Genomic DNA, 43783 nt, shown 5'->3' with positions numbered 1-43783 from the left:
TCACAGCAACGGTGGTGGCTCGGCCCCGATCGTGAACGACGACCAGGGCTACAGCAACGACGACGACCACGGTGACGTCAAGGGCGACGACAACGGCTACGGCAACGGCGGCCACAAGGGCAACGGTCACAAGACCGGCCACAAGGGCAACGACAACAAGGGCAACGTCAAGGGCGACGACAACGGCTACGGCGACGTCAAGGACGACGACACCGGCTACGGCGACGTCAAGGGCGGCAACAAGGGCAACGGCAACAAGGGCAACGTCAAGGGTGACAAGGGCTACGGCGACGTCAGCCCGGACACCTACGGCGACAAGACCGGTGGCCGTAAGTCGATCGAGAGCACCTCGGTCCACGGCATGACCGGCAGCCTGGGTGGCCTGGACCTGCTCTACACCCTGCGCTGACGCGCAAGCCGGCGGCGCCGTCCCGGGCGTCGTCCGCACACCGGTGCTCCTCCACGCGCCGGTAACCGGGACGGGAGCCTCCGCACTCGCGGGGGCTCCCGTTCGTCGTTCCCGGACCTTGCGCCGTAGCCCGAGCCGGCGTCGCTATTCGTCGCCGCGCTCCGTGCCCTCGGCGTTGTTCGTCGTTGCCGCCGATCTTCGTTTGCGATAGCCTAACGCTCGTTAAGCCTAACGACCGTTAAGGGCGCGTGGGCGGCACGGAACGTTGACGAGGGGGAACGATGGACGCCGACGCGCTGGCGCAGGTCCGCAAGCGTGTCCTGGCCGGCGGCGCGGAGCGCTACCACGCGGCCAACGCGGCGAAGGGCAAGCTCTTCGCCCGGGAGCGGGTCGCTCTCCTGGCCGACGAGGGTTCCTTCGTCGAGGACGGGCTCTATGCCAACAGTCTCGCCGAGGGGCTGCCCGCCGACGGCGTGATCACCGGAACCGCCCGGGTCGGCGGCCGTGACGTGTGCGTGATGGCCAACGATTCCACGGTCAAGGCCGGTTCGTGGGGCGCCCGCACGGTGGAGAAGATCGTCCGCGTGATCGAGCGGGCCTACCAGCTCGGCGTCCCGATGATCTACCTGGTCGACTCGGCCGGCGCCCGGATCACCGACCAGGTCGACCTCTTCCCCGGCCGCCGTGGCGCCGGGAAGATCTTCCACACCCAGGTCAAGGCGTCCGGCGCCATCCCGCAGATCTGCGCGCTGTTCGGCCCGTCGGCGGCCGGTGGGGCGTACATTCCGGCCTTCTGCGACGTCGTCGCGATGGTCGAGGGCAACGCGAGTATGTATCTGGGCTCCGACCGCATGGTCGAGATGGTCACCGGGGAGAAGACGACGCTCGAGGCGATGGGCGGCGCCCGCGTGCACTGCGCCGAGTCCGGCGTCGGCCACTTCCTCTGCAAGACCGAGCAGGACGCGCTGGACGTCGTGCGCACCTATCTGTCCTATGTGCCGCAGAACTGGACCGAGCGCCCGCCTTCGGTGTCAGCGGCCGGGGCCTCCGGGGCCGATCTCGCCGCCCTGGTTCCGGCCAGTGAGCGGCAGGCCTTCGACATGCGCAGGTATGTCAAGGGTCTGGTCGACGAGGGCTCGTTCTTCGAGATCCAGGCGTTGTGGGCGCGCGAGCTGACCGTCGGGTTCGCCCGGCTGGACGGCGAGGTGGTCGGCGTGCTCGGCAACAACTCGATGTTCAAGGGCGGCGTCCTCTTCGTCGACTCGGCCGACAAGGCGAGCCGGTTCGTGCAACTCTGCGACGCTTTCAACATCCCGTTGCTGTTCCTCGCCGACGTGCCCGGTTTCATGGTCGGCTCGGCGGTGGAGAAGCAGGGGATCATCCGGCACGGCGCGAAGATGATCACCGCGATCTCCGAGGCCACGGTGCCGAAGATCTGCGTGGTGGTCCGCAAGGCCTACGGCGCTGGTCTCTATGCCATGGCCGGCCCCGGTTTCGAGCCGGACGCCACGATCGCGCTGCCTACCGCCAAGATCGCGGTGATGGGCGCCGAGGCCGCCGTCAACGCGGTCTACGCCAACAAGATCGCGGCGATCGAGGACCCGGAGGCCCGGGACGCCTTCGTCGCCGAACGCCGCGCGGAATACGAGCGCGACATCGACATCATGCGCCTGGCCAGCGAACTCGTCGTGGACGCCGTGGTCGAGCCCGGTGACCTGCGCGGCGAGCTGATCCGGCGATTCGCCACGGCACGCGGGAAGGACCGCACGTTCTCCCGCCGCCGTCACGGGGTCACTCCCGTCTAGAGGAAGCGCATAGCGAGATGGTGGATTTCCGGCTCGGCGACGAGCTAGAGGATTTGCGTGCCAGTGTCCGGCAGTTCGCCCGTGAACAGGTGGCGCCGGTCATCGCCGATCATTACGAGCACAAGACTTTCCCGTACGACGTGGTCCGCCAGATGGGCAAGATGGGCCTGTTCGGCCTGCCGTTCCCCGAGGAGTTCGGCGGGATGGGAGGCGACTACTTCGCGCTCTGCATCGCGCTGGAGGAGATCGCCCGCGTCGACAGCTCCGTCGCGGTCACCCTGGAGGCCGGGGTCTCCCTGGGTGCGATGCCGATCTTCCGGTACGGCACCACGGCGCAGAAACAGCGCTGGCTGCCGCAACTGGTCAGTGGCGAGGCGCTGGCCGGCTTCGGTCTGACCGAGCCGGGCTCGGGGTCGGACGCGGCCGGCATCACCACCCGGGCGGTGCTCGACGAGGCAGCCGGTGAGTGGGTGATCAACGGGACGAAGGCGTTCATCACCAACTCCGGCACCGACATCACGGCGCTGGTCACGGTCATGGCGGTGACCGGGACGAACCCGGACGGCTCCCGTGAGCTCTCCACAATCATCGTCCCGTCCGGCACCCCGGGCTTCACCGTGGCCCCGCAGTACTCGAAGGTCGGCTGGTGCGCGTCGGACACGCACGAGCTCTCCTTCGACGACGTACGGGTCCCGGCCGAGAACCTGCTCGGCGAGCGGGGCCGTGGTTTCGCCCAGTTCCTGCGCATCCTCGACGAGGGGCGCATCGCGATCGCTGCGCTCTCGGTCGGCCTGGCCCAGGGCTGCGTCGACGAGTCGGTGACCTATGCGAAGCAGCGCACCGCGTTCGGCCGCGCGATCGGCGACAACCAGGCCGTCCAGTTCATGATCGCGGACATGGAGATGCGCGCCCACCTGGCGCGGCTCGGCTACTACGACGCGGCCGCGCGACTGATCGCCGGTGAGGACTTCAAGCGGTACGCCGCGATCGCCAAGCTGAACGCCAGCAACGCCGCCATGGAGAACAGTAGGTACGCGACCCAGGTGCACGGCGGCTACGGCTTCATGAACGAGTCAGCGGTCGGCCGCTTCTACCGGGACGCCAAGATCCTGGAGATCGGCGAGGGCACGTCGGAGGTCCAGCGGATGTTGATCGCCCGAGGCCTCGGACTTTAAGTTTTAGTAACTCTCCGGAGTCGAATTCCCGACAAAGGGCCTTCTGGGTTCGCCTCGATCGAATCCGATGCCTAGGTTCGCAGCATGGCGTCCGAACAGGGCTTCGCGGTCCTGCTCCGCAACTATCGACGGCGTGCCGGCCTGACTCAGGAGGAGCTGGCCCTCCGCGCTGCCATCGGCGTGCGTACGGTCCGTGATCTGGAGCGCGGTCGCGCCTCACGTCCACAGAGGACAACCGCCGAGCTGCTGGTGGGCGCCCTGGGCCTGACCGGTTCCGATCGGGAGCAATTCCTGGACGCTGCCCGCGGCCGGGTCGTCGACGGCACCTCCGGCACCCCGTTCCTGCGCGCCGCGACGGCCGACGAGCTGATCGGGCGGGACGCCGACATCGCCGAGGTCGTCGCCCTGCTCTCCGCAGCCGACGGGCCGCGCGGGATGACGCTGGTCGGGGTCGCCGGCGTGGGCAAGACCAGCCTCGCCACGGTTGTCGCGCACCGGCTGGCCGACGGTCACCCGGGCGGGGTGGCCGGCGTCGCGGTCGGCGACGACTCGACCGCCGACGAGTTGCTCGACAGCGTGGCGGCCGGGTTCGGGGCGGCCCGCGCGCGGGAGCTGCCCGGGCACCTCGGCGCGGCGGCCGCGCTGCTCTTCGTTGACGGGGTGGACCGTGCGGCCGCGGCAGCCGCGGAGGCGCTGACCGGGCTGCTGGACAGGATGCCACGACTGCGGTTGCTGGCGACCGGGCGGCAGCCGGCCGGGTTCGCCGGGGAACGGGTCTGGCCGGTGGCGCCGCTGACGATCCCGCCGGTGGAGCTCTCCGTGGGGACGGTTGCGGAGCTGACGCCGTACTCCGCGATCGGTCTCTTTCTCGAACGCCTCGGACGGGTGCGCCGGACGCGCCTGGCGCCGCACGAGATCGGCCCGCTCGCGGCCCTGGTCCGGCGACTCGGCGGGTTGCCGCTCGCGATCGAGCTGGCCGCGGCCCGTGGACGGGTGCTCACCGTCCCGGAGATCCTCGCCAGTTACCCCGTCCCGGTGCCGCATCCGGTCGTCCCGCTGCAGGACGTGGTTGCGGGAACGTACCGGGTGCTGGCGCCGCCCGAGCAGCGGGCGTTGCGACTGCTGGCGATGTTCCGGCATCGGTGGTCGCGGGAGCATGCCGAGGCAATGCTGGACACTTCGGACGGTGATCGCGCCGACGTGGTGCATCTGCTCGACCGGCTCGTCGCGTTGGGCCTGCTCAACGTGAGTGGCGACGACGTCGTCCGGTTCCGGCTGCCGGCCGCGATCCGGGATTTCGCCACCGAGCGCTCGGCGGCCGAGGGAGAGCTCGAGGAGGCCCGCAAGCGCCATGCGCGCCTCGCCCCGGCCACCGCCTCCGGCGACGGCGTCGTGCCCTGAAGATCCAGGGTCTGTCCGGCGGTGAACCAGGGCCGCGGCGTGGCCTGGGCCTCGCCTCACACTGGGGTGATCCGCCAGACAGACCCTGGGCGACGCGCCCGGGCTGGGCCCGGGCGCGGCGTGCGCAACCAGCGCGATGCGTGCCCCCCACGCGTGCCGGTCGCAGCGACGCCGCGCCCCGAAGCGGCGAGAACGAAGACTCCCCCGAAAGCCCCGTCAGTCGCCTCGATCGCGCCGCATCCCCCGGGCCGCAACACTAGCCGCGCCGTGCACGCGGCCAAGGGAATTCGCCCGTTCTGCCGGTGGTTCTGCCGGTCCGGCGCCGGGGCCCGGGCGCCGGCTGCTGATCAGGCGGAGGTGACCGATTCGGAGCTGCCGGCGGTCGCGCACGGATTGACCGCGTCGCGGATCGTGCGGAGCGAGTCCAGCAGATCGTCCAGCTGATCCGGCGGGAGTAGCCCGACATACCACTGCTGCACCAGCTCGAGGTGCCCCGGCAGAACCTGGGCCAGCCGGCTCTGCCCGACGTCGGTGATCACCGCGTAGGAGCTGCGCCGGTCGGTCGGGCAGGCCTCGCGGCGGACCAGGCCGCCCCGTTCCATCCGGTCGACGACGCGGGTCACGCCGCTGGTGGAGAGCGTGGTCTGGCCGGCGAGATCGGTCATCCGGAGTCGGTTGCCGGGCGAGCGGGCGAGGCGCGTCAGCACCTCGAACTCGACCGGGGAGAGGCGGTGCTGCTCGAACTGTGCGGCGAGGCGGTTCATCAGACCCGTGTAGGCCTCGGCCAGCAGGCCGACCGCGGTGAGGCGAGGGTCGTCCAGATCGGTGTTCACGTAGTCAACACTAGCAGGCACTTGACAAGAGGAATATTGCTTCGCATATAGTTGCTGTGTCAGACAAGCATCCCGCCAGAGTTCGAGAGAAGGAACAAGTCATGACGGTCAGCACGCGTGAGTTCGAGGGTCTGCAGTTCCCGGCCGCCGGCACGTATGAGCTGGACGCGGCGCACAAGCGGGTCGGCTTCGTCGTGAAGCACCTCATGGTCAGCAAGGTCCGTGGCCAGTTCAGCGAGGCGACCGCGACCATCGTGGTGGCGGACAACCCGCTGGAGTCCTCGGTGACGGCGTCGATCAAGACCGCCAGCGTCAGCACCGGTCAGGTCGACCGTGACAACCACCTGCGCGCCGGTGACTTCTTCGAGGCGGAGAAGTTCCCGACCATGGAGTACCGGAGCACGGGCGTGAAGTCGCACGCCGGCACCGAGTTCGTCCTCGACGGCGAGCTGACGATCAAGGGCATCACCAAGCCGGTCGAGCTGGTCGTCGAGTTCGAGGGCGCCACCGTCAGCCCGTACGGGCAGCACGTCTTCGGCTTCAGCGCCACCACCGAGATCGACCGCACCGACTGGGACCTCAGCTGGAACGTCGCGCTCGAGAGCGGCGGCGTGATGGTCAGCAAGAAGGTCAAGATCGAGATCGAGGGCGAGGCCGTTCTCCAGGCCTGATCCTCCATCGTGCACTGACGAGGCGCCGCCGGAAACCCGGCGGCGCCTCGTGCTGTCCGGGGCCCGGGGCGCGCGGAGCCTTCCGGCGATTCGTGGGGAACGGCCCGGAGGGCGGTCGCCTGGCGGTCGGCGCCCGAGGATGCGAAGGTGGACGGAAAGTATCCGTTCGCTCACAACGTGGTGATCGACGTCTGTTTCGTCCCCGACCGGCGCGGGAGGGCATCATGGGCAAAGATCTGACGCACGCGATCTTCTCGCCCGACGATCGAGTTCGGTTCCGGCGCCGGGTGCAGCGTGGCCTCGACGTGCTGGGCGGTCTGCTCGACGCCGAGGCGTTCGACCCCGGGACCGGCATGACCGGGCTGGAGATCGAGATCAACCTGGTCGACGCGGACGCCCGTCCGGCGATGCGCAACGCCGAGCTGCTGGCCGATCTCGACGACTCCCGGTTCCAGCCCGAGCTGGGACGATTCAACATCGAACTCAACGTGCCCCCGCGTCACATCGCGCCCGAGGGTTTTGCCGGCTTCGAGAAAGACATTTCAGATGCTTTGCGTACGGCGGAGGAGCGCGCCGGGAAGGCCGACAATCGCCTGGCGCTGATCGGGACACTGCCCACCCTCGTACCCGGTGATCTGGTTCTGGAGAATCTGTCGGACAACCCGCGGTTCCGGGCACTCAACGACGAGATCGTGGCGGCCCGGGGCGAGCAGTTCTCGCTGGACATCCGTGGCGTGGAGCGGCTGCGCGGCGCGAGTGGGACGATCGTGCCCGAGGCGGCCTGCACGAGTGTCCAGTTCCATCTCCAGGTCGCGCCGGAGTGGTTCGCGCGGTACTGGAACGCGTCGCAGGCGGTGGCCGGGGCGCAGGTCGCGCTCGGGGCGAACGCGCCGTTCCTGTACGGGCGCCGGCTGTGGGCGGAGACCCGGATCGCACTGTTCGAGCAGGCCACCGACACCCGGCCGGACGAGCTCAAGGAACAGGGAGTGCGGCCACGGGTCTGGTTCGGCGAGCGGTGGATCACCTCGGTCTTCGACCTCTACGAGGAGAACGTCCGGTTCTTCCCGCCGCTGCTGCCGCTGCTCAGCGACGAGGATCCGGACGAGGTGCGCTCTGTGGGCGGGATTCCGCGGCTGGCCGAGCTCTGCCTGCACAACGGGACCGTCTATCGGTGGAACCGGCCGGTCTACGACGTGATGGACGGGAAACCGCACCTGCGCGTGGAGAACCGGGTGCTGCCGTCCGGCCCGACCGTCGTCGACCTGCTCGCCAACGCGGCCTTCTACTTCGGGGTGGTGCGCCGGCTTGCCGAGGCCGAACGCCCGATCTGGTCACGGCTCGACTTCGACATCGCGGGCGCCAACTTCCGGGCCGGGGCGCGGGACGGGCTCGACGCCTCGATGTGGTGGCCCGGGCTCGGCGAGACGACAGCCGCCGAGCTGGTGCTGGAGACGTTGCTGCCGCTGGCGTACGAGGGACTTGACCGTTTCGGGGTCGACCCGGGCGAGCGGGATCGGCTGCTCGCCATCATCGAGGGACGCTGCCGGAGCCGGCAGAACGGTGCCTCGTGGCAGACCGCCGCGGTGCGCGCGGCGGAGGACCGGGGGTCGTCACGGGCCGTTGCGCTGCGCGAGATGACCTGGCGTTACCTGGAGCTGCAGCACACGAACGAGCCGGTGCACACCTGGCCCTGAAGGGTGTGCTGAACCCGGACACGCCCGGGCAGCGCCGCACCCCGATCTCGCCCGCACGAGGCGGTGCCGGCCACGCCGGACCGCGTCTCGCACTTAGCCGCGTTCCTAGTCCTTCGGGTTGATCCGGGCGATCGGCGGGTTCGCCGGCGGCGGCGTGATCGTGGAGCGCGGGGTCGCCTCCTTGCGGGCGGCGGCACGCCTCGCGGGGCTCTTCGCCGGGCGCGCGGCCGCGGCGATCTCCGGGTCGGCTAGGCCCTCGTTGTCGGGCGAGGCCTTCGGAGCGGCCGGTTTGGCGGCGGCCCTGGCCGGCACTGAAGGCTTCGCTGGCGGCGGGGTGGCGGGTGCGATCGGCTCGGGCCGGGGCGCGCGCGGTTTGCGGCCCTCGTCCCCGGGCTCGGACCCACCCGTGACAGTCGCGGACTTGGCCGTGGCAGCGGCGGACCCGCCCGCAGGGGCCGCGGGCCTGGCCGCGGCAGATCCGCCCGCGGGGGCCGCGGACTTGGCCGTGGCGGTCACGTTGCCACCCGCCGAAGTCGCGGACTTGGCGCCAGGAGTCGCGGAATCGGCCGCGGCAGTCTCGGGCTCGGCCGGGCGGCGCTTGCCGAAGAGGAGCCAACGCCGGCGACCAGGCGTCTCCTCTTCGGACAGATCCGGCGCGTACGGCTCCTGGTCCGAGGTGAACTTCGCGCGCTTGGGAGCCCTTGCGGGCTTCGCGGGCGCCTTGTCAGCCGGAGTGGCCGGGGCGGGGCTGGGCGCGGGCGTCGGCTGGGTAGGCGTTGGCTGGGCGGGCGTTGGCTGGGCGGCCACCGGGCGGGTCGTCACCGGCAGGGTTGCGGTACCGGTCGCGGTGCCGGAATCGGCCGGCGCCGGTGAGCCTGCGCCGCTCGGCAGGGGACGGGGCGGATCCGTCCGCCGGGCCGTACCCCGGGACCCCTTGGCCAGGGCAACCGTGAGAGCCGACCCGGCCAGCCCGGCGAGCACCGCGTACGGCGCGATCAGGTATGCCGACTGGAGCGGGCCGGCCGCGTCGGTCAGCAGTGGCGCCAAGGACAGGAACGAGATCGCCACCAGCAGCGGACCCACCGCGCCCGACGTCGCGGTGCCCAGCCCGAGGTTGCCGCGACGGGCGGCCGGGAAGGCGAGGATCAGCCCGATCAGGAACGCCGCGGCGAGGGTCAGGACGGCGCTGGGCCAGTAGATCCCGCCGTACCGGATCGGGGTCTGTGCCTCGGCGAACTGCCAGCTGGTGAGGTAGGTGTCCAGGTCACGGTTGCTCAGCAGCTCGGCCGCGACACCGGCGACGGCGAGTGCCCAGAGCCAGGCCGCGGTGCCGAGCAGGTTCGCGGCGACGGGCGCCGAGGAGACCGCCCAGAACGCGACCACCACGCCGGTGACCAGACCGATCAGCGCGTAGCCGACGGCGACGAGCTGAGGCGAGTGGGAGAAGAGGTTGGCCGGGCGCGCCGCGGACCGAGCCGGCAGCGCGACCAGGGCCACCGAGATCAGCGCGCCGAGCGCCGCCGAGCTGGACAGCGCGAGGCGCCAGAGCGTGCGCCAGGGCGCGGGTCGCTCGGCGCGCAGCCGGCCGGCGATCACCGCGCCGAGGACGGTGGCGCTCGCGGTGATCCAGGTGGCCCAGCCCAGACTGTTCAGCCAGGTGCTGTCCGAGGCGGTGGCGATGGACGGCCACTCGATGACGCCGAGGCCGTAGCCCAGACCCAGTTGTGCGGCGCCCGCGCCGGCGGCGATCCCGGCCGCGGCGCCGGCCTGCGATGTCCAGCCCTTCTCGGCCATGCCGGGCACTGTACTGGCCGTCGCCGATGTCCGCGAAATGCCCATCCTGGTCACTCCCTGGATCGCGTTGCACACGGAACTCCCCGGGGTACCCCAAGATTCGATACCTTGACGCTGCGACGAGATCGTGCGTACGGAGCTGAGGGAGCGGGTATGCCGGACGAGCGCCAACCGGGTGAGGACGAGACCCGCCCGATGCGGGCCGTCGACGACGACGCGACCCGGGTCCAGCCGAATCAGCCGTCCGATCCGCCCCGATCGGGGGACACGCCCACCGAGCCGATGGCTCCGGCCGGCGAGTGGGACCCGTGGACCGGCCGGGCCGCGGTGCGCCCGCCAGGACCGGAACAGGTTCAGTACACCGAGGACGAATGGACGCCGGGCCTGCCCGATGAGGAGCCGTCCGGTCACTGGTGGATGCCGATCGTCGTCGGCACCGTGGCGCTGATCCTGGCCGGTCTGCTCGGTTTCGGCATCTACCTGATCGTGCAGAACTCCGGGGGCGGTGCGGAGAGCCCGCGACCGACCCCGGCGCAGACCCGTGCGACGACGGCCGTGACCACCCCGGCGACCACCCGGCCGACGACGGAACCGCCGGTCAGCACGGTGCCGACGACCGAGCCGACGGCCACCGAGGCGGCCGTGCCGGCGCTGCGCGGGATGCCGCTGGCCGATGCGGAGGCCGCCCTGAACCGCAGTGGCCTCGCCTACCGGGTGATCAAGCGGCCCAGCGACGCCGAGCCGGGCACGGTGATCGACTGCGATCCCCCGGAGGGCCAGATCGTCCCGCCGGATTCGAAGATCACCCTCGTCGTCGCGGCCGCGCGGACGGGCGGCCCGACCTCGACGACGACGGCGCCGGCCGCAGGTGACAGCGCCGAGCCCGGCGGGGACTGACCGCTTCCCCGGCGTCGGGTCGGCTCAGCGTGGCGCACGGATCGGCCGGGCGGGAGCCACGTTCGGCCTCGTGGCGGGCTGACGGCCGTTGCGGGCCCGCGGGTCGGGCGCCTTGCCGACCGGTCGCAGGCCGTTGACCTGCACAAAGATGGACCGGCGCTCCACTGCGTCACCGGCCGAGTTCAGCTCGTAGCCATCGAGCCAGACCCAGCCCTCGTACGTCGGCCAGTCGTGCACCCGGATGACCCGGAACAGCATCGGTGATGCGAATTGGACGCTCGCCGCCTTTGTCACGTGAATGACATCACCGGACCGAGGAAGTAGCACGTCATCTCCTGCCCTGAGACTCTTTGCCGGATGGATTCGCTGGATTGACTTGTGACACAGATGCACCAGTCTGCCCGGCTCATGCACCTTTGCAAGCCCCCGACGATGCCAACCATCGAAGGTTGCAGAACGTCACCATCGCCGATCCCGCCACCCAGGTCTCGAGGGGAAGTCCAAATCGGACCCCGGGTTGGCTCGGCGCCCCGTGTCGGACGTCATTTTGGTGTGGTTGTGTCGGACTTGGCCGCCTCACTCAGGGACGTTACGTGATGCAAGCCATACGGAAAGATTGCACCACCAGTGTCGTCGATGCAAGTTGCACGTCCCTCTTCCGTGATCCTGAGTGATCATGGCGCGGCACTCGGTGATCTTCGCGCTTCCGCAGGTGGGGTCCCCGTGTGCGGACAGTGACGCATGATCCACAATGCTCAGAACATTTCGGACAAAGCGCTTCTAATTGTGACTATCACTGTCCAAATGCGCCTGAGCAGCCAGGATCCAACTTGTCCGATGGGCTTACCCCGAACGGAGAAGCCCATCCGTGTCGGCGCGTCCCCGCGTACCCACGGTCGTTACTGATTCAGAGCGATCGCTGGCGGGCATCCGCCGCCGGGGATCGGTACACCCCTGGGCGAAGGAGTGCCATCGTGGAAATCGAGGTCAAGGGTCTCCGGGTCGACCTGAGCCGGGCGCAATGGTTCAAGAGCGCCCGGAGCGGTGCGGACAGTGACAACTGTGTCGAGGTGGCGTTCGTCGACGAAGCGATCGCGGTCCGCGACTCCAAGAACCCGGCCGGCCCGGCGCTGATCTTCACCGCGGCCGAGTGGGACGCGTTCGTGCACGGTGCCAAGGACGGCGAATTCGATCTCTGAGCGCTCGCACCGTCCCAACGGCCGACTCGATGACCTGCGCCAACGAGTCGGCCGTGGCTATTTGCCCGATTTTCCCGTCGCCGAGTGCGGCGCGCCTCGTTGAATTGTCCAAGCGCGGACCGGACCGCGCTGACGGGCCGGGACGGATTCAACGAGGCAGGGCAGTGAGATGACGATTGGTTCCGAGAACCTCAGCAACGGCTCGTCGACGGCGCAGGACCGGTTCAGCGGTGGCGTCAGCGCGTACCGGCACGGTCGCCGCGAGGCGCTGAACGGCGACCTCGGCGACAGCGAGCTCCTGTCCCGCGGCACCTCGGGTCTGCCGACCCGCACCCCCGGGCATGCCCGCAGCATCGAGCCGACGGGCCCGCTCGACCGCGCGGCCAAGCTCCCGTCGCTCGACCTTCCGGGCCTGACCGAGCCGGTCTTCCCGGCGAGCTGGAACGACGGCGCGAACACGTCGATGGCGGACCACCCGTTGCTGCGCGGGCTGCTCATGGAGCTGCCGGCCCGTGGAACGCTGCCGCAGTCGGACTGGCTCGACCGGTGGTTCGAGGCGGCGCGGTCCATCCTGGAGCTGCTTTACGTCCAGGAGGCCAAGAAAGCCGCGCACTGACCGGTCAGCGAACCCCGGCCCGGGCGCGGGCCCGATCCAGCGGGGCCAGGACCAGCGGAGCCAGCCGGCTGTGCCGCAGGGCCGCCCGGATGCCGATGGCCACGACCGCGACGGCCACCACGGTGATCGCGATGCCGGCGACCCCGGCGAAACCGGTGGTGGCCGGGACCCCGCTGCCGGGCAGCTGGACCAGGCCGGCGGCGAGAGGCAGGGCGACGACCGCGGCCAGGCCGGTGACCTGGAGCGGGGCGCTGATCAGTGGATGTGCCGCGGCGGCCCGCAGGGCGGGCGGCACCGGCGCCAGGGGCGCGGTCGCGAAGGCGCCCGTGCCCCGGCGCACCCAGCTCAGTTTGCGCACGCCCATGGTCAGCACGAAGAGAGCCGGCACGGCAGGGAGCAAGGCTGCTGCGGGCGCCGCCGAAGCGCCCGGGATCAACGCGGTGACCACAGGTACCGCGACGAACAACGCTGCCCCCGCACCGGCCAGGACAGCGAGCAACCGGGCACGGCGGCGCATCAGGCGCGCGGTGCCGGCTGCCGGCAACCCGTCCGCCAGCAGTCCGGCGGCGAGCCAGACGGCGGCGAGGGCGCCGATCAGAATCACGTCCACAGCGGTGTTCACATCGACAGCGTTCACCCGCGGTCGTCGAATCGAAACCGGGATATGCCCCCATCAGGAACCCGTAGGGGTTCGTCTCAGCCTGCTCTCAGGTGAGTGACCTGGGGTTTCACCGGAGAGGTGGGGCGACCGGCCGGACGGCGAGTGTCAACATCGTGACCGAGCCGATGTCGTACGGCCTAAGTGGACGGATCGGTGACGCGGGCAGAGGCCGTTTCGTTCTTCTGTGGGCGCTGATCGGAGTGGAATGTGACCTCTGCCCCACCATCGCCCGCCGGACGAAGAAAGATCATCCGCGTCCGAAGACACGGATGATCTCAATTCGGTGCCGGAGGTGTCAGACGGCGAAGCCGTGCACCTGCTCCTGAGAGGGCGCGGCCGGTGTTGCCTTCCACAGCCCGCTCTTCTGCGCGGCGAGGCGGCTCAGATAGGCCGGGTTGAGCAGCACGTACCGCTTCCACAGGCGTTTCGGCTCGAGACCGAGACGCCACAGCCACTCCAGCGCGTACTTCTGCATCCACGCGGGCGGGTTCTTCAGCAGCCCGGCGTGGTAGTCGAAGGCGGCGCCGACGGCGAGCAGCGGCATGTCCAGCAGCGGCCGCATCGCGTACGTGAAGACCTCCTGCCGGGGACAGCCCAGGCCGACCAGCACGATGCGGGCGCCGGACGCCTTGATCCGCTCGGCGATCTCTGCCTCCTCACCGGGCTGGGCGCCACGGAACTTGGAGGCCTCGACGTCGGCGATCTTCAGCGCCGGGAACATCCCCATCAGCGCCGGCACGAGACGGTCGAGGGTGGGCTGCGTCGACCCGTACAGATAGACAGGAAGACCCTCGGCGGCGGCCCGCTCGACGACCTTCAGGGTCAGCGTCGGGCCGTAGACCCGATCGGTCAAGCCGGCGCCGTGCAGCACGTTCAGCGCCCAGCGCACCGGCTGCCCGTCGGGGGTCACGAGGTCGAACGAGTTCAGCCGGGCCTCGTGTGCCGGGTCCTGCACTCCGGTCATCACGCCGTGCACGGCCAGAGCGGTGACCGCGAACGGCCGCCCCTCGTGCGCCGCCGCGATGATCCGCTCGGTGGCCGACGCATAGTCCGTCGCATCCACCAGGACTCCCAGCACGTTGTGCTTTCCCTGGTCAACCCCAGCAGGCACAGTGCCCACGACACACCCCAAGCTCGAACGAGACCCAAATTCCGACAGCACTCAACAGGCGGGCGAGCATACCGCCGCTCCGGGCGTCACCCCATCGGTGACGCATGCCATGCGGACGTGACCGCTCATCCCGTACCCAAGGAGGGGCAATCGCGAAGCCCGCAGGGCGAGCCGGACCGGCCATGAGCGGACAGTGACATGTGGCACTCGCCTGGGCCACCGCATCGCAGGTTTCCGGAGCAGATACGACGAGGGCGACCGCTGATCCGCGATTTCCGCGGACAAGGGTCGCCCATTCGCACTCGTGGGGATGGGGGGAGTTGAACCCCCACGTCCTTTCGGACACACGGACCTGAACCGTGCGCGTCTGCCATTCCGCCACATCCCCATGTGACTTGGTTGCTCAGATCCTATAACCGGCTCTCGCAACCTTCGAAACCGGCCCCCGCGGGCCTGTTTCGGGTTACTACCTGCAACAGACTACGCTGACGCGAGTAGTTGTCGAGGACAGCACCAACCTGAGTCGACTACCCACCACTTGAGTAAACCAGCAGTTGAGTAACCAGCAGAGTTGATATCGCCCCGCGACGGAGGAAACACTAGCACGACGTCGAGGGGCGTCATACGAGGGTCAGAAGTGCCGGCTGCTCTTGGGCTACAGATGCGCAAGCGGCCGCCGGATACCATCATGTCCTCGGAACCCGAGGAGGAGCCGGTGAGCGTGCTGCAGCGCTTTGAGAAGCGATTGGAAGGCCTTGTCGAGGGGGCCTTCGCCAAGGTGTTCAAGGGTGTCGTGCACCCTGTGGAGATCCTGAATGCCATGCAGCGGGAGGCCGAGGCGCACAAAGCCATCCTCGCGGGTGGCCGCACCCTCGTGCCCAACCGCTATGTGATCGACCTGTCGCCCTATGACCACAGCCGCCTGGCGCCGTACGCGGCTGCCCTGGCGCAGGAGCTGGCGCAGTCCCAGGCCGAGTTCATCGGTGAGCAGGCCTGGACGGTCTACGGCGACGTGATCGTCGAGATCGAGCGCGGCGACGGTCTGGACACGGGCATGTTCCGGGTGACGGCCGAGGTCTACACCGGTGGCGAGGTTGCCCCGGTGCAGCAGCCGGCCTACGACGCCGGCCCGCAGTACTCGCCCTATGACCAGCAGCACGGTGGCGGCGGTTACCCGCCGCACGGTGGCCACGGTGGCGGCCCGCGCAGCGTCGGCCTGGTCTCCGGCGACGGCCGGACCTACCCGCTGCAGATGGGCTCGACCGTGATCGGTCGCGGCGACCAGGCGAACCTGCGCCTGCCGGATGTCGGCATCTCGCGCCGGCACGCCCGGCTGGACTATGACGGCAACCAGGTGGTCCTGACCGATCTCGGCTCGACGAACGGGACGATGGTCAACGGCCAGCGGGTCTCCGCGGTGGCTCTGAACCCGGGCGACATGATCCAGCTCGGGACCACCACGCTGACCTTCCGAGTGGACGGCTAGCGGCGTTGCCCGAATTCGTCCTGACCGTCGCCCGGTTCGGTTTCCTGATCCTGCTGTGGATCTTCGTGTTCACAGTGGTCGGGGTGATCCGCCGGGACCTGTTCGCGGGCGCCCGGTCCAAGAGCATCGTCGCCAGCCCTCGGGGGGTGGGCGGCGCGATCCTCCAGGGCCGGCCGGCGAAGGCGAAACGCGGTAAGGCGGCTCGGCAACTGGTGGTGACCGCCGGTCAGCTGGCCGGCACGCGGATCACCCTCGGTGAGGCCCCGATCACGATCGGCCGCGCCGAGGATTCGACCCTCGTCATCACCGACGACTTCGCGTCGGCCCGGCACGCTCGGCTGGTGCCGCGGGACGGGCAGTGGTTCGTGGAGGACCTCGGCTCGACCAACGGCACCTACCTCGATCGGGGTAAGGTCTCCGGACCCACCCCCGTCCCCCTTGGCGTCCCGATTCGTATCGGACGCACTTCCCTCGAGTTACGGCCATGACCCTGACCCTGCGCTATGCCGCTCAGAGCGACCGCGGTCTGATCAGAGACCTGAACCAGGACTCCGTCTACGCCGGGCCGCGGCTGCTTGCTGTCGCGGACGGTATGGGCGGCATGGCCGCTGGTGACGTCGCGTCCAACATCGTCATCGCCGCGATGGCGCCACTCGATGACGACGTCCCCGGGGACGCGCTGGTCGACGCCCTGCGGCACGCCGTCGGAACCGCGAACCAGCAACTGCGGGACACCGTCGACGCGAACCCGCAGATGGAGGGCATGGGCACCACGCTGACCGCGGTGCTCTTCACCGGCAGCAAGTTCGGCATGGTGCACATCGGCGACTCCCGGGCGTACCTGCTGCGCAAGGGCGAGTTCTCGCAGATCACCAAGGACGACACGTACGTCCAGATGCTGGTCGACGAGGGCCGGGTCAGCCCGGAGGAGGCGAGCAGCCACCCACAGCGGTCGCTGCTGACCCGCGCGCTCGACGGCCGGGACATCGACCCGGAGTACTCGGTGCGCCAGGTGCTCAAGGGTGATCGGTACCTGATCTGCAGCGACGGTCTGTCCGGCGTGGTCAGCGGCGAGACGATCGGCCAGACCATGGCGGAGATCGCCGACCCGAAGGCGTGCGTCGAGCGGCTCGTGCAGCTCGCGCTGCGCGGCGGCGGGCCGGACAACATCACCGTGGTGATCGCCGACGCGACCGACGCGGACATCGTCGAGCAGGCGCCGATCGTCGGTGGCGCGGCGGCGCTCGACCGCGGCAACACCACCGTGGCGGACGCGTCGACACCGGCGTCCCGGGCGGCCGCGCTCAAGCAGCCCCCGCCGCGCCCGGTCCAGCCGGAGACCGAGGGTTTCGACCGTGACCCGGAGCCGGCTGGCCACCCGGTGCGGACCGGCCTGCTGGTCCTGCTGGTGCTCGGGGTGCTCTGCGGTGGCCTCTGGGCCGGCTGGAAATACACCCAGGATCAGTACTACGTCGGCGCGACCGACGCCGGCCAGCTGGCCATCTTCCGTGGCGTGCCGGGGCAGATCGCCGGGCTGAACCTCTCCGCGGTGAGCGAGACCAGCACCGCCCGTCTGGACGACCTGACCACTGTCGCGCAGGAGCGGGTCAAACAGGGCATCCACGCCGGCAGCGTGACCGACGCCCGGAACATGCTGACCGACCTGACCAGCGACGAGCCGTCGAACCCGAATCTGAAGCCGGTCTGTGCCGTGGCCGGTGCCGCGCCCGCCGTCTCGGCGTCCGTCGCGGCCGGTCCCACGACCGCGACTCCGGCTCCGGCCACCGCGACTTCGGCTCCGGTCACTGCGACTTCGGCTCCGGCCACCGCGCCGAGCGTTCAACCGTCCGAGAGCGCGTCCACCGCGGCCGACACGACCGGCTGCCGGACCGCCGACTGAGCACGGCCTACAACGTCTGGGGAATTTCTTGACCGCGCCCGCCGTACCGGCCTCCTCGCCCGCTTCCACGGGCGAGATGTCGCGTATCCCGGGATTGAAAACGCGCCGTAACGCCGAGCTCGGGCTCCTGGCCTTCGCCATGGTGCTCGTCGCGGTCTTCGGCGCGACCGTGGAAGCGAACAAGTACGACCAGCTCCAGTCGAGCTTCTGGGTGCCCGCAGCACTGCTCAGCATCCTGTTCCTCGGCCTGCACATCGTGGTCCGCTTCGTGGCTCCGTACGCGGATCCGGTGCTGCTGCCGACGGTGGCCCTGATCAACGGCATCGGGGTGGCGTTCCTGCGCCGCATCGACATCGCCAACGCGATCAACGAGAAGCAGGGCCCACCGGGGATCTTCTCCGGGATCGGCGGGCGCCAGCTCGCCTGGACGCTGATCTCGCTGATCCTGGCCGCCGCGCTGCTCCTGCTGATCCGCGACCACAAGAACATCTCGAAGTACGCGTACACGCTCGGTCTCACCGGCATCGTGCTGATGATGATCCCGGCCGTGCTGCCGGCCAGCCTCTCCGAGGTGAACGGCGCGAAGCTGTGGATCAAGCTGCCGGGTGTCTCCATCCAGCCGGGTGAGTTCGCCAAGCTGATGCTGGTCACCTTCTTCGCGTACTACCTGGTGCGCAAGCGGGAGGTCCTGTCGCTGGCGAGCAAGCGCTTCCTCGGCATCGACTTCCCGCGCGGCCGGGACCTCGGTCCGGTTCTCACCGTGTGGCTGTTCAGCCTGCTGGTCCTGGTCTTCGAGAAGGACCTGGGCACCGCCCTGCTGTACTTCGGCCTGTTCGTGGTGACGCTCTACGTCGCCACCGAGCGGTCCAGCTGGCTGATCATCGGTCTGCTGCTGTTCTTCGGTGGCGTCTACGTGGCGTACCTGCTGGGTGCCTCGGTGGGCGGCCCGTTCGCGAACTTCTACGACCGGGCCGACGTCTGGCTCAACCCGTTCGACCCCGCGCAGTACAACCGGAACGGCGGCAGCTACCAGCTGGTGCAGGGGCTGCTCGGGCTGGGCACGGGCGGCCTGTTCGGAACCGGCCCGGGCGCCGGTTCGCCGCTGTCGGTCCCCGAGGTGCAGAACGACTTCATCTTCGCCGGCCTCGGTGAGGAGATCGGCCTCTTCGGCCTCTCCGCGCTGCTGGTCTGCTACATGCTGATCGCGATGCGCGGCCTGCTGGCGGCGATCGGGGTGCGTGACTCGTTCGGCAAGCTGGTCGCCGGCGGTCTCTCGTTCACCCTGGGCCTGCAGGTCTTCGTGATCCTCGGTGGCATCACCGGGCTGATCCCGCTGACCGGTCAGACCACCCCCTTCCTCTCCTCCGGCGGCTCCTCGCTGATGGCGAACTGGCTGCTCATCGCGATGCTGCTGCGCATCTCGAACGCGGCCCGCGGCCCGGCGACGAGCGGCGGCGGAACGGCCCAACCCGGGCCGAAGAAAGCTCCCACCCAGCTGCACGGCGCCATGACGGAGGTGATCAAGCCGTGAATGCCCCCCTTCGCAAGTCCGGCGTGGTCCTCCTGGTGCTGTTCGCGATGATCTTCGCGAAACTGAACTGGGTGCAGGCCTACAAGGCCGACGACTACCGCACCAACGCCTGGAACGGGCGCGTGGTCGTCGCCGAGTACGAACGGCCACGCGGCGTCATCGAGGCCGACAGCGGCACCGCGCTCGCCGAGAACAAGGCGACCGACGACACCCTGAAGTACCTGCGGGTGTACCCGAAGAAGGAGATCTACGCCCCGGTTCTCGGCTACAAGCCGGTCAACCTCGGCGCCACCGGCATCGAGTCGAGCGAGAACGACTTCCTCTCCGGCGAGAGCGACAAGCTCTTCGCCGACCGGCTGAGCGACATGTTCACCGGCGAGGAGACCGGCGGCGGCAACGTCATCCTCTCCCTGAAGACCAAGGCACAAGAGGTCGCCTGGAAAGAGATGACCGACAACGAGCGCGGTGCGACCAAGGGCGCGGCGGTCGCGCTCGACCCGAACACCGGCGCGATCCAGGCACTCGTGTCGATGCCCAGCTACGACCCGAACAAGCTGGTCACCCACGACAAGAACGCGGCGGCCAAGACGTACAAGGAGCTGCTCGGCGACAAGGATCAGCCGCTGGTGAACCGGGCGCTGTCGCAGACCCTGCCGCCCGGCTCGACGTTCAAGGTGATCGTGTCGGCGGCCGCCCTGAAGAACGGCTACACGGTCGACACCGAGATCCCGGCCGGCGGCGAGTACAAGGAGAGCGGCGCGGTCATCCACAACGCCGAGGACGAGGTCTGCCCAGGTGGCCAGATCTCGCTCAAGGAGGCGTTGACCGAGAGCTGCAACACCGGGTACGCGAAGCTCGGGGTCAAGCTCGGCGCGGACAAGGTCAAGGCGGAGGCGAAGGCGTTCGGCTTCGAGGACGACACCCTCAAGGTCGGCGACCTGGAGAGCGGCGACGGCCTGTCGGTGGCGGCCAGCCACACCGGTGACATCGCGAACCCGGACGGCACCACCGACAAGGGCGCGCTCGCGCAGTCCTCGATCGGGCAGCGTGACGTGCGGATGACGCCGCTGCAGGGCGCGCTGATCGCGTCCACGGTCGCGAACGGTGGCGAGCAGATGCGCCCCTACCTGGTGCAGAAACTGCTCAGCCCGGACCGCCGGACGATCTACACGGCGTCGCCGAAGAAGAAGAGCGACCCGATCGACGGCAAGGTCGCCTCCGAGCTCAAGGAGATGATGGTCAGCGTCGTCGAGAACGGGACCGGCAAGAAGGCGAAGATCTCCGGTTTCACGGTCGGCGGCAAGACCGGCACCGCGCAGAACGCCGAGGGCGCCGACCCGCACGGGTGGTTCATCGGCTTCGCCTTCAACAGCAAGGGTGAAGCGGTCTCCGCGGTCTGCGTCATGCTGGAGAACGTGAAGGGCGGCCACGCGAGCGCCGAAGCGGCCCGGATCGCCGGGCTGATCATGAAGGCCGCGGCCGGCTCGGGAGGGAACTGACATGATCCGCCCGGGGGTCACGCTCGGTGGGCGCTACCGCTTGGAGGAGCGGATCGCCGGCGGCGGCATGGGTGACGTGTGGCGCGGCACGGACGACGTGCTGGGCCGGACGGTCGCCGTCAAGATCCTGCTGCCCGCGCTGCTGGATGAGCCGGGCTTCGCCGAGCGCTTCCGCGGTGAGGCGCGCACCATGGCGACGATCAACCATCCAGGCGTGGTCGACGTCTACGACTACGGCAGCGACCAGCAGCTCGCCTTCCTGGTCATGGAGTATGTGGAGGGCGACGCGCTCTCCCGCACGCTGAGCCGGGTCGGCCGGCTCACCCCGGCGCGGACCATGGCGCTGGTGGCCCAGGCCGCCGACGCGCTGCAGGCCGCCCACGCGAACGGCATCGTGCACCGCGACGTGAAGCCCGGCAACCTGCTGGTCCGGCCGAACGGCACGCTCGTCCTCACCGACTTCGGCATCGCCAGGTCGGCGCTGGTCGGGCAGCTGACGGTGGCCGGCGCGGTGCTCGGCACGGCGTCGTACATCTCGCCCGAGCAGGCGGCCGGTGACGTGGCGACGGCGGCCTCCGATGTGTACGCGCTCGGCGTGGTCGCCTACCAGTGCCTCTCTGGGCACCGGCCGTTCGACGGGTCGACCCCGATCGAGATCGCGATGAAGCACGTCCGGGAGACGCCCCGGCCGCTGCCCGGCGACATCCCGCCGGCGGTCCGCGCCATCGTGGAGCGTGCCCTGGCCAAGGACCCGAACGCCCGCTGGCCCAGCGCCGCGGCGATGGCGGCGGTGGCCCGGCAGGCCGCGGCGTCGCTGACCACTGCCGCGCAGCCGCCGGTGAGCCAGCCGATCCGGGCGACACCGACCAGCCCGGCCCCGTCGCAGCAGGCCCGGGCCTCGGTGCCGCGCCCCACGTCGGGTGCCCGCGGCGCCGCGTCGGTGCCGTCCGCGCCGCCGGCCTCCACGCCGTCGCCGGCTCCGGTGGCGCCGCCGATGCCACCGCACTACCGTCCCCAGTCCGGGCCGCCGATGAGCGGTTATCCGCAGCAGATGCCGGCGAGCAAGCCGGACGGGACCTTCGGCCGCCAGGTGCTGATCGTGCTCGCCGTGGTCCTGGCTCTGCTGGTCCTGCTCTGTGCCGGGGTCATCTCGTTCCTGTATCGACATGGCAACGCAAGTGCCGCCGCCGAAATCGCGCTGGGTGATCGCAGCAGCTCGGCGGCTATCCTCCGCATGGGCGTGGCCGCCGACTCGGTGTCGACGGCGTCGTATCGTCCAATGAAGGCCGATGCCCAGTTCGGCCGGATCCGACCGAACGAAGGACGACAGACGCTATGACGGCGCAGGCCCGACTGCTCGGCGGCAGGTACCAGGTCGGTGAGCTGCTCGGCTACGGCGGTATGGCTGAGGTGCACCGGGGCCGCGACCTCCGCCTGGGCCGGGACGTCGCGATCAAGATGCTGCGTACCGACCTGGCCCGCGACGCCACGTTCCAGGAGCGGTTCCGGCGTGAGGCGCAGAACTCGGCGGCGCTCAACCACCCGGCGATCGTGGCCGTCTACGACACCGGTGAAGAGGTCTCCGCCACCGGTGAGAAGCTTCCGTTCATCGTCATGGAGTTCGTCAACGGGCGGACGCTGAAAGAGGTCCTGGCCCAGGAGCAGCGGCTGCAGCCACGCCGCGCCCTGGAGATCATCGCCGACATCGACGCGGCCCTGGAGTTCAGCCACCGCCACGGGATCATCCACCGGGACATCAAGCCCGGCAACGTGATGATCACGCAGAGTGGCCAGGTCAAGGTCATGGACTTCGGTATCGCCCGGGCCCTGGCCAGCGGCGCGACCACGATGACGCAGACCAGCGCCGTGATCGGCACCGCGCAGTACCTGTCGCCCGAGCAGGCTCGCGGCGAGGCCGTCGACGCCCGCTCCGATGTGTACGCGGCCGGCTGTGTCCTCTTCGAGCTGGTCGTCGGCCACCCGCCGTTCGTCGGTGACAGCCCGGTCAGCGTCGCCTACCAGCACGTCCGGGAAGATCCGAAGCCGCCGAGCTCGATCGTCCGCGAGATCCCGCCGGACGTCGACGCGATCGTGCTCAAGGCGCTGGCGAAGAACCCGCTGAACCGTTACCAGAGCGCTCAGGAGATGCGCGCCGACGCGCTGCGAGCGGTCTCCGGCCGCCCCGTCATGGCCACCCCGGTGATGAACGAGGCCGAGACCGTCGCGATGAGCAACGGCCCCCGGCAGTGGCAGCCGCAGGCCGCGACCACCATGCAGCGGCCGATCCAGAACACCATGGGCGGTGGCCGTCCGCCGGAGAACAAGCAGTCCTGGGTGTGGGCAGCGCTGGCCGGCCTGGGCGTGCTCGTCGTGATCGTGCTCGGCGTCGCGCTGGCGCTGAACAACAAAGACGACAAGACGAACACGCCGCCGCCCACCGCGCAGGTGGCGATTCCGAGTCTGAAGGGCTCGACGGAGAACGAGGCGAAGCAGAAGCTGGCCCAGGCCGGGTTCACCAACGTCTCTGCGGCCGAGCCCACGGAAGACGCCGACTGCAAGGGCGAGGTGAAGTCGCAGACCCCGACCGCCGGGACGACGGTTCCGGTCGACACCGCGATCACCTACACGATCTGCAACGCGCCGGACAAGGTGACCGTGCCGACCGGCCTGGTCGGCAGCACCAAGTCGTCCGCCGAGGCGACGCTGAAGAACGCCAAGCTCGAGGTCAACTTCAAGTCGACCGACAGCACCGCGCCGAAGGACCAGGTCGTCAGCGTCGACCCCAAGGAGGGTTCGCAGGTCGCCCCGGGCACCCGGATCGACGTGTACGTCTCCAACAACCAGCTGGTGCTGGTGCCGAACGTGATCGGCAAGACGCAGGACACGGCCACCGAGCTGCTGCAGAGCGCCGGCCTGAACGTCGACGTCACCACGGTGCAGGGCGGCGGCACGCCGGGCACCGTGATCGCCCAGAGCAAGAAGGCGAAGTCGAAGGTCGAGACCGGCACCCAGGTGGTCATCACCGTGGTCGCAGAGGACCAGGGCAACGACCCGAGCACGCCGCCCTCGAGCGACCCGTCCTCCGGCACCGGCGGCGGTATCGACGACTAGCAAGGCACAACGACGAGAGCCGGCCGCCCTGGGAAAGGGCGGCCGGCTCTCGTCGTAGATGTGTCCGTGCGAGAGGTCAGGCGGTGGCGAAGGCCGACCGGCGGCGGGTCTCCACCTCGGCGGCCAGGGCCGGAGCCTTCTCCCGCGCCTCCTCCAGCCCGCAGGTGGCCAGCCAGTTCGCCAGCATGGTGTGCCCACCCTCGGTGAGCACCGACTCCGGGTGGAACTGGACGCCCTCGACCGGCAGCGTGCGGTGCCGCATCGCCATCACCACGCCGGACTCGGTGCGCCCGGTCACCTCGATCTCGTCGGGCAGCGTCTCCTCGAGCACGGCCAGCGAGTGGTAACGCGTCGCGGTGAACGGCTCCGGCAGACCGGCCAGCACGCCCTCACACCGGTGATGCACCAGCGACGTCTTGCCGTGCAGCAGCTCCGGGGCGCGGGTCACTGTCGCGCCGAAGGCCGCACCGATCGCCTGATGACCCAGGCAGACCCCGAAGAGAGGGACCTTTCCCGCGTACGTCTTGATGACGTCCAGCATGATGCCGGCGCTCGTCGGCTCACCCGGGCCGGGCGACAACAGGACACCGGAAGCTCCCAGCCGGCCCACCTCGTCGACGCTGATCTCGTCGTTGCGGCGCACCTCGCACTCGGCGCCGAGCTGACCCAGGTACTGCACCAGGTTGAAGACGAACGAGTCGTAGTTGTCGATCACGAGGATGCGGACGTCAGTCACCGGCCAGGCCTCCGGGGTCGGGTTGGTGGGAGGTCGTGCTGTAGGGGATCACGTCGGGCGCCGAGGCGTCCGGGTCGGGCGACGGGTTGCCGCCCGGGACGGGCGCGTTCTGGTCCACCGAGTTCGGGTCGATCTGCGAGGTGTCGCCGACCTGCACGTCGTCGAAGGGCAGCAGCGGCGTCGCCCACGGGAACACCACGTACCAGAGCAGCGAGCCGACCGCGGCGACCAGCACCAGCGAGATGGTCAGCTTGCTCCAGACGTTTCCCGGGAACTTCCGCCAGATCCAGGCGTACATCCGCTTATGCCTTCAACTTCATCTCGGCCGGCATCCCGGCATCCGCCTTGGACTGGTCCCGTGGCACCGTCTTCACCAGCTCGGCGTGCACGATCAGCCGCTGGTAGTTGTTGAACTTCGGGTTGCACGTGGTCAGCGTGAGCAGTGCCTTCTTCGGGGTGGCGTCCGGCTCGTTGGGCACCGCGGCGACGACCTCGACCTGGTTCGGCTTGACGATCTGCTGGCCGTAGACCTGGTAGACATACCAGGCTGTCCGGGTCTCCACGCCGATCACGTCGCCGGACTTCAACTCGTCGAGCCGCCAGAAGATCTTCTTGATCCGGTGGCCGGCGACCGAGAAGTTGCCGATCTGGCCGGGCTTGGCAGTCTCCGGGTAGTGGCCGGGGGCGTACTTGATGTCCTGCGGGCGGACGCCGTCGACGACCACCCACTCCTTGTCCAGTTTCGGGATGTAGAGCCGGCCGACCAGGTTGTCCCCGGGCGCGGCCGGGCCCTTGGCCGTGGGCGCGGTCGGCGCGACCGTCGGGTCGTTCCACGACTGGTCGAGCTCCTGGGCCAGCTCGTCCTGCCCGTCCTGCACGGCGGCCGAGTTGCCGAACACCTCGTAACCGGCGAACAGCAGCACGATCAGACCGAAAGTGATCATCACCTCGCCGGCGCCGCGGATGCCGGTGCGGACCCGCGACGGGCGGGTGAGCTCGGAGTAGACGCTCTTGTAGCCCTCGCCGGTCTGCTCCGGGCGGAGCTTGACCACTTTCTCGCCGCGCTTCGGCTCCCCCGGCTCGGCCGGGTCGGGCTCGGGCTCGGCGGGGGCCGCCGGGATGCCGGCCACCGACGCGGCGCCGACCACGGATTCCGGGCCGGCCGCCTCACGGGCGGCCTGGGCCGCGGTGCCGGGCGGCAGCACGGTCAGCTTGCCGGGCAGCGGGGCGCCCGGGGACAGGGTGGGCAGCTTGCCGGTGGGGGCGTCGATGGCGCGGATGATCTGGGTGTCCGACGGGTTCGGATTGACCCCGGCCGGGGGCTGGGCGGGCTCCGGCGGCTCGTTGCTCATCCAGCGGGTGTTGGCCGTGCCCATCTGCAGCTTCGGACGCGCCGGGACCGCCGGAGTGGCGGAGGCGGCCGTCGTGGCCGGGGTGCCACCGGAGGGTGACCAGGGTGCCGGGGTGGCGGTTTGCGGCGCCTGGGAGGCGTTCCAGGCGGTTTGCGGGGTGGTCCCGCCGGCGCCCGGCCGGTTCGTGGTCGCCTCCGGGCGGACGGCCTCGAGGTGCCCGGTGGCATCCGGATCCCACGACGCGGCGGCGACCGGCTCGGCGTGGCGACTGGCCACCGGGGTGGTCTGGCGGGTCGGCTCCGTGCCCCAGCCGGGGGTGAGCGGGCTGCTCGGCTTGACGGTGTCGGCATTCCAGCCGGGCACGGCGGATGCCGGCGAGCTGTAAGCCGGGCTGCTCGGAACGGCCGCGCTGCTCGGAAGGGCCGGGTTGCTCGGAACGACCGGACTGCTCTGAACGGTGGGGCCGTTGAGAACGGCTGGGGTGCTCTGACCAGCTGGACCGCTGGGAACAGCCGGAGCGCTCGGCGTGGACACGGACGGCACCGGCGAGCTGTAGGCCGGGCCGCTCGGCGAGGACATGGCCGGGGCCGGGACGCTGTATGCCGGGCTGCTGGGCATGGTCGCGCTGCTGGGCATGGCGATGGACGGAGCCGGGCTGTGCTGGCGCGTGGGCTCGGTGTTCCAGCTCGGGCCGCTCGGCATGGGGGCGCCGCCGGACGATGTGGCGGCGACCGGCGCCGGGGTGGCCGGCTCGGCCTGACGGGCGGCGGGCAGGACACCGGGGCTGAGAATCTGCTGGGTGTCGGCGACGTGCGGGGAGGTCTCAGACCGTACCGTAAACGGCATTTCGGTCTTCTTCTCCACGGCGTGACCGAAAGCGTCGAAGCTTGCCGGAGCCGGCTGGGTGGCAGACGGCATGGCTCGGCGGCGGGCGGCTTCCGCGGCGGCGCTGACCTCGTCGAGACCCGGACCGGCCTGCACGCCCGGCATCCCCTGCCGGGCGGCCTCGCCGGTCTGGTGGACGGTGTTGCCAGCCTGGTGGACGGCGCTGCCGGTCTGGTGGACGGCGCTGCCGGCCGCGGGCGGCTCCGGCGCGTCGGTCGGTGCCCAGGTCGGTGGTGAACCCGCCGGGCGGGGACTCACATTCGCCCCGAGGCCGACCGGCGGCGTCAGGGGGCCACCGGGCACGCCGTCGGGGGAGGCGTCGCTCGCGCGCGGAATGTAGGCGGTGTGGGCCTCGGCGTCGGGAGCCCGGTGCCGTCCCCGGCCGCCCGTGCTGCCGGTGTTGCCCGGGAGCTCCGCCGGCGTGCTCGTCACGGGGCCGCCTGCGCTGATCGGAGGTCGGTCGAGCCGTCGTACGCCCGCACTGTCACGTCCTTTTCCATCTTCTCCGTGTAACCGAGACCGAAGTCGGTGACGGCCTCTCGGAACTGTTTGACTCCTTCTGCGGACTCCAACGCTTCATGCATCGCTGTGGGTTCGCCGATTGCGGTGATCTTGAAGGGCGGGGAGAAAACCTGACCGTGAAGGAGCAGCGTGTTGCCGACACAGCGTACCGCGCTGGTGCTGATCACACGTACATCCATGATCGTCATGGCCTCTGCTCCACCGGCCCACATCGCGTTCACGACAGCCTGGACATCGCCCTGGTGAACGACCAGATCGTCGTTGGCCGGGGCGTTGTCGCCGAAGTCCGAATCGCGCCGCGGGGAGTCGTTCAGAGTGACCGTCAGGCCGGGGCCGTGCAGGGCGGTGTAACCCGCCGGTTCACGAATGGCGTCGGCTTGCTCACGTGCCGTCGCGACCGGGCTGTCGACCTGGGCCAGGCGGGCCGCCGCGCGATCGACCTCGGCCCGCAGCGCCGCCTCGCGCTTCTCACTGTCCGTGAGGCGCTCGCGCTTGTCCGCGATCAGCTGGGCCAGCTGAGGCCGGCGGTCGTCGCGCAACGCCGTGCCGTCGGCGGTCGTCGCCGAGGTGGTGAAGAGCAGACCGGCGGCGAGGGCGATCAGCGGGACACCGACCGACCAGATGGTCCGCCGGCCGCCGCGGCGGGGCCGCAGACCACCGGCCGCACGGCGTAACGCCAAGCGCCAGGAGGCCCCGTCCTCACTCTGCAAAGCCATCTCAGCCTCCCTCGGGAACCGATGCCGGGCATTTTCTCGCCCCGGCGGGTGCCTGTCCGCGTGCTGTCTTGATTACGCTAGCGGGCGAACAGTATTCGCCACGGGCAGCATTCCGGGTCCCGGAGCCGCTCACCGGTGGTTGTTCACCACTTGTTGCCCACAGGAGAGCACCGTGCCCAAGTCGCAGGTTCGCAAGAAGAAGGTCTACACCCCGCCGTCGGACATTCGTCCCGCGGTCACGGCGGCGTCCAAGAAACCGAGCCCCGTCTGGCTGCCCGCACTCGCGGTCATCCTGATCGTGGTCGGTATCGCCTGGCTGGTGATCTACTACCTGTCCTCGCAGCAGTGGCCGGTCGAGTCCTGGCGGTACTGGAACCTCGCGGTCGGCTTCGGCTGCATGGTCGCGTCGCTGGGCATCCTCTCGCGCTGGCGCTGAGGGCCGCACGCCGCTCGCCGCGGTCCGTGTGAACTTCGTCCAAACCAGGCGCACCCCCGCGTGGCGTGGGGTGCGCTTTCGGCTGAGGGGCCGTAAGTCATTGACCTGCGGCCCGCACCGGCCTATTACTCATGGGTAACATAGGCTGGCGCCCAGCCGACCGAGGAGGCACACACATGGGCTACGCGCAGATCATCGCCACCGTCTTGTCGGTGGCGGTCACGGTGGTGGCCGTCGCCCTGGCGGTGCGTGCCGTTCTCACCATCACCAAGGTGATCCGATCGGGCCAGCCCGCGCCGGAGCGGTTCACCGACTCGGGCACCCGGACCAAGACCCTGCTCAAGGAGTCGGTCGGGCACACACGGATGCTGAAGTGGTCCGCCATCGGTGCGGCCCACTGGTTCGTGATGTTCTCGTTCGTCATCCTGTCGTCGCTGGTCCTCGAGGCGTACTGGGAGGTGGTGACGCCGAAGGGCGAGCTGCCGATCATCGGCCACTGGACGATCTTCGGCTTCGTCACCGAGTGGTTCGGGATCCTGGGCACGGTCGGGATCCTGTACCTGATCTACCGCCGCCAGCGGGACAAGCCGGGCAGTAAGAAGCGCAGCCGGTTCCTGGGCTCGACGATGTGGCAGGGCTACTTCGTCGAGGCGATCATCGTCGGCGTGCTGGTCTGCGGGTTCCTGATCCGCGGCTTCAAGGTCGCCAACGACCACTTCCCGTACCCGGTCTGGGCCGCCCCGCTGTCGCATGCCATCGGCAACGTGCTGCCCGCCTGGGAAGACGGGGCCACCTGGGTCGCCCTGGTCAAGCTGCTCATCTCGATGGGCTGGCTGATCACCATCTCGCTGAACCCGACGATGGGCGTGGCCTGGCACCGCTTCCTGGCGTTCTTCAACATCTACTTCAAGCGCAGCCCGGAGAAGCCGGCCGGTTCGGGCCTGGGCGCGCTCAAGCCGATGATGAGCGACGGCAAGCCGCTCGACTTCGAGGAGGCCGACCCGGAGAAGGACCTGTTCGGGGTCTCCCAGGTCGAGCAGTTCACGTGGAAGGGCCTGCTGGACTTCTCCACGTGCACGGAGTGCGGCCGGTGCCAGTCGCAGTGCCCGGCGTGGAACACCGCGAAGCCACTCTCGCCGAAGCTGCTCGTGCTGTCGCTGCGCGATCACGCGTACGCCAAGGCGCCCTATCTTCTCGCCGGTGGCGGGAAGGATCTGACCGGCGAGGAGAAGGCCACCGAGGCGCAGCTCGCCCACCTGGACGTCCTCTCGCTGGCCGAGGGCAACCGGCCGCTGATCGGGGGCGTCGACGAGGGCGGCGTCATCGACCCGGACGTGCTCTGGTCCTGCACCACCTGCGGCGCGTGCGTCGAGCAGTGCCCGGTCGACATCGAGCACATCGACCACATCGTCGACATGCGTCGTTACCAGGTGCTGATCGAGTCGAGCTTCCCGTCCGAGGCCGGCGTCATGCTGCGCAACCTGGAGAACAAGGGCAACCCGTGGGGCGCCCCGCAGAACACCCGTGAGGACTGGACCAAGGGCCTGGACTTCGAGGTGCCGCGGGTCGGCGAGGTCGAGGACTTCGACTACCTGTTCTGGGTCGGCTGCGCCGGCGCGTTCGAGGACCGGGCGAAGAAGACCACCCGCGCGGTGGCGACGCTGCTGCACGAGGCCGGCGTCAACTACGCGATCCTGGGCGAGGGTGAGACCTGCACCGGCGACCCGGCGCGGCGTATCGGCAACGAGTTCATCTTCCAGATGCTCGCCCAGCAGAACGTCGAGACGCTGAACGAGGCGTTCGGCGACAAGAAGGTCAAGCGGATCGTCGCGACCTGCCCGCACTGCTTCAACACCCTGGGCAACGAGTACGAGCAGCTCGGTCTCGAGGTCGAGGTCGTGCACCACACGCAGCTGCTCGCGCACCTGGTCAAGGAAGGCAAGCTCACCCCGGTCCAGCCGATCGAGGGCGACGTCACCTACCACGACCCGTGCTACCTGGGCCGGCACAACCGGGTGTTCGACGCGCCCCGTGAGGTGCTCGGCGAAGCGGCCAACCTCGTCGAGATGCCGCGCAACCAGGAACGTTCCTTCTGCTGCGGTGCCGGTGGCGCCCGGATGTGGATGGAGGAGCGGATCGGCAAGCGGATCAACGTCGAGCGCACCGAGGAGGCCCTGGCCACCGGCGCCAAGACGATCGCGGTGGGCTGCCCGTTCTGCTACACGATGATCGGCGACGGGGTCACCGGCAAGGGCAAGCAGGAAGAGGTCGAGGTCGTCGACGTCGCCACGGTTCTGCTGCGCTCGCTGAAGCAGGACGCCTAGAAGTTGGTCGTGCACCGAACGGCCGGCCTCTCCGCTACAGGAGGCCGGCCGTTCGGCGTCTCTGGCCGCTCACGAACTGACCGCGGCGGCTGTGCTCGCGGCGACCGCGATCCGCTCGCCGGCACCGGCTCCAGCCCGTGATCAATCCGGGCTGTTGCCGATGACCCCGCGGCCGAGCTCGTCGTGGGCCACGAGCCTGAACTCTTCGAGAAGGTTCATAAAGCGACGGTAAAGGTGCTTGTCACCACCACGGTTGGTACCGGATGGTCCCGGTCCGGCAGAATGAGGGCCGAGGTGAAGCGATCATGGACGGCCTGCTCCTGACCGCGGTGCTCCCGTTGGCGGCTTTCGCGCTGCTGACGGCGGGCAACGCGTTTTTCGTGGCCGCCGAGTTCGGCCTGGTCACCGTCGACCGGGCGGAGATCGACCAGCGCGCCGAGGCGGGCGACCGCCGCGCCGGGACGGTCCGTGCCGCGCTGCACGAGCTCTCCTTCCAGCTCTCCGGCGCCCAGCTCGGCATCACTCTTACCGCTCTGCTCACCGGTTACCTGGCCGAGCCGGCGCTGTCCCGGCTGATCACCCCGGTGGTCGAGCCGGTGGCCGGGCCCGCGAGCGAGACGATCACCCACATCCTGGCGCTGGTCGTGGCGACCCTGGTGTCGATGCTCTTCGGCGAGCTGGTGCCGAAGAACGCGGCGCTCGCCCGGCCGATGGGTCTCGCACTGGCCACGGCGGCCCCGCTGCGCGGCTTCTCCAAGCTCTTCCGGTGGATGATCGCCGCGCTCAACGGGACGGCCAACTGGCTCGTCCGGCGGATCGGCGTCGAGCCGCAGGAGGAGCTGGCCAGCGCCCGCTCGCCGGAGGAGCTCGGCCTGCTGGCCGCGATCAGTGCCCGGGCCGGCGCGCTGCCGGCCGAGACCGCGACGCTGATGCGCCGCACGATCCGGTTCGGCGAGAAACGCGCCGCCAAGGCGATGACGCCCCGGGTCGACGTGGTCGGCCTGAAGACGACGGCCAGCGTCGCCGACCTGATCACGGTGGCCAGGCAGACCGGGCACACCCGATTTCCCGTGTACGAGAGCACGCTCGACGTCGTCACCGGCGTGGCCGGGGTCAACGACGCGCTCGGGGTCCCGCCCGAGCGCCGCGCCGCGACCAAGGTGTCCGTGCTCGCACGGGAGCCGGTGTATGTACCGGAGAGTCTCGGTCTCGACAAGGTCCTGGCCGCTCTGCGGGCTGCGGATGCCGACCTTGCCATCGTCGTCGACGAGTACGGCGGGACCGACGGCGTGGTGACGGTCGAGGACCTGATCGAGGAACTGGTCGGTGAGATCGCCGACGAGTACGACACCGAGCTCGACGAGACCGGCACCGCCGAGCTGACAGCCCCGGGCGGGGAGAAGACGTTCCTGGTCGACGGTCTCCTGCGGGAGGACGAGCTGCTGGAGCAGACCGGACTGCGGCTGCCCGAGGGACCGTACGAGACGCTCGCCGGCTTCCTGCTCGCGCGGCTCGGGCACATCCCGGTCGTCGGCGAGTCCCTGGAGGAAGACGGGTGGGAGTTCACCGTGATGGAGGTCGACCGGCACCGGATCGAGCAGGTCCGGGTCGTGGCCCCGCCGGAGGAGCCGGCCGATGACTAACGTGATCATCACGGTTGTGCTGCTGCTCGGCAACGGCATCTTCGTCGGTGGCGAGTTCGCGCTGATCGCCTCCCGGCGCACGGCGATCGAGCCGCTCGCCGCCACCTCCCGGGCGGCCGGCTGGGCGCTCTCCGCGATGAACCAGATCCCGCTGATGATCGCCGGCGCGCAGCTCGGAATCACGATCTGCTCGCTGGCGCTCGGCGCGATCGCCGAGCCCGCCCTCGCCCACCTGATGGAAGGGCCGTTCCACGCGGCCGGCCTGCCCGAGCGGGCGGTGCACCCGGTCGCGTTCGTGCTGGCCCTGGTGGTCGTGGTCTTCCTGCACACGGTCATCGGCGAGATGGTCCCGAAGAACATCACGCTGGCCGGACCGGAACGCTCCGCGCTCATCCTCGGGCCGTTCATGCTGGCTTTCTGTACGGCGACCAAGCCGCTGCTGGTGGCGATGCGCTGGGCGTCGCGGACGGTGCTGCGGCTGTGGAAGATCGAGGCGACCGACGCGGTCAAGACGGTCTTCACCGCCGAGGAGCTCGCCGGGATGGTCACGCAGGCGCGCAGCGAGGGCCTGCTCGGCTCGGAGCAGTATGCGCGGATCCACGCCGCCCTCGGGCTGAACAGCCGCACCGCGGCGGACACGCTGCTGCCCTGGGCGCGGGTCACGACCGTGGCGGCGGACGTCTCGCCGGCGACGCTGGAGACGGTGGCCACCCGGAGTGGGCGGTCCCGGTTCCCGGTGGTGCAGCGGGACACCCGGCGGGTGCTGGGCTTCGTGCACGTCAAGGATGTTCTCGGCATTCCCGGGGCGCAGCGGCGGCTGCCGATTCCGGTGGACGTGATCCGGCCGCTCGCCGTGGTGACGCCGGAACGCAGCCTGGCCGACCTGCTGCTGACCATGCGGCGGGACCGGCTGCACATCGTGCTGGTCAGCGACGGCCGGCGGCCGCTGGGAGTGATCACGCTGGACGACGTGCTGCACGCGGTGATCGGGGAGCCCGCACATGCGACGGCGCAGGCCCGCTGATTTGTGAGTGGCCACGTTCGGGGCTTTCAAGTTCAGCGGTTCGGGCGAACACGTACGAGTGGTCCCGCGTCTGTCCGGAGTTTCGGCACGAGAGCCAAGCGACAATGCGGACAATAGCCCCATGCTTCACTCCCGGCGGCGTGCCGTTCCGATCGGCGCCCTGTCAGCGATCCTCGTACTGGGCAGCCTGTTCCTTCTGACCCCCCGACCCGTCAGCACACCCGCGGAAGCCCAACCCCTGCCGTCCGCGGCCGGCGGAGTGCTCACCAACTCGGCCCCCTTCCCGGCGCCCGCCGACCTGCGCCGCGCGAAGACCGCCACCGTCCCGGTGACCCTCCGGTACGACTTCGACGGCGGGGTGGGCAAACCGATCGCGGACACCAGCGGGCAGCACGAACTGCGGCCGCTCGGGCAGAACGGGGGGACGCTCCGGCTCGTACCGGGCGGAACGGGTCTCGCCGTCGACTACCCGGACCGGTGCAACCTGCCGAAGGAGAAAGACTGCCCACGGGCCATCCTGGAAGGCCGGCGGGACGACACCCTCAACCCGGGGCGGCGGCCGCTGCGGTACGGGGCGTCGGTGCTGATGACCCACGCCGACCTGGCCGACGGGGCGAACGTGTTGCAGAAGGGCTACTCCGTCGGCGGCGTCAGCCAGTTCAAGCTGCAGGTCGACCATCGGCAGGGGCATCCGAGCTGCGTGATCGCGGGGAACCGGGCCCGGATCTACCGCGCCGAGCCGCAGATCGACGTGGCCGACGGGCAGTGGCACAACCTCGAGTGCAACCGCACCGCGGAGAAGCTGACACTGCTGGTCGACGGCACGCCGCACGCCTCGGTGACGATCCCGCCCACGCTGTCCATCGCCAACGTGGAGCCGCTCCGGATCGGCGGCAAGGGCCCGGGCCTGGGCAACGACCAGTTCGCCGGCGAGATCGACAACGTCTTCCTCGACATCGGCGCATAGGTGCGCCGGCCGGGCGACGGGAGCCGTCCCGCCGCCCGGCCCAGCTCCGACTAACGCTTGACGACGACCGTCTTGCCGGCCGATCGACCGTCCACGTATCCGATCTTGCGCGCGATCACGGTCACGGTGAGCTTCTTGCCGCCCATCGACCTGGTCAGCTTCAGCGTCGTCCCGGTGTCGACCAGCTTGCCGTTGATCCGCCACTCGTAGCGGTACGAGTTGGGCTTCGGTGACCAGGCGCCGGCCGAGACCCGCACCTGGCGGCCGGCCTTCGCGGTACCGGTGATCTTCGGTCGGGTGGTGGCCCGCGGTGCCTTGCCCTTGGCGACCGCGGTGGTGGCGGCCGAGGTCGTCGTCCCGGACGGGTGGCCGCCCCGGGTCGCGGTCACCGTCACGGACAGGCGCTTGCCGAGCAAAGCACTGGTCACCGGCAGGGAGGCGCCGGCCGCACCCCTGATCGTGACGCCGTTCGCGGTCCACCGGTAGGCATACCCGGCCGGCTGCGGGGTCCAGGCGCCGACCGTGGCACGCAGCGTGTTGCCGACCGCGACGGTGCCGCTGATCGTCGGCGTCCTGGTCGCCTTGAGCGCCGGCAACACGACCTGCGGCGGCGTGCCACCGGAGAGGGACAGAGCCGGGCCCTGCCCGTCGGCCGGCTGCGCGGTCAGGGTCCAGCCGGCCACGTCGGTCTCGGTCCAGCTCGCGGTGAGCTGACCGCGCGCCTCGGAGCCGGTCAGCGTGCGGATCGTGGCGCCGGCCGCATTGTGCAGTGTGAGCTGCCAGGAGCCGGCGGGCTTGGAGAGCCACCAGGTCGCCTGGCCGGTGCCCGTCACCGAGTCGATCGCGGTCAGCGCGCTGGCCGGCACGCCGGTGTCCAGCACGTGCACCCGTTCGGTGGCGTCGGCATAAGCCACCCCGCCGCCGAACCGGTCGACGGTCCAGTCGTAGCCGGCCCGGGTGCCCGAGCCCAGCTGCGTGGCCGGCACCAGGGTGCGCTCGGTCCGGTCGACCAGGTTGACCAGCTCGAGGCCGTCGGCATCGGTCGACTGCACCAGGTAGCCGTCGCCGAGCAGAACGTCGCGGTCCGGCGCGGGCGTCACACTCTTGGTCACCCGGTCGTAGACGCCGCCGTGGTAGGAGCAGGAGTAGTAGACGAACCGGCCGACCGCTTGCAGGCCCTCCGGGGTGCAGTTGCCGCCGGTGGTGAAGCCCTCGCCGGTGCTCGACGACACCTGCCCGTTCTCGGCGCCGTTCCAGACCGTCGTGCCCCAGACCGCGGTGGCCACCGAGTTCTGCCGGGTCGACCTGGCGGCAGAGACGCCGGGGAACTCCACGACGTACGGCGATCCGCCGGTCCCGGAACGGACCACGCCCCACCGGCCGGAGAGATCGGTGAGCCACGGGCTGGACAGCTTGGTGGCCACGCTCGGACCCTGCGTGGCGGCGCTCCCGTTCGCCAGCAGCATGGTCAGGGCGGAGTAGTAGGTGGCGTTCTGCCGGCCGTGGAAGCCGGTGCCGTCGGCGTACATCCGGACGCAGCGCGGTCCGTCGCTCGTGCTGCAGAACCCGTCCGAGCCGGTGACGTAGCCGTCCACGCTGGACTTGACGATCTCCCGGCCCGCGCCGGTGGACAGCCAGGTGCTCTGGTAGGTGCCGTACTGGTCGCCGGGGTGGAAATACGTCCCACTGGTGGCCCTGGTCAGGATGCCGCTGCCCAGCGACAGGCCGTAGACCCGGGCCGGGGCCGGCGCGATCGGGGCGACCCGGGTCCTGGTCACGGTGCCGTCCGCGGCCTGAGCGACGCGGTAGAAGCCCCAGTCGAGGTCACCCTCGGCCAGGTACTTCGCGGCGCCGGCCACCAGCACCGATCCGTCCGGCAGTTGGGTCAGCTCACCGGCGGCCGGGTTCATCACCAGGCTCATCGACGCGTGCGGTTTGTCGACCGGAAGCGCCCACAGCTCGCGGCCGCGGTGGTCGCCGCTGCTGGCGTGGGCCGGCTCGACGGCGAGCAGCGTCGACCCGGTCAGCCCGAGCACGTTGTTGTAGACCGCCATGGAGCCGTTGTCCACGGTCCGGGGCGTGGCGGACAGGTCCGATCGGTCGTAGACGTCAACCGAGTACCGGCCGGTGCGCAGGCGCAGCAGAGACACCGGGGTCAGCCGGAACCCGGACACGTCCGAGTCGTCGTCCGAGCCGTCCCACCGGTCCGGCAGGCCGGAAGCCGTAGCGGCGGCGATCTTGACGATGCTGAAGTGCGTCGCGCCGGCGGACCGGTACCGCAAGATCATGTCGGTGGCGTCGCCGTCCTCGACGGAGAAGTCGGCGGCCCCGTCGGGCAGCCCGGCCACCACCCGGTCGGCGCCGTCCGTCAGCAGGTGCCAGGCCCCGCCGGCGTCGTTGGTCACCACCGTCTCGCCGAACACCCGCTGGTACTGCTGACCGGCCGGGATCTCGACGGTCCGCGTCTGCCCGCCGGTGGTCAGCGTGACGTGCGGCGCCGGCTCGGCGTAGTACAGCGCGATCGTGTCGGTGTGCGTGTCCGCCACCTGGAACGACTGGAACGAACGCTGCAGAAAGCGGAAGTATCCGTCGTACGGGTCATATTCCACCGTCGCGGACAGTCGCTGCGGGAGCTCGGTGGTGGTCCCGCTCGCATACTCGGTCCACAGGAGCCGATCGTCGCCCTCCTGGATCCACAGGAAACCGGTCTGACCGGCGTTCAAGACCTGCGTGGCGCGCGGAACCGCCCGCGCCGCCGCCGGCACCACCACCTCGCCGACGGCTGACGGCTCGGCCGCCAGCGCCACGTCGCTCAACGTTCCCACGCCGAGTGACGCTGCCAGCACTATGACGCCGGCCGCGGCCCCCGTCGCCCGCAACCCTTGCCGAACCTGATGCCTGCCCACCGCGGCCCTCCCCGTAGGAGCAGCCGCCGGCCCATCAGGTAACGACGTTACTGCCCCGTCCCCACGAAATTCCGCTGAATGTACCACCGGATCGATCTCCGTGACCGCCCTGAAACGGGACGTTGAAGGCGGCGAGACCTGACCGCGGCGTGCCCTCCGACGCCATAAAAGGCCAGATCAGAACCTCCGAGAGGCAGAGCCGATGGGAAAGCCGCACCACGGCACTGCGGCATCCCGGCAATGCGGTCCGGCGCAAGCCGAGCCCGCGCATGGCGAAGCGGGCCAGTAGAGGCGAGAAGCTAGTCTCTGAGGCGAGCCAATGACCCGTCGGCGCGTTGAAAGTGCTGTAGAACCACGGAAGCCCTGGCCGGACCATCGGTCCTGACCAGGGCTTTCGCATGTGGAGCGGGTGACGGGAATCGAACCCGCGCTGTCAGCTTGGGAAGCTGATGTTCTACCATTGAACTACACCCGCAAGCGGCCTTACTGTACCTGATTATCCGACTCCATGGCGAAGGCACCCCACGATCTCGGGCCCGCCAACGATCCGGGCCCGGCGAACCTTCCCCAAGAGCGGCGCGCTCAGGAGTTGCGGCACCCCGTCCCGGATCATGCGGTGCGGAGCGCTCCGCAGTCAGGCCGCCTTGGTGCAATCACGGGTCAGCTGACCATGGCCAGGGTCCGGGGTAACTTGCGCGGGGCGCGCCAACTCTGCGAGATCGGCATCGGCAGCGGCGTGACCGCGAGCGGCAGCGCCCCGGCCGGGCCGTGGTGGCGCAGCGTCGCGGACTCGACCGAGAGCTCGAACAACTGCCAATCCACCTCCGGTGAGGCGCGCAGCGCGTCGGCGATGCCGGCGACGACCCGCGGGTCCCGGACCGGGAACGCCTGGCCGGTCAGGTAGGCCTCGTCGTCGCTCTCCTCCGGCGGGTAGGAGTGCAACGCGTAGCGCGGGTCACGTTCCAGGTCGCGGCGCTTCGGCGAGTTGACCAGGAAGCAGTAGAGCCCACTGCCGGAGAAGACCGGTGAGATGGGGTGCACTCGCGGGCCGCCGTCGGGGCGGACCGTGGCGAGGTAGCCCATGCCGGGACCGTACTGCTGGAGAAGCGCACGGATGCCGGTGGCGAGCGAGGGCTCGGCAGCGGCGAAATCGGACCAGGAAGCCATGTGTGCAGTCTATCGAACATACGTTCGAGACGGCCACCGAACACACCGATCGGGGGATGTCGTCCGAGCCGCGGAAACGCTCGTCGGTATGGTGTTGCGATGCTGCTCTCCGACCGTGACCTGGTTTCCGAGATCAAGACCGGGTCCCTCTCGCTGGAGCCCTTCGAGCCTTCCCTGATGCAGCCGTCCAGCATCGACGTGCGGCTGGACCGCTTTTTCCGGGTCTTCAACAACCACCTCTACACCCACATCGACCCGGCGGAGCAGCAGGACGAGCTGACCGCGGAGGTCGAGGTCGAGGACGGGCAGCCGTTCGTGCTGCATCCCGGGGAGTTCGTGCTGGCGTCGACGCTCGAGGTGATCACTCTCGGGCACGAGCTGGCGGCGCGGCTGGAGGGCAAGAGCAGCCTGGGCCGTCTGGGCCTGCTCACGCACTCGACGGCCGGTTTCATCGATCCGGGCTTCTCCGGTCACGTCACGCTGGAGCTCTCCAATGTGGCGAACCTGCCGATCAAGCTGTGGCCGGGCATGAAGATCGGGCAATTGTGCATCTTCCGGTTGTCCAGCCCGGCTGAGCATCCGTATGGTTCGGCCGTCTACGGGTCGCGGTACCAGGGCCAGCGCGGTCCGACGGCGAGCCGCTCGGCGTTGAACTTCCGGACGTGGCCGACCCGCTAGGGCCGTCTCATCCGAGCTCGCGCCGGCGCGGAAGCGTCAGCGACCCACTCACAGTGAAAGCCGGAACTCGCGCGGGTGTCAGCGACGCACCCGCAGTCCCTGCGTGAACGCCGCCCCCAGCACCTGCTCCACCTCGGCCGCGGTCAACCCGGTCGTGGGGACCCGCATCCAGCGCCCGCTGCGCATGCCGAACATCAGCTGTCCGGAGAGCGCCTCCACACTGCGGAAGGCCCGCCAGGCGTACGCGTGCCGGCCGACGTCGTCCGATCGGGCCACACCGCCGTCGCTGATCTCGTACGTGGTCACCCGCCCGCCCCTCATCGACCGCCGGGCCGTCCGGTTGAGGAGGACGAGCGGCACCACGAGGGCGAGCAGCGCTCCGCTGATCAGCAGGCCGGGGCGACCCTCGCCGGTCGCTAACTGGATCAACGCGGTGACGAGCAGCAACGCCCATCCGGCGCACCGCGCGACGAGGACGGGAGTCCGCAGCCGCCGTCGCGTCGCGACCGCGATCAGAGCCGGGTCGGGGGCCGCCGTGATCTGGATCTGCACTTCCCGAAGGTAGCCCTTTATCCGGGCAAAACCGTACTAGCCGGACGGCCGAGGATCCCGGCGGAACGCGCAACGGTGTCCCCCGAGCGGATGCGGCAGCCCATCCGCCGGGAGATCTACGATGACCCGGTGTATCTCATGATTTCGACGTACCAGAAGCCGCTCGCCGAGGTCGACCAGGCGCGGGAGGACCACCTCACGTTCGTGGCCGGGCTGGAGGAGCGGGGCCTCTCCGTGACCGCCGGCCGGCAGGACCCGCCGACGGGCGGCATCATCCTGCTGGACGTGGACACCGAGGCCGAGGCGCAGGAGATCATCGCCCAGGATCCGTACGTGGTGCGGGGCCTGGCCACCTACGCCGCGGTCGGCTGGCAGATCAGTCGCGGCGCCCTCGCGGACTACCAGCGGAAATACTGATCACTTAGGACCTCACGGCAGGTCTTCGCCGGTCAGGAGACTGCGGATGGTCAGTTCGGCGGTGACCGCGGGCGGGCATTCGTCGACGATCACCGCGGTCCCCAGGTAACGATCGCCGAGCAGGGTGCGCAGGCCACGTGCCTGTGCGCCGGTCGACGCCCAGTCGTCGACCACGAGCACGCGGTCGTCGGCGGCGAGCAGCTCACGCCGTACGCCCAGATGTTGGATCTCTCCTCGATGATCGGCCGGCACCTCGGCCCAGATCATGGGCTCGGCGATGGCCCGGCGTGCCCCGGCGCGGTAGGCCTCGACGAAGCCGACCCCGAGCGAACGGGCGACCAGGGGCCCGAGCAGGAATCCGGTCACTTCCGGCGACACCACGACAGTGGGACGGTCGTCACGGAAGAAGTCGGCGAGCGCCGGGCCGAGGCCGTCGAGAATTGCCGGATCCCGCCACCAGCCGGACCTGTCGCTGACGAGGTAGTCAGCGGGCGGACCGGGGTTGGTCCAGCGGAAAGCCCGGCGGAGACGGTCACGGAGATCGTCGTTCATCGGAACATCGTGTCATCGCCGCGCCGCCCCGGATGGACCGACCGAATGACCCCGCCACTGACAGGTGGTCAGAACCTCATCGGACAACGGGTCAAGTTGATGCCCGACGTCCCGTGGATCGGGCATGCTGTTCGGCGGAACCATGCCTACCTTCGCGCCGGGCCGCCGCCCGATGAGCCCAGGGAACCGCGCCGGCCTCGGCGCGGCTTTTGTGCTGCTCGTGATGGTGTCCGCGGCGGAGTCCACGGACACCACTTCGGCCGGCTACATCGGCCTGTTCGCGATCGTCCCATTCGCGGCCGCCCTCTTCGCCGCCTGGCAGTACGTGGCCGGGGTGGGGGTCGCCGCCACCCTGATCGGCGCGGGCTTCGTCGGCCAGTCCGGCTCGGCGGGCTCGGGTGCCTTGGTCTACCTGCTCGGCATCATGTCGGCGACCGGCATCGCGGTGGCCGCCGCGACGATGCGGCAACGCCAGACGGAGCGGATCGCCGAGCTGCGGCAGCTCGCCTCGGTGGCTCAGCAGGCCGTGCTGCGGCCGATCGGCCCGCAGGTGGGTTCGCTGGCGATCTCCGGGCGCTACATCTCGGCGACCGCGGCCGCGGACATCGGCGGGGACCTCTACGAGGCGCTGAACACGCAGTACGGGGTTCGCATCATCATCGGTGACGTGCGCGGCAAGGGCCTGGACGCGGTCCGGCTGGCCAGCATCGTCCTGGGTTCCTACCGGCACGTCGCTTACGAGCGTGCCGACCTGAAGGCGATCGTGGCCGACCTGGACCGGGCGGTGGCCCGCAGCGTCGGCGACGAGGACTTCGTGACGGCCGCGCTGGTCGAGGAGCGTGGCGGCACGCTGACCATCGTCAACTGTGGACACCCGGCGCCGCTGCTGCTGCGCCGTGGCCAGGTCATCCCGCTGGAGCCGCCGGCCCCGGCACCACCGCTCGGGTTCGTGCCCGAGGTGAAGGCGCGGGTCGAGCGGCTGGAGCCGGGTGACCGGCTGCTGCTCTTCACCGACGGCCTGGGTGAGGCACGCCGGGAGGGCGAGTTCTTCCCGACCGCCGACCGCGCCTGGCGCCTGCTGGGCCACGGCACGGTCGGCGACGGGCTGGCGTCCCTGGAGACCGCGCTGGTCGACTGGGTGCACGGCCGCCTGGAGGACGACATCGCTCTGGTCCTGCTGGAGTATGCGGGGCCGGACGCGGGCGCGTCGATCCCGGTCCCCAGCTGGGAAGTCGGCGCGGCAGGAAGCTGAGCCGCCGCGGTCTGGGCGCTCCAGCGACGCCCTACGCGGCGGGGCTCTCCTCGGGATCGGCTGGTGCCGGAGCGGTCGGCACCGGGGCCGGCGGGACCTGCTCGGGCTGGCGGTGCCGGCCGACGTAGTTGCGCGGCTGATTCGCCTGGCGCGGCTCCGGAATCAGGCTTTTGATCGTGGCGAACATGTCGTCCCCCTTAAAGCTCGGTCTATCCGGAGCAACGAAACTCGTGGGTACGCGATACGTGGTTCCCGGTTCGAAACGTGCAAATGGCCGAACGGCTGTACCGGTGACCACCCGATCGGAGACGTTTGTGCCTCGATCCGACGGACACCCCCTCCGACCAGGTGGGTTGGTCACAGAATCCTGCCCGGGTTGTCGCGGCCTACCGATCGGTAATACAGTGCTAGTTACTGACGGGTAACTCGCGTTCGGAGAGCGGGCCAATCACCATGACTCACTACCAGAGCAACCTTCGGGACCTCCAGTTCAACCTGTTCGAGGTCTTCGGGGCGGACAAGGCGTTCGGTCAGGCACCGTTCGACGAGATCGACGCGGAGACTGCACGCGACGTGCTCGCCGAGGTGAACCGGTTGGCCCGCGAAGACCTCGCGGCCAGCTACACCGACGCCGACCGGAACCCTCCGGTGTTCGACCCGGCGACGCACACCGCGCCGCTGCCCGAGTCGTTCAAGAAGTCGTACGAGACCTTCATGGCCTCCGAGTTCTGGCGACTCGACCTTCCCGGCTCGCTGGGCGGCACGTTCGCCCCGCGCACCCTGTGGTGGGCGATTGCCGAGCAGATCCTCGGCTCCAACGCCCCGATCTGGATGTACGCGTCCGGTCCGTCCTTCGCCCACGTCGCCCACACCGAGGGCACGCCGGAGCAGCAGGAGTGGGCCAAGCTCTTCGTCGAGAAGCAGTGGGGCTCGACCATGGTGCTGACCGAGCCGGACGCCGGTTCGGACGTCGGCGCCGGCCGCACCCGCGCGATCCCGCAGCCGGACGGCTCGTGGCACATCGAGGGCGTGAAGCGATTCATCACCTCGGGTGAGCACGACCTGAGCGACAACATCATCCACTACGTGCTGGCGCGTCCGGTGGGCGTCGAGGGCCAGGGCGGCCCGGGCACCAAGGGCCTGTCGCTGTTCATCGTGCCGAAGTACCACTTCGACGGTACGACGGGTGAGCTCGGCGAGCGCAACGGCGTCTACGCCACCAACGTCGAGCACAAGATGGGCCTCAAGGTCTCCAACACCTGTGAGATGACCTTCGGCGAGCACGGCACCCCGGCCAAGGGCTGGCTGCTGGGCGACAAGCACGACGGCATCCGGCAGATGTTCATGATCATCGAGTACGCGCGGATGATGGTCGGCACCAAGGCGATCGCCACCCTGTCGACGGGCTACCTGAACGCGCTGGAGTACGCGAAGAACCGCGTCCAGGGCGCCGACCTGGTGCAGAACACCGACAAGGCGGCTCCCCGGGTGACCATCACCCACCACCCGGACGTACGTCGTTCGCTGATGCTCCAGAAGTCGTACTCCGAGGCCCTGCGCGCCCTGGTGATCTACACCGCCTCGTGGCAGGACAAGGTCGCGATCGCGCAGGCCGCCGGCGACGAGAAGGCCGCGAAGATCGCCAGCAAGATCAACGACTTCCTGCTTCCGCTGGTCAAGGGCGTCGGCTCGGAGCGGGCCTACGAGCTGCTCGGCCACGAGTCGCTGCAGACCTTCGGTGGCTCCGGCTTCCTGCAGGACTACCCGCTCGAGCAGTACGTGCGGGACGCGAAGATCGACACCCTGTACGAGGGCACCACCGCGATCCAGAGCCTCGACCTGATCTTCCGCAAGATCGTCA

39 protein-coding genes and 2 tRNA genes (1 of these 41 running past the window's edge) are annotated in these 43783 nt (G+C 69.8%); 25 read left to right on the top strand and 16 right to left on the bottom strand.

The window, feature by feature from the left end; genetic code table 11:
• The 4 genes from Acy02nite_RS34300 to Acy02nite_RS34285 all read left to right on the top strand — a co-directional run.
• Positions 1–409: hypothetical protein (locus Acy02nite_RS34300; RefSeq protein WP_438820873.1), on the top strand; the 409-nt coding region annotated here is incomplete at its 5' end.
• Between the two features lie 281 nt (positions 410–690).
• Positions 691–2214, top strand: coding sequence for an acyl-CoA carboxylase subunit beta (locus tag Acy02nite_RS34295; RefSeq protein WP_203750520.1), 1524 nt, complete (start codon positions 691–693; stop codon positions 2212–2214).
• A 20-nt stretch (positions 2215–2234) separates the two neighbouring features.
• Positions 2235–3389 (top strand): acyl-CoA dehydrogenase family protein, encoded by a 1155-nt coding sequence (locus Acy02nite_RS34290; protein ID WP_203750553.1) that lies wholly within the window; start codon positions 2235–2237, stop codon positions 3387–3389.
• A gap of 84 nt (positions 3390–3473) precedes the next feature.
• On the top strand, positions 3474–4790 hold the full coding sequence (locus Acy02nite_RS34285; protein ID WP_239175458.1) for an ATP-binding protein: 1317 nt from the start codon (positions 3474–3476) through the stop codon (positions 4788–4790).
• A gap of 347 nt (positions 4791–5137) precedes the next feature.
• Here the strand turns inward: Acy02nite_RS34285 and Acy02nite_RS34280 are convergent, their stop codons facing one another.
• Entirely contained in the window at positions 5138–5623 is a 486-nt protein-coding gene (locus tag Acy02nite_RS34280; protein WP_203750517.1) for a MarR family winged helix-turn-helix transcriptional regulator, read from the bottom strand.
• A gap of 101 nt (positions 5624–5724) precedes the next feature.
• On the opposite strand from Acy02nite_RS34280, the gene Acy02nite_RS34275 reads away from it, so the two are divergent.
• Positions 5725–6294, top strand: a complete 570-nt coding sequence (locus Acy02nite_RS34275) for a YceI family protein (protein WP_203750500.1) — start codon at positions 5725–5727, stop codon at positions 6292–6294.
• A 224-nt stretch (positions 6295–6518) separates the two neighbouring features.
• Positions 6519–7988 carry a glutamate-cysteine ligase family protein gene (locus tag Acy02nite_RS34270; protein ID WP_203750486.1) on the top strand — a complete coding sequence of 490 codons (1470 nt, stop codon included), beginning with the start codon at positions 6519–6521 and terminating at the stop codon, positions 7986–7988.
• A gap of 105 nt (positions 7989–8093) precedes the next feature.
• Here the strand turns inward: Acy02nite_RS34270 and Acy02nite_RS34265 are convergent, their stop codons facing one another.
• Complete coding sequence (locus tag Acy02nite_RS34265) at positions 8094–9782, bottom strand: Hansenula MRAKII killer toxin-resistant protein 1 (protein ID WP_203750470.1); 1689 nt, start codon at positions 9780–9782, stop codon at positions 8094–8096.
• A 153-nt stretch (positions 9783–9935) separates the two neighbouring features.
• Here Acy02nite_RS34265 and Acy02nite_RS34260 point away from each other — a divergent pair, with 153 nt between their 5' ends.
• Positions 9936–10679, top strand: a complete 744-nt coding sequence (locus Acy02nite_RS34260; protein WP_203750468.1) for a PASTA domain-containing protein — start codon at positions 9936–9938, stop codon at positions 10677–10679.
• Positions 10680–10703: 24 nt separating this feature from the next.
• Here the strand turns inward: Acy02nite_RS34260 and Acy02nite_RS34255 are convergent, their stop codons facing one another.
• Entirely contained in the window at positions 10704–11006 is a 303-nt protein-coding gene (locus tag Acy02nite_RS34255) for a hypothetical protein (protein WP_203750465.1), read from the bottom strand.
• A 647-nt stretch (positions 11007–11653) separates the two neighbouring features.
• On the opposite strand from Acy02nite_RS34255, the gene Acy02nite_RS34250 reads away from it, so the two are divergent.
• Both Acy02nite_RS34250 and Acy02nite_RS34245 read left to right on the top strand, forming a co-directional pair.
• A complete protein-coding gene (locus Acy02nite_RS34250; RefSeq protein WP_203750462.1) occupies positions 11654–11878 on the top strand; it encodes a DUF397 domain-containing protein in 225 nt (74 codons plus the stop codon).
• Between the two features lie 169 nt (positions 11879–12047).
• On the top strand, positions 12048–12494 hold the full coding sequence (locus Acy02nite_RS34245) for a hypothetical protein (protein ID WP_203750459.1): 447 nt from the start codon (positions 12048–12050) through the stop codon (positions 12492–12494).
• A gap of 4 nt (positions 12495–12498) precedes the next feature.
• On the opposite strand, the gene Acy02nite_RS34240 is transcribed toward Acy02nite_RS34245, so the two are convergent.
• The 3 genes from Acy02nite_RS34240 to Acy02nite_RS34230 form a co-directional block, all read right to left on the bottom strand.
• The gene (locus tag Acy02nite_RS34240; RefSeq protein ID WP_203750456.1) at positions 12499–13131 is read right to left on the bottom strand and encodes a hypothetical protein; all 633 of its coding nucleotides are present in this window, start codon (positions 13129–13131) and stop codon (positions 12499–12501) included.
• Positions 13132–13450: 319 nt separating this feature from the next.
• A complete protein-coding gene (locus Acy02nite_RS34235) occupies positions 13451–14266 on the bottom strand; it encodes a WecB/TagA/CpsF family glycosyltransferase (RefSeq protein WP_425548056.1) in 816 nt (271 codons plus the stop codon).
• A gap of 305 nt (positions 14267–14571) precedes the next feature.
• Positions 14572–14654: transfer RNA gene (locus Acy02nite_RS34230), tRNA-Leu, on the bottom strand.
• Between the two features lie 300 nt (positions 14655–14954).
• On the opposite strand from Acy02nite_RS34230, the gene Acy02nite_RS34225 reads away from it, so the two are divergent.
• The 7 genes from Acy02nite_RS34225 (at position 14955) to pknB (ending at position 23793) form a co-directional block, all read left to right on the top strand.
• Entirely contained in the window at positions 14955–15752 is a 798-nt protein-coding gene (locus Acy02nite_RS34225) for an FHA domain-containing protein (RefSeq protein ID WP_203750451.1), read from the top strand.
• 5 nt (positions 15753–15757) lie between these two features.
• Entirely contained in the window at positions 15758–16240 is a 483-nt protein-coding gene (locus Acy02nite_RS34220) for an FHA domain-containing protein FhaB/FipA (RefSeq protein ID WP_185038479.1), read from the top strand.
• Positions 16237–17652, top strand: coding sequence for a PP2C family protein-serine/threonine phosphatase (locus Acy02nite_RS34215; protein WP_203750448.1), 1416 nt, complete (start codon positions 16237–16239; stop codon positions 17650–17652). The genes Acy02nite_RS34220 and Acy02nite_RS34215 overlap by 4 nt, the downstream gene beginning before the upstream one ends.
• 76 nt (positions 17653–17728) lie before the next feature.
• Positions 17729–19183 carry an FtsW/RodA/SpoVE family cell cycle protein gene (locus Acy02nite_RS34210; RefSeq protein WP_203750445.1) on the top strand — a complete coding sequence of 485 codons (1455 nt, stop codon included), beginning with the start codon at positions 17729–17731 and terminating at the stop codon, positions 19181–19183.
• On the top strand, positions 19180–20682 hold the full coding sequence (locus tag Acy02nite_RS34205) for a peptidoglycan D,D-transpeptidase FtsI family protein (protein WP_203750442.1): 1503 nt from the start codon (positions 19180–19182) through the stop codon (positions 20680–20682). The genes Acy02nite_RS34210 and Acy02nite_RS34205 overlap by 4 nt, the downstream gene beginning before the upstream one ends.
• Position 20683: 1 nt before the next feature.
• Entirely contained in the window at positions 20684–22021 is a 1338-nt protein-coding gene (locus Acy02nite_RS34200; RefSeq protein WP_203750439.1) for a serine/threonine-protein kinase, read from the top strand.
• Entirely contained in the window at positions 22018–23793 is a 1776-nt protein-coding gene (gene pknB / locus Acy02nite_RS34195) for a Stk1 family PASTA domain-containing Ser/Thr kinase (RefSeq protein WP_203750436.1), read from the top strand. The genes Acy02nite_RS34200 and pknB overlap by 4 nt, the downstream gene beginning before the upstream one ends.
• Positions 23794–23869: 76 nt before the next feature.
• Here the strand turns inward: pknB and Acy02nite_RS34190 are convergent, their stop codons facing one another.
• From Acy02nite_RS34190 to Acy02nite_RS34175, 4 genes are read right to left on the bottom strand one after another with little or no spacing between them, the layout of a single operon-like run.
• Positions 23870–24529, bottom strand: coding sequence for an aminodeoxychorismate/anthranilate synthase component II (locus Acy02nite_RS34190; protein ID WP_203750433.1), 660 nt, complete (start codon positions 24527–24529; stop codon positions 23870–23872).
• Complete coding sequence (locus Acy02nite_RS34185; protein ID WP_203750430.1) at positions 24522–24827, bottom strand: hypothetical protein; 306 nt, start codon at positions 24825–24827, stop codon at positions 24522–24524. Before Acy02nite_RS34185 ends, Acy02nite_RS34190 begins: the two co-directional genes overlap by 8 nt.
• A gap of 4 nt (positions 24828–24831) precedes the next feature.
• Positions 24832–27198: a class E sortase gene (locus Acy02nite_RS46775; protein WP_239175456.1), complete on the bottom strand. Its 2367-nt coding sequence runs from the start codon at positions 27196–27198 to the stop codon at positions 24832–24834.
• Complete coding sequence (locus Acy02nite_RS34175) at positions 27195–28004, bottom strand: DUF881 domain-containing protein (RefSeq protein WP_425548055.1); 810 nt, start codon at positions 28002–28004, stop codon at positions 27195–27197. Before Acy02nite_RS34175 ends, Acy02nite_RS46775 begins: the two co-directional genes overlap by 4 nt.
• A 172-nt stretch (positions 28005–28176) precedes the next feature.
• Here Acy02nite_RS34175 and Acy02nite_RS34170 point away from each other — a divergent pair, with 172 nt between their 5' ends.
• From Acy02nite_RS34170 to Acy02nite_RS34150, 5 genes are all read left to right on the top strand, one after another.
• Entirely contained in the window at positions 28177–28440 is a 264-nt protein-coding gene (locus tag Acy02nite_RS34170; RefSeq protein WP_203750427.1) for a cell division protein CrgA, read from the top strand.
• Positions 28441–28616: 176 nt separating this feature from the next.
• A complete protein-coding gene (locus Acy02nite_RS34165) occupies positions 28617–30764 on the top strand; it encodes a (Fe-S)-binding protein (RefSeq protein WP_203750425.1) in 2148 nt (715 codons plus the stop codon).
• A gap of 305 nt (positions 30765–31069) precedes the next feature.
• Positions 31070–32407: a hemolysin family protein gene (locus Acy02nite_RS34160; protein WP_203750422.1), complete on the top strand. Its 1338-nt coding sequence runs from the start codon at positions 31070–31072 to the stop codon at positions 32405–32407.
• The gene (locus tag Acy02nite_RS34155) at positions 32400–33431 is read left to right on the top strand and encodes a hemolysin family protein (protein ID WP_203750419.1); all 1032 of its coding nucleotides are present in this window, start codon (positions 32400–32402) and stop codon (positions 33429–33431) included. Before Acy02nite_RS34160 ends, Acy02nite_RS34155 begins: the two co-directional genes overlap by 8 nt.
• Before the next feature lie 121 nt (positions 33432–33552).
• Positions 33553–34398, top strand: a complete 846-nt coding sequence (locus Acy02nite_RS34150; RefSeq protein WP_203750404.1) for a LamG domain-containing protein — start codon at positions 33553–33555, stop codon at positions 34396–34398.
• A 50-nt stretch (positions 34399–34448) separates the two neighbouring features.
• Here Acy02nite_RS34150 and Acy02nite_RS34145 read toward each other — a convergent pair whose 3' ends face one another.
• From Acy02nite_RS34145 to Acy02nite_RS34135, 3 genes are all read right to left on the bottom strand, one after another.
• On the bottom strand, positions 34449–37223 hold the full coding sequence (locus tag Acy02nite_RS34145; RefSeq protein WP_203750401.1) for an RHS repeat domain-containing protein: 2775 nt from the start codon (positions 37221–37223) through the stop codon (positions 34449–34451).
• 482 nt (positions 37224–37705) lie between these two features.
• Positions 37706–37779: transfer RNA gene (locus tag Acy02nite_RS34140), tRNA-Gly, on the bottom strand.
• A 185-nt stretch (positions 37780–37964) separates the two neighbouring features.
• Positions 37965–38471: a pyridoxamine 5'-phosphate oxidase family protein gene (locus tag Acy02nite_RS34135; protein WP_203750399.1), complete on the bottom strand. Its 507-nt coding sequence runs from the start codon at positions 38469–38471 to the stop codon at positions 37965–37967.
• A gap of 99 nt (positions 38472–38570) precedes the next feature.
• Between Acy02nite_RS34135 and dcd the strand changes: the two genes are divergently transcribed.
• The gene (gene dcd, locus Acy02nite_RS34130) at positions 38571–39149 is read left to right on the top strand and encodes a dCTP deaminase (protein WP_203750397.1); all 579 of its coding nucleotides are present in this window, start codon (positions 38571–38573) and stop codon (positions 39147–39149) included.
• A 78-nt stretch (positions 39150–39227) separates the two neighbouring features.
• On the opposite strand, the gene Acy02nite_RS34125 is transcribed toward dcd, so the two are convergent.
• The gene (locus tag Acy02nite_RS34125; protein WP_203750395.1) at positions 39228–39701 is read right to left on the bottom strand and encodes a YcxB family protein; all 474 of its coding nucleotides are present in this window, start codon (positions 39699–39701) and stop codon (positions 39228–39230) included.
• A 138-nt stretch (positions 39702–39839) separates the two neighbouring features.
• Between Acy02nite_RS34125 and Acy02nite_RS34120 the strand changes: the two genes are divergently transcribed.
• A complete protein-coding gene (locus Acy02nite_RS34120; protein ID WP_203750526.1) occupies positions 39840–40118 on the top strand; it encodes a YciI family protein in 279 nt (92 codons plus the stop codon).
• Positions 40119–40130: 12 nt separating this feature from the next.
• Here Acy02nite_RS34120 and Acy02nite_RS34115 read toward each other — a convergent pair whose 3' ends face one another.
• A complete protein-coding gene (locus Acy02nite_RS34115; RefSeq protein ID WP_203750393.1) occupies positions 40131–40670 on the bottom strand; it encodes a phosphoribosyltransferase in 540 nt (179 codons plus the stop codon).
• A gap of 124 nt (positions 40671–40794) precedes the next feature.
• Here Acy02nite_RS34115 and Acy02nite_RS34110 point away from each other — a divergent pair, with 124 nt between their 5' ends.
• Complete coding sequence (locus tag Acy02nite_RS34110; RefSeq protein ID WP_203750391.1) at positions 40795–41922, top strand: PP2C family protein-serine/threonine phosphatase; 1128 nt, start codon at positions 40795–40797, stop codon at positions 41920–41922.
• A 31-nt stretch (positions 41923–41953) separates the two neighbouring features.
• On the opposite strand, the gene Acy02nite_RS34105 is transcribed toward Acy02nite_RS34110, so the two are convergent.
• Positions 41954–42109: a hypothetical protein gene (locus Acy02nite_RS34105; RefSeq protein ID WP_203750388.1), complete on the bottom strand. Its 156-nt coding sequence runs from the start codon at positions 42107–42109 to the stop codon at positions 41954–41956.
• 266 nt (positions 42110–42375) lie between these two features.
• On the opposite strand from Acy02nite_RS34105, the gene Acy02nite_RS34100 reads away from it, so the two are divergent.
• A protein-coding gene (locus Acy02nite_RS34100) for an acyl-CoA dehydrogenase (RefSeq protein WP_203750385.1) crosses the window boundary here: on the top strand, positions 42376–43783 show its 5' portion. 449 nt of this gene lie beyond the right edge of the window; the window shows 1408 of its 1857 coding nt (coding positions 1–1408); its start codon is at positions 42376–42378; its stop codon lies beyond the right edge, outside the window.

This window comes from Actinoplanes cyaneus, from assembly GCF_016862095.1.
GTDB lineage: Bacteria > Actinomycetota > Actinomycetes > Mycobacteriales > Micromonosporaceae > Actinoplanes > Actinoplanes cyaneus.
Note: the sequence above shows the minus strand (reverse complement) of the source record. Positions and strands in the feature narration are given on the sequence as shown.

What these genes read in the sequence shown, in the direction of transcription:
- Acy02nite_RS34150 (WP_203750404.1), top strand. Translation starts at nt 33,553, where the DNA reads ATGCTTCACTCCCGGCGGCGTGCCGTTCCGATCGGCGCCCTGTCAGCG.
- Acy02nite_RS34165 (WP_203750425.1), top strand. Translation starts at nt 28,617, where the DNA reads ATGGGCTACGCGCAGATCATCGCCACCGTCTTGTCGGTGGCGGTCACG.
- Acy02nite_RS34200 (WP_203750439.1), top strand. Translation starts at nt 20,684, where the DNA reads ATGATCCGCCCGGGGGTCACGCTCGGTGGGCGCTACCGCTTGGAGGAG.
- Acy02nite_RS34135 (WP_203750399.1), bottom strand. Translation starts at nt 38,471, where the DNA reads ATGGCTTCCTGGTCCGATTTCGCCGCTGCCGAGCCCTCGCTCGCCACC.
- Acy02nite_RS34295 (WP_203750520.1), top strand. Translation starts at nt 691, where the DNA reads ATGGACGCCGACGCGCTGGCGCAGGTCCGCAAGCGTGTCCTGGCCGGC.
- Acy02nite_RS34210 (WP_203750445.1), top strand. Translation starts at nt 17,729, where the DNA reads ATGTCGCGTATCCCGGGATTGAAAACGCGCCGTAACGCCGAGCTCGGG.
- Acy02nite_RS34120 (WP_203750526.1), top strand. Translation starts at nt 39,840, where the DNA reads ATGATTTCGACGTACCAGAAGCCGCTCGCCGAGGTCGACCAGGCGCGG.
- Acy02nite_RS34160 (WP_203750422.1), top strand. Translation starts at nt 31,070, where the DNA reads ATGGACGGCCTGCTCCTGACCGCGGTGCTCCCGTTGGCGGCTTTCGCG.
- Acy02nite_RS34260 (WP_203750468.1), top strand. Translation starts at nt 9,936, where the DNA reads ATGCCGGACGAGCGCCAACCGGGTGAGGACGAGACCCGCCCGATGCGG.
- dcd (WP_203750397.1), top strand. Translation starts at nt 38,571, where the DNA reads ATGCTGCTCTCCGACCGTGACCTGGTTTCCGAGATCAAGACCGGGTCC.
- Acy02nite_RS34285 (WP_239175458.1), top strand. Translation starts at nt 3,474, where the DNA reads ATGGCGTCCGAACAGGGCTTCGCGGTCCTGCTCCGCAACTATCGACGG.
- Acy02nite_RS34155 (WP_203750419.1), top strand. Translation starts at nt 32,400, where the DNA reads ATGACTAACGTGATCATCACGGTTGTGCTGCTGCTCGGCAACGGCATC.
- Acy02nite_RS34245 (WP_203750459.1), top strand. Translation starts at nt 12,048, where the DNA reads ATGACGATTGGTTCCGAGAACCTCAGCAACGGCTCGTCGACGGCGCAG.
- Acy02nite_RS34175 (WP_425548055.1), bottom strand. Translation starts at nt 28,004, where the DNA reads ATGGCTTTGCAGAGTGAGGACGGGGCCTCCTGGCGCTTGGCGTTACGC.
- pknB (WP_203750436.1), top strand. Translation starts at nt 22,018, where the DNA reads ATGACGGCGCAGGCCCGACTGCTCGGCGGCAGGTACCAGGTCGGTGAG.
- Acy02nite_RS34185 (WP_203750430.1), bottom strand. Translation starts at nt 24,827, where the DNA reads ATGTACGCCTGGATCTGGCGGAAGTTCCCGGGAAACGTCTGGAGCAAG.
- Acy02nite_RS34275 (WP_203750500.1), top strand. Translation starts at nt 5,725, where the DNA reads ATGACGGTCAGCACGCGTGAGTTCGAGGGTCTGCAGTTCCCGGCCGCC.
- Acy02nite_RS34110 (WP_203750391.1), top strand. Translation starts at nt 40,795, where the DNA reads ATGCTGTTCGGCGGAACCATGCCTACCTTCGCGCCGGGCCGCCGCCCG.
- Acy02nite_RS34105 (WP_203750388.1), bottom strand. Translation starts at nt 42,109, where the DNA reads ATGTTCGCCACGATCAAAAGCCTGATTCCGGAGCCGCGCCAGGCGAAT.
- Acy02nite_RS34215 (WP_203750448.1), top strand. Translation starts at nt 16,237, where the DNA reads ATGACCCTGACCCTGCGCTATGCCGCTCAGAGCGACCGCGGTCTGATC.
- Acy02nite_RS34225 (WP_203750451.1), top strand. Translation starts at nt 14,955, where the DNA reads ATGTCCTCGGAACCCGAGGAGGAGCCGGTGAGCGTGCTGCAGCGCTTT.
- Acy02nite_RS34265 (WP_203750470.1), bottom strand. Translation starts at nt 9,782, where the DNA reads ATGGCCGAGAAGGGCTGGACATCGCAGGCCGGCGCCGCGGCCGGGATC.
- Acy02nite_RS34270 (WP_203750486.1), top strand. Translation starts at nt 6,519, where the DNA reads ATGGGCAAAGATCTGACGCACGCGATCTTCTCGCCCGACGATCGAGTT.
- Acy02nite_RS34115 (WP_203750393.1), bottom strand. Translation starts at nt 40,670, where the DNA reads ATGAACGACGATCTCCGTGACCGTCTCCGCCGGGCTTTCCGCTGGACC.